Consider the following 57,671-nt stretch of genomic DNA (forward strand, 5'->3'; position numbering starts at 1 on the left):
GCGCTGTTCCGTAATTTAGCAAGTGCATTAGTTAGTCATGAAATCATCAAGACAACATTGCCAAAAGCAAAAGAATTACGTCGTGTAGTTGAGCCGTTAATTACATTAGCAAAAGAAGATAGTGTTGCAAACCGTCGTTTAGCTTTTGCTCGTACCCGCAACATTGAAACTGTTGCTAAATTATTCAATGAATTAGGTCCACGTTTTGCACAACGTGCGGGTGGTTATACTCGTATCTTAAAATGTGGTTTCCGTGCTGGTGATAATGCTCCAATGGCATACATTGAGCTAGTAGATCGTCCAGCTGTTGCTGAAGAAGCTTCATCAGCTGAATAATATAATTTTGATATTGAAAAGCCTGCATATAGCAGGCTTTTTTATTATCAGTAATCTTACGGATAAGTTAATTTATACCACCTTGTAGATCAAGACTTTTACATTTTTAATAAAGTTATCTGGTTAATTTAATGCAGAAAGCCCTAGGCATAAAACAATTTAAAGCCTATGGATAAAAAAATAGCAGGGAAAATCCTGCTATTTCACTATTTCTTTACTCACCTTTTAAACGATACTGCACTAAATCTTCAATCGTCATCACGGGATAATCAAATTCTTTCGCGAATTTAATGATTTCAGGGGTGCGTGCCATTGTGCCGTCATCGTTGGTGATTTCACAGATTACCGCCGCAGGTTTGTAGCCTGCAAGCACGGCAAGATCGACGGAGGCTTCGGTGTGTCCACGGCGTTTTAATACGCCACCCTCTGCTGCTCTTAATGGGAAGATATGCCCTGGGCGGTGTAAATCTTGCGGTTTTGCATTATCTGCGACGGCTGCTCTAATGGTGGTTACACGATCTGCTGCGGAAACGCCTGTGGATACGCCCTCTGCGGCTTCAATGGTTACGGTAAATGCCGTTTTATTAACGCTCGTGTTATTTTGTACCATTGGCGGCAAATCAAGTTGCTGGCAAATTTCATCGCTTAAACATAAACAAACAATACCGCTACCGTAACGAATAAGTTTTGCCATTTGTGTTGGTTCAATAGTTTGCGCTGGGAAAATTAAATCCCCTTCATTTTCGCGATCTTCATCGTCTAAAACAAGTACGCCATTGCCTTGTTTGAAAGCTTCAATGGCTTTTTCAACACGCTCTTGTGGCGTGCCAAATGTGGATAAAATTGACTGATTCATAGTAAAAAACCTGTTAAAAAATTAATGGATACTTGAATCAGGGCTGATGAGGAAAGGCTTTTCATTAGATAAGAAAATCCAATAACAAAGGCAGATTTAACCTAAGGTAAATCTGTTTATTCTCTTTCATCCAGACTTTAACTGTCGGCTTTGGATTTTCACCAAATCTGCTGACTTTACTTTTGCAAGTAAACGCTCGTGGGCTTATGCGCGCTGCACTTACCACCGGTAGGGAATTTCGCCCTGCCCTGAGAATGCTTGCATAGTATAACGCAATCTAAATAGAGAAAAAATGTTTTTCTTTGCGCCGATATTGCATACAATATGCCACATTGACGCAATAATGTGAGGTCTTTATGCTAAATCCACAAAAAATAGAGCAAATTATACAACAAGTGCAAAATTCTTTACCGCAAGGAATGAAAGAGCTTGGCAAAGATGCAGAAGCAAAATTCAAGCAGGTTTTGCAAGCTCAACTAGCTAAATTAGATGTTGTAACCCGTGAAGAGTTTGATGTGCAAACCCAAGTTTTAATGCGTACTCGTGAGAAATTGAACGAGTTAGAAAAGCGTGTTGATGCCCTGTTGCAAGCGCAAAATCAAGGGCAAGAAACGCGCTAAAATCTCACCGCACTTTGATATTAAACGAAAAGTGCGGTCTTTTTTCTGAATAAATTTGGCAATATAAGGAATTTCAAGATGTCCGCTTTCGCCTATCTACAACAAAAACGCAAGCAGTTAAATCTAAAAGTAAACGAGGTTTGTGAGCAAGCCAACATTACCCGCGCTTATTTTAATCAGCTGGTGAGTGGCAAAATCAAAAACCCAAGCGCGACTAAGTTGTCAGCCTTGCATAAAGTGCTACAAATCACTGACCTACAAGATAAAAAAGTAGGGGTGATTTTTGGCAAGTTTTACCCTGTGCATACTGGGCATATCAATATGATTTATGAAGCGTTCAGTAAGGTTGATGAAGTACACGTTGTGGTGTGTAGCGATACAGAACGCGATCTGAAATTATTTTATGATAGCAAAATGAAGCGTATGCCAACAGTGCAAGATCGCCTGCGTTGGATGCAACAAATTTTTAAATATCAGAAAAACCAAATTTTTATTCATCATTTAGTGGAAGATGGCTTGCCGAGCTATCCAAACGGCTGGCCTGCGTGGGCAGAACGGGTTAAACAGCTTTTTGAAGAAAAGCAGGTGAATCCTAGCGTGGTATTTAGTAGCGAACCGCAAGACAAAGCACCTTACGAAAAATATTTGAATTTACAGGTGGAATTGGTTGATCCGCAGCGTCAATTCTTTAACGTTTCCGCCACTAAAATTCGTAATACGCCTTTCCATTATTGGAAATTTATCCCGAAAGAAGTGCGTCCGTTTTTCGCCAAAACTATTGCCATTTTAGGCGGCGAAAGCAGCGGAAAAACCGTGTTAGTCAATAAACTTGCCACCGTCTTCAACACCACGTCAGCCTGGGAATATGGACGTGAGTTTGTGTTTGAAAAATTAGGGGGTGATGAGCAAGCGATGCAATATTCTGATTACCCACAAATGGCGCTGGGTCATCAACGTTATATTGATTACGCCGTGCGCCACGCCCATAAAGTCGCGATTGTGGATACAGACTTCATCACCACGCAAGCATTTTGTATTCAATATGAAGGCAAAGCGCACCCGTTTTTGGATTCAATGATCAAAGAATATCCTTTCGATATTACGATTTTATTGAACAACAACACTAAATGGGTGGATGATGGCTTGCGCAGCCTTGGTAGTCACAAACAGCGCCAACGCTTCCAACAATTATTGAAAAAATTATTGGATAAATATAACGTACCTTATATTGAAATTGAATCACCAAGCTATTTAGAGCGTTATAATAAGGTGAAATCCATTGTAGAAAAAATTCTCAATGAAGAAGAGCTTCCCGAACTAAACAACGATAAATCCATTTTTGAGGAATAACAGCCCCTATGATCTTATTTGCAGGCGACCCACACGGAAGATACGAGCATCTTTACCCTTTTGTGCAAGAGCAAGAGGGTATCGCCCTTGTCATACTCGGGGATTTACAACTCACCACCACCGAAGAATTGGATAAATTGGCGCAATATTGCGACCTCTGGTTTATTCACGGCAACCACGACAGCAAAACCGTTGCCGCCTTTGAAGCCATTTGGGGAACAGAATGGAAAAGCCGAAACCTACACGGACGCGTACAAACTATTCAAGGCAAACGCATTGCCGGATTAGGCGGCGTATTCCGTGGACAAATTTGGATGCCGCCCAATAAACCTGTTTTTTTCGACCCTATTCATTATTGCCAATATTGTCCACAAGAGAAAATTTGGCACGGTGGTTTGCCATTGCGCCACCGAACCTCGATTTTTCCTTCTGACTTTGAACAACTAGAAAATCTGCAAGCGGATATTCTCATCTCCCACGAAGCACCAAGCCCCCACCCTCTTGGCTTTGCCGTGTTCAACAAACTGGCGAAAAAAATGGGCGCAACGCACATTTTCCACGGCCACCACCACGAAAATTTTGATTATTCCCAGATTAACCGTGATCCCAAACTCAAAATCACCAACGTAGGCTTCCGCAGCCTATGCGATGAACAAGGGAATTATTTACTAAAAAATATTGATGATAGAAAATAATTTTTCTTGTTTTCTTTTTCAGACCAAATATAAAGTGCGGTTAGAAATTCTATAAAATTTCAGCCTATCCTAAATTCTTTGAAAGTTTCTGCAACAGCCGATCCATCGCCCGATAGGAAAGTGCTTCGGCCAAATGAGGGCGTTGGATTTGCTTTTCGTTATTTAGATCTGCAATGGTGCGAGCCACTTTTAAAATACGGTGATAAGCACGCACAGAAAGCCCTAATTGAGTGAGTGTATTTTCAAGAAAAATGCCATCTTCCGAGCTAATTTTGCAATCTCGCTCAATTTCTTTACTACTTAAATGTGCGTTGATTTTTCCAGCGCGTGCAAATTGAATTTCACGAACTTTAATAATTTTTGACCGCACTTGCTCGCTGGTTTCCCCTTTATTCTCAATGTGTTGTAATGCACCTTTAGGCAAAAGCGGAACTTCAATGGATAAATCAAAGCGATCTAAAAATGGCCCTGAAAGACGATTCAAATAGCGCATCACTTGTTGCGGTGAAGTGCGATTATGCACACCACTGTAATGCCCAGTAGGGCTTGGGTTCATTGCCGCAATCAGTTGAAATTTTGCTGGAAAACAGATTTTCGCATTGGCGCGTGAAATAATGATTTCACCACTTTCTAACGGCTGACGCAAAGCATCTAGCACCTTGCGATCAAACTCTGGTAGCTCATCTAAAAACAATACACCATTATGCGAAAGAGAAATTTCCCCTGGTCTTGGGATCGTCCCCCCACCCACCAAAGCAGGCAAAGACGCACTGTGGTGGGGCGCACGAAATGGGCGTTGTTTCCAGTTTTGAAAATTTAGCTCATTTTGTACAAGGCTAGTTACAGAGGCGGTTTCTATGGCTTCTTGCTCGGTCATTTCTGGCAATAATCCCGTTAAACGGCTCGCCAGCATTGTTTTTCCCGTACCAGGTGGCCCTAAAAGCAATAAATTATGTTGTCCTGCGGCGGCGATGGTTAAGGCTCGTTTAGCGTGTTGCTGACCAATAATATCCGTTAAATCTGCTTGGTTTTTAAAGGGAAAATCCGCCGCACTTTGCGTGGTTAAATCCGTGGCAAGGGGTAGTTTTTCTTGTTCATTAATAAATTGCACCACCTCTAATAAATTCTGCGCGAAATAACTTTTTTGATCAGCGACTAAAGCCGCTTCATTGGCATTTTGTCTGGCAATAATCGGGCAACGACGTACTTTTTTAGCCGCTAAAATCGCTGGAATAATGCCGTGAACTCCGCGCAATTGACCTGTTAAAGCCAGTTCACCCAGTAGCTCAAATTGCTTTAAACGTTCAGGATTAACTTGTTCAGAAGCGGCTAAAATCCCAATGGCAATGGGTAGATCAAAACGCCCGCCGTCTTTAGGTAAATCCGCAGGCGCAAGGTTCACCGTAATCCGCTTGGCAGGGTATTTAAAATTGGCATTCAACAACGCACTTCGCACGCGATCTTGCGCCTCTTTCACCGTTTTTTCTGGCAAGCCCACAAGGGTAAAGCCCGGCTTCCCGTTGCTTAAATGCACTTCAATAGTAACCAGCGGCGCTTGCACCCCCATTGACGCACGGCTATAAACGATGGCTAACGACATTTATTATCCTTTATCTCATTTCATTTGAAGACCTAATATAGAAAAAGCCAAAAACAAAGAAAATTCCCACCGCACTTTTTTGCGATCGGGATCGAGAAAATTGATCGGGCAGTCTATTGATGTAGTGAGAAAGTTTTTAGGTAGGGTATTTTTACAGAATTATTACTGATTTTAAAAAGTGCAGAATTTCCTGCACTTTTTCATTGATTACGCGTCTTCATCTTCCACAATCACAGCACTAAACCAGCTATCCAATTTTCTTGCTAGTTTATCAATGCCTTGTTTTTTCAGAGAGGAAAAGGCTTCTACTTGCACATCGCCTTGGAATGGCAAAATGGCTTCACGCACCATTTTCACTTGCTTGCTCACGGCACTTTGGCTTAGTTTATCTGCTTTGGTAAGCAATAACAGCACTGGCAAATCAGCAGACACCGCCCATTCAATCATCTGTTGGTCTAAATCTTTCAAAGGATGGCGAATATCCATTAAAATCACCACACCGCCTAAACATTCACGTTTTTGCAAATATTCACCCAAAGCCTTCTGCCATTGGATTTTCATTTGCTCAGGCACGGCAGCATAGCCATAGCCTGGTAAATCCACCAATTTGTAGAACGGTTCCACTTCAAACACATTGATTAATTGCGTTCGCCCTGGGGTTTTGGAGGTACGGGCAAGGTTTTTCTGATTGGTCAAGGCGTTAAGCGCAGTGGATTTTCCTGCGTTAGAACGCCCTGCAAAGGCAATTTCCATACCGCTATCTTCAGGCAACACGCGAATATTCGGCGCACTCGTCAGAAAATGGGTTTTGTGATAATTCAGTTTAATTTCGTTGCTCATTTTATCTATCTTTTAACTATTTCAGCCATAAGGAAAGTGCCTAGCATACCCTAAAATCACAAAGTGCGGTAAAAAAATCGGAAATTTTCCACTGTGCTTTTGTGGTTATTTTCATTTCAGACTATCAGTTTTTCTTCATCAAAGTCCCCCTCTTTAGCAAAGAGGGGAGATTTAGCCACTTTACAAAATCATCTTCACCAATTTATCCGCTTTGATACGGGCGAATTTTTTTAGTAGTTTTTGCACGGGGGCTGGGTATTGTGAGAGTTCGTCCAGTTCCGTGTAGTGTTTTAGTTGGGTGGTGTGTTGGCGGATGCAGGCTAGCTCTTGTTGCACTTGGGCTTGCAGCTGTTGGGCTGGGTCTTGAATGAGCAAGCCATTTTCTGCATCTAAACGCCAAGCGCGCGGATTTAGGTTGTTGCCAGTTAATAAAATATGGCTATCGTCCACCCATACGCCTTTTAGGTGATAGCTGTTCTCGCCGTCTTTCCAAGTGCGAATAACAAGCTGGCCTTGGTTAATTTGCTGTTCAAATTTTTGGCTGAAACGGCGTAAATTGCTTTCATATAAATAAGGCAGTGCGCCCGCCATTTTGAACGGCTGTGAAGGGGGAATGTAAAAATCGTTGGCGGTTTTGTCGCCCACGATAATTTCAATGTGCTTGCCTTTTTGTAATAAACGGCGGATTTTTTGTTGTAATGGACGTGGAAAATTAAAATATGGCGTACAGATCACCAATTTTTCTTGCACGATTTGGAAAAGATCTTCAATCGTACGGTTAAGCAGGTTTGCACCACCGCCTAAGCCAAAAAGTGGGGTGATTTTTAGGCCAGAATTTTCCTCGCTCGTAAACTTATATTGCCCATCCGTTGCCAAGCCTTTACGGAATGCACGAATATGCTGGCGAATTTCTTTGGTTTTTGGACGTTCAGCATTATCCAACGACAATACCGCTTGATTACTCAATAGATATTGTTGCAGGAAATTCACCATTGAATCCGCAAGGGCTGAATGGGTGATTTTATGATAACGGTCGTAGCGATATTTTTCATTTTGCTGCAAATACACATTATTAATGCTCGCCCCGCTATATAACAAGGTATCATCAAAAATAAAGCCTTTAATATGCAATACGCCAAACACTTCGCGCGTGTTCACTGGCACGCCGAAAAACAAATGGGCGTGTTCACCATATTGATGAATGGCACGTTGTTCGCAGTACCAATCTGCGTTGGTGGCAGATTTTTCTGCGCCAAGCAAATTACGCTGTGCGCGATGCCAATCGACAAAAATTTTCACTTCAAGCTCGGGATTACGGCTTTTAGCGGCAAACACTTCATTTAAAATTTCTTGCCCTGCGTCATCATTTTGCCAATAAAGTGCGGTGATATAAATACGCGTTTTTGCTTCACGAATAAGCTGGATAATTTGTTGCTTAAATTCCGCAGGGTGATGAAGAAAATCAATTTGCGAGGGTTGTAGTGCCAAACTCGGCAAGGCTTGCAAATTTTCTTCTGCCCTTTTCGTTTTATTTATCAACATAATTTTTTACTCTAATTTTGATAATCCATTTTTTCAGCCTTGTAGTTTACAATATTTACTTCTTGGCTTGGTAGAAAAAAGATATTTTTTCGCTATAATGCATTCAATTTCTCACAAAGTGCGGTGAAAATTCGCCCACTTTTCCCATTTTTATCACAATTTGGCAACATAAAATGAACGCAAAAAAACCGACTTTCCAGCAAGCAGATTCCAGCAAACGCTTCAATGAACGCTATTCTGGCGAAAAACAAGATAAAAAAGCACCGCACTTTTCCCCTCATTCTTCGCGTGGCAAAAAGGACGACAAACGCACTTTCTCGCGTGAAAGAACACCGACAAAATCCGCGGAAAAAGTGCAACAACGCACAGAATTGACGATGGGAAATGCGCGCGGTACAGCCAATGTGAAAGTGGTGATAAAAAGCACTGGCGTGAAAGAAAAACAGAAAAAAACTGGCCCACTTTCCCCTCGCGCGCCAGAAAAGATTAAGAAAAATCGCGCAGAAGAAATGAAAGTGTATGGCGAAAATACGTGTCTTGCCTTATTTGCAGAGCGTCCTGAAAGTATTGTTCGCGTGTGGACAACCGTGGAAATGGCGCACCGTGTGGGTGAGTTATTTAGCTATTTGGCGGCGAATAAAAAAGTCTATCACGTTGTCGATAGCAAAGAGCTTGCGCTGGTGAGCGGCACGGAACACCACAATGGCATTTGTATGTTGGTGAAAAAGCCACGTCATTTTACGTTGAGCGGTTATTTAGATATTCCACGTGAAAAAGATGCGTTGATCTTACTCGATAATGTGCATAACGCACATAATATTGGTGGGATCGTGCGAACTTGTGCGGTCTATGGCGTGAAAGGTTTAGTGTTAAGCGAAGCCGATTTGCTAAATTCTGCCGCGGCAATGCGTGTGGCAGAAGGTGGTGCAGAATATGTGCATACTTTACTTGCCGATAGCAGTGAACAGGCGTTAGAAAAATTGCGTGAAAAAGGCTATCAAATCGTGCATTTAAGCCAAAGCAAGCAAGCGAAACCGTTTGCTCAGCTGAAATTGAGCGATAAAGTGGCCTTTGTTTTAAGCGAAAGTGCGGGCGAAAATTTGGCAAAAAATCACGATGAAGTAGTCAATTTATCCCTTGCCAATCCGCTGAAAGCGGGCCTGAATGTTGCGGTGGCAGCAGGCGTGTTATTGGCGAAATGGGCGGAGAAAACCCTTTAAATGGCTATAACTGATCAGAATGATGAATTAACACAAAGCGTTCCCACAATTGGGCTTCGCTTTCTTGATGCTCGGGATCGGGCTTAATGCAGTTGGTGATCGGGCAAACTTTTTGGCAAGTTGGAGTATCATAATGCCCCACGCATTCGGTGCAAAGGTTGGGATCGATTACATAAATGTCATCGCCCACGGAAATGGCATCATTGGGGCATTCTGGCAAGCACATATCGCAATTTGTGCATTTATCTGTAATTAAAAGTGCCATAAATTCCCCGTAAAATCATTGAAAGGGCGAGATTATAAAGAATCGGCAAGGAAAATTAAATAGGCAAAACAAAATGAGCAAGAAAAACAGTAAAGGACTTTCTTTTGTAGGCACATTAATCATTGCAGGCATTGCATTGATTTGGAATTATTTTCAGCCTAGCGAAAAAACACATCAGCCTGAAGCTACGGCGCAATCTCAGCAAAATCAAGCAAAGACATCAACGCAACAAAATACACAAGCATCGCTTAGCAATAATTATGATTACATTATGCGCGATGACGCCATTGGGCAAAATAAAAGCGCACCCGTGGATTATTATATGCTGGCGTTGTCTTGGTCGCCGGGATTTTGCCAAGCGCAAAAAGAGCGTTACAACGGCAATTTGCCGCAATCTTTAATGAGCCAATGTGGTACACAGCAATATGGCTGGGTGATCCACGGCTTATGGCCGCAAAATGCTAATGCCCATTCGGTGAGCGACCACCCGCGTTTTTGTCGTGGCGATTTACCGATGGTTGATCCCGCAATTATCAAAAAATATTTAGCCGATAGCCCGAGTGCCAATTTGTTACAAGGAGAATGGGAAAAGCACGGCGCTTGCGCTTTCAAAAATGCCAATGCTTATTTTGAAAAACAGCAAAATTTATACCGCACTTTGAATTTACCTGATCGCAATTTACCGCGTAAAGAATTGTTTGCTTGGTTAAAAAAACATAACCCGCAGCTGAAAGGGGCATATTTGGGCGCAAGCCATAATGAATTATTTATTTGCTATGATTTACAGTGGCAAGTGATGGATTGTCCGCGCTAGGCAAATGTGGCTCAATTTGAAGTGTTGAAAGATCTATTATTTCTGAGAATTAAAAAAATCCAGCGGATAATTTGATCTAAAGCAGTTACAATCTAGCTTGAACTAGGTATAATGCGAGCAGTTCTATTTATTTTTAAACTATATAAAGAGGGTAAATTATGTCAGTAATTAAAATGACCGACCTAGATTTAACAGGCAAACGCGTATTTATTCGTGCCGACCTGAATGTGCCAGTAAAAGACGGCAAAGTAACGTCTGATGCGCGTATTCAAGCAACCATTCCAACCTTAAAACTCGCCCTTGAAAAAGGTGCGAAAGTGATGGTTACTTCTCACTTAGGTCGCCCAACCGAAGGCGAATTTAAACCTGAAGATTCCCTCCAACCTGTGGTTGATTACTTAAAAGACGCAGGTTTTAACGTGCGTTTAGCGCGTGATTATTTAGACGGCGTAGAAGTGAATGACGGTGAAATCGTTGTACTTGAAAACGTGCGTATCAACAAAGGTGAAAAGAAAAACGATCCAGAATTAGGTAAAAAATACGCCGCACTTTGCGATGTCTTTGTGATGGACGCTTTTGGTACAGCACACCGTGCGCAAGCTTCAACTTATGGTGTAGCAGAATTTGCCCCGATCGCTTGTGCAGGCCCATTATTAGCGGTGGAATTAGATGCCTTAGGTAAAGCCTTAAAAGAGCCACAACGTCCAATGTTAGCTATTGTGGGTGGCTCAAAAGTATCAACTAAATTAACCGTGTTAGATTCCCTTTCTAAAGTAGCAGATCAACTGATCGTAGGTGGCGGTATCGCCAACACCTTTATCGCAGCAGAAGGCAAAGATGTGGGTAAATCTTTATACGAAGCAGATTTAATCCCTGAAGCACAACGCTTAGCAAAAGCAACACAAATCCCAGTGCCAACAGATGTGCGTGTAGGCTTAGAGTTCTCTGAAACTGCGCCAGCGATTGAAAAATCTGTTGATGACATTAAAGCAGATGAATCTATCTTCGATATTGGCGAAAAATCCGCAGAAGAATTAGCGAAAATCATTAGAAGCGCAAAAACCATTCTTTGGAATGGGCCAGTGGGCGTGTTTGAATTCCCTAACTTCCGTAATGGTACAAAAGTCGTGGCAGATGCCATTGTAGAAGCAACAGAAAACGGTGCATTCTCTATCGCAGGTGGCGGTGATACCCTTGCGGCGATTGATTTATTCGGCATCAAAGATAAAATTTCTTACATTTCAACTGGTGGCGGTGCGTTCTTAGAATTCGTAGAAGGCAAAGTATTACCAGCCGTTGAAATCTTAGAAAAACGTGCGAAAAACTAATTAAATGATATTGGGCGTAGCTTGTGCAGTACGCCCTTTTCATACGGAAATCTCTTAATATAACAATAGGAAACAGAAAAATGGCAAAATTATTAGACATCGTAAAACCGGGTGTATTAACAGGCGATGATGTACAAAAAGTTTTCAACTATGCAAAAGAACACAATTTCGCAATCCCAGCAGTAAACTGCGTGGGTACAGACTCTGTGAATGCCGTATTAGAAACCGCAGCACGCGTTAAAGCGCCTGTAATTATCCAGTTCTCTAACGGCGGTGCGCAATTCTACGCTGGGAAAGGCATTAAACCAGCAAGCGGCGCGCGTCCTGATGTATTGGGTGCAATTGCAGGGGCAAAACACGTTCACGAATTAGCTGCTGAATACGGTGTGCCAGTAATTCTTCACACTGACCACGCAGCGAAAAAATTATTACCTTGGATTGACGGCCTATTAGAAGCGGGTGAAAAACATTTCGCTGAAACAGGCAAACCACTTTTCTCATCACATATGATCGACCTTTCTGAAGAGCCAATGGAAGAAAATATGGCGATCTGCCGTGAATACCTTGCGCGTATGAGCAAAATGGGTATGACTCTTGAAATTGAAATCGGTATCACAGGTGGAGAAGAAGACGGCGTAGATAACTCTGATGTTGATGAAGCACGTTTATATACTCAACCTGAAGACGTACTTTACGTTTACGATCAATTAAACCCAGTAAGCCCACGTTTCACCATTGCTGCAGCATTTGGTAACGTACACGGCGTTTACAAACCAGGTAACGTAAAATTAAAACCGTCAATCTTAGGTGCATCACAAGAATTCGTTTCTAAAGAACGTGGTCTTCCACCAAAATCATTAGATTTCGTTTTCCACGGCGGTTCTGGTTCATCAACTGAAGAAATCCGTGAAGCAATCAGCTACGGCGCAGTGAAAATGAACATTGATACAGATACACAATGGGCGGCTTGGGAAGGTATTTTAAACTTCTACAAAGCCAACGAAGCTTATCTTCAAGGTCAGCTTGGCAACCCAGAGGGTGAAGATGCACCAAACAAAAAATACTACGATCCACGTGTTTGGTTACGCAAATCTGAAGAATCAATGTCTAAACGCTTAGAAAAATCTTTCCAAGATTTGAATTGCGTTGATGTTTTATAATAAAAAAACAGCAATAATTTAGACTGCACTTTGTACTAAAAGCCTGCATAATGCAGGCTTTATTACTATACAAAATATCACCACAAAAAGTAATAAACTATTCACTCTAAAAGTTCTCTCTATTCTGAATAGCATTCTCTAAAATAATAAGAAATCAATATGAAATATTTTAAATTGCGTTATTTTTTTACAAAAAATGAGCTAAGATATTCATGATCACTTTAAAGTACTTATTTTTAAGTTGTACCAAAATTCAAGGACAATCAATGATAGATACTAAAGAGCCTAAGGTTATAATTTCTAAAATAGAAGATTTATTGAATAAAGAGCTGACTCTACCTAATTATCAACGTCCCTATAAATGGAAAACTTATCATGTGCAGCAATTGTTAAATGATTTGTTGAAGCATTTTGAACAAAATCAGACTTATCGGATTGGCACAGTAGTCTTACATCAATATGATAACAGAAATGATATTGTTGATGGGCAACAGCGTTTAACTACATTGACTCTATTATTGTATTGTTTAAAACTGAAAGAAGCTGAACAAAAATTACAGTTATTAGATCAAGAATATCCACATACCATTAGCCAAAAAAATCTAATTCAAAATTATAATTTTATTAAAGACTTTTTAAAAGAAAATACGGATATTGATAAAGAAGGCTTTAAAAAATACATTTTATCAATCTGCGAAATGGTTTGTGTAGAATTAAATAATTTAGATGAAGCTTTTCAATTTTTTGATTCACAAAATGCACGCGGTAAATCACTAGAATCCTATGATTTACTTAAAGCCTATCATCTGAGAGCTATGCGAGGGAAACCAGAGGATCGCATTTATCACTGTGTTTCAGGATGGGAACAAGCCGCTCTTGCAGATGAACACACGCCTAATTTACACAAAATTATCAATCAAATACTTTTCAGGCTACGTGCATGGCAAATCGGGCAAAGTGGCGAACATTTTACCAGCAATAAATTAACTATTTTTAAAGGTGTTTCCGAAACTTCCTCTTATCCTTATATACAGACTACTTTAGCTTATCAAGCATTAGCAAAATTTACCTCAGTCAACCCTTTTTTATTTCACTCACAATTTTCCCAACCCAACTTTCAAGCCAAGCAAACCATTATTGATGGGGAATATTTTTTTCAATATATCGAACATTATCGAAAAATATACAATCAATTATTTAATAAAGAAACGGGGCTATTGTGTGAAATCAGAGAAGTGAATGGTATTGACTTAGGTACAAATTTAATCAATTTTTTAGACAATCATCAAGGAGCTTATCGTACGGGAGACCGCTATTTACGCAGTTTATTTGAGTGCTTAGTATTCGCTTATTTTGATAAATTTGGTGAGGAACGATTGAATGCCTTTGTTAATAAAGCGTTTATTTGGGTATATCGAATACGCATTGAATGGCAACGCATTACTTTTGCGACAATTGATAATGCTGCAACGGAGAGAAATAGCCTATTAACTTATTTAGAACATAGCTACACACCAGAAAATGTTATGCTATTTAACAATCTGACTATTCAAAATATTAAATTTGAAAATATTGATAAAAAAATTAAAGAAATTTTAGGTATTGAGAATAAAGAGTAAGCAAAATGAGCCAAGAAAAAACACAAATTAAAATACTGACTATTACAAACCTATTGTGTGAAGATAATTATATTATCCCCATTTATCAACGTAATTACGCTTGGGGCGACAAAGAAATTGAAGAGTTATTGACTGATTTAGTTAAAGCCTATGAACGAAAAGTGCAAGACTATTATGTTGGCAGTTTGGTTGTTTATTGTCGAAAAGATAATAAATTTGAAGTTATTGATGGACAACAGCGTTTAACCACATTCACCTTAATTAAAGCGTTTTTATTGCAAAACAAACTGACTGATACCTTATTTGCTGGACGCAATCTTTCATTTGAATACCGTGATGAATCCAATAAAGCATTGGATAGTTTGCAGCAACCTGAAAATCTACCGTGGAATTTTAAGGACGCGATGCAATCTATTAAACGACATTGGAATAATTTGGTTAAGGCTGAAAATATTAATTTAAAAGATTTTATTCTGTTTATTTTAAATAATGTGAAAATTATCCGTACAGAAGTCCCGCCAAAAACCGATTTGAATCATTATTTTGAGATAATGAATACACGAGGTGAACAATTAGAAAAACACGAAATTTTAAAAGCCCGTTTTATGAGCCACTTAGCTGATTTATCTTCCTCTACTGCTCATAAAAATACAGCATTTTTTCAGGTAACTCTTGCCAATATTTGGGATGCATGTTCGGACATGAATCGCTATGTGGTTATGGGATTTAAGCCTGAAATTAGAAAACAAATTTTTGGCGATAATTGGCAACAAATACAGCTTAAAGATTTTGATGAAATTGCAAACGTTTTTGAGCAAAATGAAGCCAGTAATACACAAACGTTCTCTGAAACTTCTGGAATAGAAGATAGTAATAAGAAATTTACTATGAAAAATATTATTGATAATAACGTAAAAATCGGAGAGGTTGCCAAGGAAGAAGAAACTTCTGAACGATTTAATCCAGTGATTGATTTTCCTAATTTTTTGCTACACGTTTTGCGTATTTATCTGGACAATGATTTACAACAGGCACGGGAGATTGCATTAGATGAAAAAACTTTGCTAGACAGTTTTAAAATTGAAGATTTTGATCTTGATAAAATTAAAAACTTTGCTTACCTACTATTAAAATGTCGTTATCTATTTGATTGCTATGTTATTAAATCAGATAATAGCAAAGAATATGATAATTGGTCATTATTAAAAATCCAGCCACAAACAAATAAAAAAAGTAGCTATCAATATAATAATAGTTTTGGTGATACAGAAGAACAGAAAAAGATAGTTATGCTGCTATCAATGTTCCATGTTTCGCTCCCATCACGAAATTATAAAAACTGGCTGTATGCAGTGTTACGTTGGTTATATCAGAATACGGATAAAACCTCTGTTGGCTATATTTCATTTTTAGAAAATTTAAGCGACAAGTATTATTTTGGTTATTATGGTGAAAATACGGATTTCTTTGATTTAATCACTCAAAATGAGAAAGCACTCAATATTACAGCCAATTCAGCAAAAGAGGAAATATTAAATTCAGGAACAAGGGTACCGAATTTTATTTTTAACCGCTTAGATTATTTATTGTGGAAAAATAAAATGGGGAAATATCAAAACTTTGCATTTACTTTTCGCAGTTCAGTGGAACATTTTTATCCGCAAACGCCAGTGAATGGTGAGTTTTTAGATGATGACACCTTGCATTCTTTTGGGAATTTATGTTTGATTTCATCAAGTATGAATGCTAAATTTTCTAATAATATGCCTAAAGCGAAGGTTGAAAATTTTGGTAAAAATCAAAATTTAAGTTTAAAATTATCTCTAATGATGGATATACAAGAATGGAATAAAGAAACAATAGCGCATCATGGAAAAGAGATGATTGATATGTTAAACAAGAAAACTGCGTCCTAAAATAGAAATCATCATTTTGATGAAATAAAAACCATTATTCAAAGGAAACAGAAAAACTCAAAATTTTTGCACCGCACTTTTCTTTTCTATAAAAGAAAGAAGGATTACACATAGCCCTTATCCTTAAGTGCGGTCGAAAAATCACAAATTTTTCTGTGGAATAGAAACAGGCACTTAATAAGCATAAGGCATCAAGGATAGAATGAAAAAAGCATTGGGTTACCCCAATGCCTTTCAAAAATATACAAATTTTACACCGCACTTTTTTATTAGAAAAAAAGGATAGCTCCCCAAGTTAGCGCAACGATGATCAATGTGACAAACACGGCGGCTGAGCCTTGATCTTTCGCCCGTCCTGAAAGTTCGTGATGTTCCGTGCCAATGCGATCCACCACGGCTTCAACCGCGCTATTGAGCAATTCTACTGCTAACACTAACAACACTGAACCAATCATCAAGATTAATTCGATTTTGTCATCAGCCAAGAAAAACGCCAAAGGGATTAAAATGCACGCACAAAACACTTCGTGACGAAAGGCTGTTTCATTTTTGAAAGCACTTTTTAAGCCTTGCATTGAATAGCCTGTGGATTTGATTAAATGGGTCAAGCCCGTTGTTTTTTCCAATTTTCTTTCCTTTTAACTCATTGAATGCGACAACGCGATTTTTTCACTTTAATCGCAACAAAATGACACGAAAAACCACCGCACTTATTTTTTCTTAAAACATTTTTCTTATAAACGTTTTGCTTCGATCACATCATCTAATTTTGCTAAACGGGCGAGGATTTTACTCAGCATTTGCACGTTGTTTAGCTCAATTTCCATATCCATCGTAGCGATTTGTTTTTTCGTATCCGTACGGCTAGACACGCCTAGCACGCTGATCTTTTCATTAGCCAACACGGTGGTAATATCACGCAGCAAGCCATGGCGATCACTGGCGATAATGCGAATACTAATGCGGAAACCGCTGGCATAGTTCTCGCCCCAAATGGATTCCACCACGCGTTCTGGGTGGCTGGCTTGCAATTCTAAAAACTGTTCGCAATCACTGCGGTGAATAGAAATGCCACGCCCCATTGTGATGTAGCCCACAATGTCATCACCGGGAATTGGCTGGCAACAACGTGCGATGTGGTGCATTAAATTGCCCACACCTTCTACGATCACATAGCCTTTTGACTCATTTTTTTGCGCAGAATTCACCGCACTTTTCTGTGCAACGTGGCGTAAAATCTGTTCGTCTGTTTCTTGTGGCGTGGTTTTAATCAGTTTGCTTTGCAAAAAGTTAATCAGCTGATTAAGGCGAATATCGCCGCCGCCAATGCCTGCATACAAATCTTCTAAATTTTTCAGATTGTAACGCGGCAAGGCATACTGCTCCACTTGCTTGAGTGCAATGCCTAAACGTGCAATTTCATTTTCTAACAGCTCTTTACCTGCTGGAATATTTTTATCGCGATCTAATTTCTTAAACCACGCCGCAATTTTAGCGCGCGATTTGCTGGTGTTAGTGAAACCTAAATTCGGATTAAGCCAATCTCGGCTTGGGTTTGGTGTTTTTTGCGTGATGATCTCAATTTGATCGCCCATTTGCAGCTGATAAGTAAAGGGCACAATGCGTCCGCCCACTTTCGCACCAATGCAACGGTGCCCGATTTCACTATGAATGGCATAAGCAAAATCCAACGGCGTTGAGCCTGTTGGCAGGTCGATCACTTCGCCTTTTGGGGTAAACACATAAACCCGATCATCAAACACTTGGCTGCGCAACTCGGCAATCACTTCGCCAGAATCGGTAATATCATCTTGCCACGCTAATAATTTACGCAACCACGCAATTTTATCTTCATAGGCTGAGCGCCCCGTTACGCCCTCTTTATATTTCCAGTGTGCCGCCACACCAAGCTCGGCATCATCGTGCATCTGTTGAGTGCGAATCTGAACTTCCACGGGTTTGCCGCCTTTACCCAACACTACGGTATGAATGGATTGATAGCCGTTCGGTTTCGGGTTTGCCACATAATCATCAAATTCTTTCGGTAAATGTTTAAAGTGGGTATGCACAATGCCAAGGGCAGAATAACAATCTTGCAGCTTTTGGACGATCACGCGCACCGCGCGAACATCATATAAATCACTAAATTCTAAGTGTTTTTTCTGCATTTTCCGCCAAATGCTATAAATATGTTTCGGGCGGCCATACACTTCCACTTGATCGATATTTTCTTGTAAATAGCGGGTGAGATCTGCCACAAAATCTGCAATATATTGCTCACGATCTAAACGGCGTTCTTTCAGCAACTTGGCGATCATTCGATACTGTTCAGGGTGCAAATAGCGGAAGCAATAATCTTCCAACTCCCATTTCAGCTGCCCAATTCCTAAACGATTGGCAAGAGGTGCATAAATATTGGCGCATTCTTTTGCTGCCAGCACTTTCTCTTCTTCCGAACAGCAATTTTCCGCATCACGCAAAAAGGCAATACGTTCAGCCAGTTTGATAATCACGCAACGAAAATCGTCCACCATCGCCAACAGCATACGGCGCACATTATCCACTTGCAGGGAATTGGCAGAATGGCTCGCGTTTAACTGGCGAATGTTATCCATTTCCAGCACACCTTTCACCAGCTTGCTAATCGCTGTGCCAAAATCTTCGCTAATTTGCTCCAGCGCAACAATATTATGGCTCACCACGGGATAAATCATTGCCGTGATAAGGCTTTCACTATCCATATTCAGGCTGTGCAAAATTTCCACCATTTCCACCCCTGAAAATAGCGAACAATGCATCTGCGGATTTTCCACCGTGTTTTGGTGCTGCTGGATTTTATCTTGCGAATAATGCCAAGCCAGCACCAATTTCTCTGCCAGCTCAGAAGAAAGCCCCAAGCTTTCGCTCCATTGCTCAATCACAAAATCTTTCGGGTTAAGTAGGTGTGAACCTCGAACAGCAACCATAACGTCTTCCTATTTATTATTTCCGTTCAAAGAGAGTAATGCTCTCCAAATGCCCTGTATTTGGGAACATATCGATCATTGCCACTTGAGTTAATTGATAGCCTGCTTGCAACAGCATTTGTGCATCGCGTACTAATGTCGCAGGATTGCAAGACACATACAACACTTTTTCTGCCTGTAACTGACACAAAAATGGCATTGCAAATGCCGCGCCCGTGCGTGGGGGATCGAGCAAAATCTTACTAAATGCTTGGCTTGCCCACTGTTGGGCAGCAAAAGATTGTGCCAGATCGCCTTGATAAAATTGGACATTTTTACAGCCATTTCGTTCCGCATTTTGTGTCGCTTTCTGCACCATTTCCGCCACGCCCTCTACGCCCACCACTTGCTTGGCTTGACGGCTTATAGGCAAGGTGAAATTGCCCATTCCGCAGAATAAATCCAGCACCTGATCTTGTGCATTTAACTTGAGCCAATCTAGTGCGGTGTCAATCATTGCTTGATTGAGTTGCGGATTAATCTGAATAAAATCCCGCACATCAAAATGCAGCCGTTGCCCATTGTTCAATTCATAATAAGGGCTTTCGCCATAAAGTTGCTGAATTTGCACATCATCTTGCACAAACAGCATTAAGTGTTCTTGGCGAGCAAATTCAAGTAACAAAGTGCGGTCGTTTTCTGTCAAATTTTTTTGATGACGTAGCAATAATGCCACACCGTTATCCGCGCGCACCAGTTCGATATGGCCTAAATTTTTCGGGTTAGACCAGTTTTGCAAAAGTGCGGTGATTTTTGGCAACAAATTATTGAGTGGTGTTTCGATAACAAGACAAGACTGCACTGGCTCAATATTTTGCGAATTTTTTTGGCGAAAACCAATGCGCAGTCCCTGCTTTTTATCCCAATAAATACTCAAACGTAAACGGCGGCGATAATGCCATTGGCTACCCACAATTCGAGGCATTAAGGTGATAGGTTCAGCTTGCAATTTCGTTAAACGCTGAAATAATGCGTGCTCTTTAGCTTCCCGCTGCATTGCCAAGGGAATATGCTGAGTTTGGCAGCCACCACATTTTGCATAATGAGCACAAGCAGGCTGCATACGCTGTGGGCTAGTTTGCAACCATTTTTTCGCAACCCCTTTGCCATATTGACGCTTTTCTTCCAAAACATCGACCTGCACCTTTTCATCCGGCAGCGCATTTTCGATAAACCACGTTTTACCTTGAATTTTTGCCACGCCTAGCCCTTGATAATCTAAATCTTGTACTTGCGCGGTAAAAGTGCGGTGGTTTTTTTCCACTTTTTTCGGGGAGTAAAGTAATGCCATAGGTTATTTCTGATACAAAATATGTTGGGTGAATAATTCTCGACTTTTCAACGGTTTACTGCCTAAATAAGGTTTCAAGGCAATGCGAATAAAGCGTTTCGCCGCTTGCAACACCGCCTGATCGTGAAACTCTCGCCGCTCAAACGCCAGCAGTTCTCTGCCATAAAAAGTGAGATTATCCTTAATTAAAGAAGCAATAAAGCCTTTTTCTTCGCGATAACGATAGGTCATATTTTCATCGACAGGCTCACCTGAACCGGCACAATGGCAAAAATCAATGCCATAGCCCATTGCTGTAAGTAATTGAAATTCAAAGGTTCGTAGACTTGGTTCGACAGACTCAGACACACTCGCCAAGCCCGTAATACATTTTAGATAGTCTTGGAAAATCTCAGGATAAGGGGTCTCAACAGCCAGCAAACGCATCAGCAATTCATTCACATAAAAACCGCTATAAAGCGCCGTAGGCTGCATTGGCAAAGTGAGCGATGCAGCTTCGGCTTTGGTCAGGGTTTTCAGTTCCCCTTTTCCAGTCCAACGCAGAAGCAACGGCGTAAACGGCTGCAAAATGCTTTTCCACGCAGAACGTTTTGTTCTCGCCCCTTTCGCGATCGCCGTCAAACGCCCCGTATCTTCCGTAAACAAATCCACCAATAAGCTTGTTTCGCTGTACGCCCTGCGATGCAAAACAAAGCCCCGCTGCCAATTTTCGATAACCGTATCCTTAGCTAATCATTCGTTGAAGTGGGGATATTTTAACAGATTTTTGGCAGAGTTAGGGGGAAAAGTGCGGTGGGATTTTTTGGTGTTTTTTTAAATAAAAATTTCATAAAAAACCACCGCACTTTATGATTATCAAAAGGACGGTGGCCTTATAGGACTTGTTTTCAATTACATTTTCTTCTTGCTCATTGTATCTACCCAAACAGCGAGTAACAGAATGCTACCTTTTACAATATACTGCCAGAATGTCGGTACATCTAACATACTCATTCCATTATCAAGTAAGGCGATAATAAATGCGCCGATAACAACGCCGTAAACGCTACCGATTCCCCCAGCTAAACTAGCACCACCAATAACGCAGGCAGCAATGGCATCAAGCTCTGCATTTTGTCCTGCTGAAGGCGCACCTGCGCCAAGTCGTGCGCTTAAAATTAAACCAGCAATCGCTACCATCAATCCATTCATTGAGAAAATGATTAATTTTACTTTTTCAACATTGATCCCAGATAATCTTGCTGCATCAATATTGCCACCAATGGCATAAATATGGCGTCCGAAAGCGGTTTTTTTCGCGATAAACATTCCAATCACGGCAAGCAATGCGAGCAATAATACTGGGAATGGAATACCACGATAATCATTTAATAAATAGATCGCGCCAAGTATGCCTAATGTAAATAGACCATATTTTAAGGTTTCCTGTGAGCCGGAAGGAACGCTAAGAGCTAAGTTTCGTCTGGCTTTCCGTTGGTAAGTTCCCCAACTAATAAAACCAACAATCGCAATCATACCAATGAGCATTCCAGTGAAATCAGAGAGGTATCCCTGACCGATCATTGTCATTTCTGTGCTAATGGGGGAAACGGTTGTCCCATTTGTTAAACCAATTAAAACACCACGGAAAGCCAACATTCCTGCAAGTGTTACGATGAAAGAAGGGACTTTACGATAAGCAACCCACCAACCATTCCACGCACCAAGCAAGATCCCTAGCGCAAGAGTGACAACAATGGTTAATGAAAGTGGCCAATCCCACCATACATTCGTAATTGCTGCAAAACCACCTAATAGCCCCATTAATGAGCCAACAGAAAGATCGATTTCAGCAGAAATAATCACAAATACCATTCCTATTGCAAGAATCCCTGTTATGGATGTTTGACGTAATAAATTAGAAAAATTTCTTGCACTTAAATAAGCCCCTTCTGTTGCAAACGAGAAAAATACCATAATGACAACAATGGCAATTAACATAATATAAACTTGTAAATTAATGGATTTTAACTTAGACATAATTACTCCTTCAGTGCTGCTTCCATCACTTGTTCTTGCGTTAAATTATCATTAATAAGATCGGCTTTAATTCTCCCTTGGTGCATCACTAATACGCGATCACTTATTCCCAAGACCTCTGGTAACTCAGAAGAAATCACGATAATTGACACCCCTTGGTGTGCGAGTTGGCTAATCAATTTATAAATTTCATATTTCGCCCCAATATCAATACCTCGAGTCGGTTCATCTAAAATAAGAATAGTTGGGTTAAGTAAAAGGCATTTTGCTAAAATGGCTTTTTGTTGATTACCACCACTTAGACGCCCAATCGCTAAACTGGGACTTGATGTTTTCACCGTCAATTTTTCGATAGATTGCTGAATAACCGTTTCTTCCAAAGGCTCATTAATCACATTGCCTAGCACACAATATTTATTTAGCGAAGATAAAGTGATATTTTTGCCTACCGCCATAATAGGAATAATGCCGTGTTTTTTACGATCTTCTGGCACCATAACAATATGATGTGCAATCGCATCAGCACAATTTCTGATGTTAATAGGCTTGCCTTGTAAAAGAATTTCACTTTGTTGCTTTCCTTGGTAAGAACCAAATAGGCATTGCGCCATTTCGGTTCGTCCAGAGCCGACTAAACCTGCAACGCCTAAAATCTCTCCTTTGTGTAGGCGAAAACTAACCTCATCAACACGTTTAATATGCCGATTAATTGGATGCCAAGCAGAAAGTTTTTCCACACGCAAAATTTCTTCACCAATAGGATGGGGTTCATAAGGATAAAGAGAGGTAATTTCTCGTCCTACCATCATCGTGATAATGTCGTCTTCGCTCATTTCTGCACAAGGATGAGTGCCAATATGCTCTCCATCACGAATGATACAAATTTTGTCTGAAATCGCTTTTACTTCATTGAGTTTATGGGAAATATAAATACAAGCGATATTATGGGCTTTCAGATCGAGTACAAGATTAAGTAAAATTTCTGTTTCTTTTTCTGTTAAAGAGGCCGTTGGTTCATCAAGCACTAATAAACGGACTTGCTTATTTAAAGCCTTAGCAATTTCCACTAATTGCTGCTGACCTAATCCCAATTCTCCAACTTTTGTATTAGGATCAACGTCTAACTGAACTTGTTGTAAAATGGTTTTACAGCGTAAGTACATTTGATTGTCATCTGTAATTCCGTTACGACACATTTCATTACCTAAAAACATATTTTCCAAGATGGTCATATTTTTAACTAATGTCAGTTCTTGGTGAATAATTGAAATTCCTTTTTCTTCTGTGTCTTTAATGTTCTTTGCAATAAGTGGCTCACCTGAAAAATAAATTTCTCCTGAATAATCCCCATAAGGATAGATTCCACACAGCACCTTCATTAAGGTTGATTTTCCTGAGCCGTTCTCACCACAAAGTGATAGAATTTCTCCTTCATTTAACTCAATGGAAATATTATTTAATGCGATAACATCACCAAACTTCTTGGTAATATTTTTCATTGATAATAATGTTGGCATAATAAAACCTCCCTATCAAAGTGCGGTATTTTTCAACCGCACTTTTATATTTAACTACAAAGGTTTAGCAATATTATTTTTCAATTTGCTCTTTGCTATGGAAGCCATCTTTAATAATGGTTTCTTCAATATTATCTTTCGTCACTGCAATTGGTGGTAATAAATAGGCAGGCACATCTTTTAGTCCGTTATTTAATACTGCATTAGATTCTGGCTTTTCATTTTTACCAAGCTGTACTGCAATTTCAGCGGCCTTATCCGCTAATTTTGTAATTGGCTTATACACCGTCATCGTTTGTGTGCCTTGTATAATACGCTTAATTGCGGCGAGATCGGCGTCTTGCCCTGAAATGGCAACCTTACCAGACAACCCTTGTGCGCTTAATGCTTGAATAGCACCACCCGCAGTTGCGTCATTAGATGCAACAACGGCATCAATATTGTTTTTATTTGCGGTTAAAGCATTTTCCATAATTTGTAAGGCTTTCTCAGCTAACCAAGAATCTACCCATTGATCGCCAACCACTTTAATTTTTCCACTATCAATTAACGGTTGAAGCACTTTCATTTGTCCTTTTCGGAATAATTTTGCATTATTATCAACAGGAGAACCTCCCATTAAAAAATAATTTCCTTCAGGCTTCACATCAACAATACTTTGTGCTTGTAATTCTCCTACTTTTTCATTATCAAAAGAAACATAAAAATCTAAATCTGCATTATTAATTAATCGATCATAAGCTAATACTTTGATCCCTTCACGTTTTGCTTCACCAATAATATTGCCTAATACTTCACCATTAAATGGAATAATCACCAAAACATCCACATTACGATTAATCATATTTTCTATTTGTGAAATTTGTGCCGTGGCATCTCCATTTGCAGATTGAACAAATACTTTTGCACCTAAGCTTTCTGCTTTTTTCACAAAAATATCACGATCTTTTTGCCAACGTTCTAAACGTAAATCATCGATAGACATTCCTATGGTGAGATCTTTAGCGAGGACAGGATTGGCTAATAAGGTTAAAGAAGCCGCAAGAGAAAGAAAAAGATGTTTAATTTTCATAATAGCACCTCATACTAGGTTAAATTAATGATATTTAAGAGTAACAACTTATTCACTCATCCTTAGTTTGCTTAGGTTAATGGGATAATTCAATTATCAGATTTATTAATGCTATTATGTTTTTTCTTTTTTGTGATGAAGTACACAATAATAAAAAAATCGCTATCGGATCAACCGCTAGCGATTTTTTCTCACAATTCTTAATTTATTGTTTAGGTAATTTTGCAATACCAAATCCTGTTAAGCCCCACAACATAGCGAAAACAATACCGCTCCAACATAAAATTGCCCAAGGTAAATAAGATAGCGTTGCAACACCTAATGTTCCCGCCATATAAGCGCCTGCTGCCGTCCAAGGTAAAATTGGCTCAATAATAGTCGCTGAATCCTCTGCTGTACGACTTAAATTTTTTGGATGTAATCCACGTTCTATATAAGCATCTCGTAACATTTCACCCGGAATAAGAATTGAAATTTGTCCGTTACAAGTTACCCCGATCATTGTCAGTCCACAAAGAATTGTTGTAAAAATTAGTGAGGCGGTGGAACGTACTAATTTCAATAAGTGGTTTATGATCACTTCCAATGCGCCACTAAGCGATAAAATACCCGCAAAAGAAAGCGCACAGAAACAGATTAATAATGTCCCCATCATTGAATTCATTCCACCACGATTAAGTAAACGAGCTAAATCACTGCTTACCTGAACGTCATTCGGGATCATTGAAACATTAAAGCCATTTACCGCACTATTGATTACATCTGCTAATGCAAATTTTTGAATAAATAATGCATTTAAAATCGCAATAAATGCTGATAATAGCATCACTGGAATTGTCGGTTTCTTAGTGATTGATCCCCAAAGAATAATAGCAACAGGAATGAGTAAGAAAATTACGTTAAAATGATAAACCTGTTCCAATCCAGATATCATTTCTACCACTTTTTCTGGCGTTGCTACATCGTGTAAGTTTCCTGACATTCCATAAACCACATACACAACAGCTGCAAGCAGGAAGGAAGGCAAGGTCGTATAAAGTAAATGGGCGATATGTTCATACAAATCAACACCTGCCGCCGCTGACGCAATATTTGTGGTATCAGAAAGCGGTGAAAGTTTATCTCCAAAATAAGCCCCAGCCACCACAGCACCTGCTGTTGCGGCAAGATTTGCATCTAACCCTATTGCAACGCCCATAAAAGCGACACCAACGGTTCCTGCTGATCCCCAAGAAGTTCCAGTACATACAGAAACAATAGAAGTCAGCAATAATGCGGTAATGTATAGAAATTTAGGATCGATCACTTTCAAACCATAATAAATCATCATTGGGATCGTTCCGCCAGCAATCCAAGTTCCAATTAATAAACCCACAGTAATTAAAATCAGAAGCGCTGGCATTGTTTTGGCAATCTTTCCTGAAATAGCCCCTAACATTTCTTCATAGCTATAACCAAGATATTTGACTAAGCCGCCCGCAAATACACAGGAAACAACCATCAGTGGTTCTGGCGGTAAATCAAAAAAGGCATATCCCAATCCTAACAAAATCAGCATAACAAGAATGGGTGAAAGTGCCTCTATTAAAGTTGGCGTTCTATGTAAACTTGTTGTTTTCATTGTTATTCCCCTTTTGTTTTTACATTAATGCATTTTTGACTTGAATTAATGCTTTCTGTAATAAAGATCTTGGCATTGCGACATTCATTCGAAAAAAGCCCGTTCCTTCAATACCAAAATCTGTTCCCCAAGCCATTTCAACTTGCGCAACATTTCTTAATCTTTCTTTCAACTGCTTTTCAGTGAGCGCAAGTTTTCGATAATTAATCCACAATAAATATGTCCCTTCTGAAGTCGTAACATCTAGCTGTGGAATTTCTGTTGCAAAAAACGCTTTTGCTTGTTGTTTATTTTCTGCAATGTAATTTTTCAGTTGTTCAATCCAAATATCGCAATGTTGATAAGCGGCCATTATGGCTGGCACTGCAAAATAATTTGGATTATGAATACCCAGTTGTAACAAAGTGCGGTAGAATTTTTCTCTCATTTTTTCGTTGCTAATCAATATATTGGAAATTTCTAAACCGGGAATATTGAATGTTTTAGCGGGCGAAGTACAAATCATTGAATGTTCTTTTACATAATCATTCATTGCGGCAATCATTTGATGAGAAGGGGCAGAAAAAGTGAAATCTGCGTGAACATCATCAGAAATGATAAATACCCCATATTTCTCGGCCAATTGTGCAATTTTTTGTAATTCTTCAGTTGTCCAAACTCGCCCCGTAGGATTATGTGGAGAAATAAGAATAAACGTTTTTGCTTGCTTAAAACAGGTTTCCAACAATGAAAAATCAATGGCATATTGATTGTCTTTGTATATCAGAGGGCAGCGTAAAATTTGGCGATCATTTAATATAACTGTATTGGCAATAGGGGAATAGGAAGGCGTAAACAAACACACTTTTTCGCCCACTTGTGTAAATTCTCGTATATAAATAGAAACAGCCTGAATAATTCTTGGGCAAAACACAATTTCATCGTTACTGACAACATAATGATAATGCCGTTCAAGATACTGGCGAACAACATCAAAATAATTTGCTGGCAATAACGTATAGCCATAAATTCCTATTCGATTAAACAATTCAAGTTGTTCAACTAATTCTTTAGGCGCAGATAAATCCATATCAGCTACTGACATAGAAATAAAATCAGGATATTCCACAGATTGGTTTTGCCATTTTGCTGAAAAAGTCGCAGAACGATCAATGATTGTATCAAATGTTAAATTATCCATATTTTCCTCCCTAATTGGGGTTGTACGAAATGTAAAACAGGTAATAATGATTTACTATTACCAAATCTAATATTGCTATTATGTTTTTTCTTTTTTGTGATATAGCACACAATAAACAATAATCTTAATTGATAAATAAAATAACGTAATTGATCCCCTCTTCTTTTTGGTCAATGATTTCTACAAATTTTATGCCATAAGGAGAAATGATGATGACAAACTATTTTGATAAAATCACAAAAGTTCGCTATGAAGGCGTTAATTCCACCAATCCATTTGCTTTTCGTTATTACAATGCCGATGAAGTCATTTTAGGCAAGACAATGGCAGAACACCTGCGTTTGGCAGTATGTTATTGGCACACATTCTGTTGGAATGGTAATGATATGTTTGGCGTAGGATCTTTAGATCGCCATTGGCAAAAAAATAGTGACCCGCTCGCTGGCGCTAAACAAAAAGCGGATATTGCTTTTGAATTTTTTACTAAATTAGGTGTTCCTTATTATTGTTTTCACGATGTAGATATTGCACCTGAAGGAAATTCTTTTAAAGAATATCTCTATAATTTCCATACACTTGTTGATGTTTTAGCACAAAAACAAGCAGAAACTGGCGTTAAATTGTTATGGGGAACAGCAAATTGCTTTACCAATCCGCGCTATATGTCTGGTGCATCAACTAACCCAAATCCAGAGGTATTCGCTTGGGCAGCAGCACAAGTAACTAACGCAATGAATGCAACACAAAAATTAGGTGGTGAAAACTATGTGTTATGGGGTGGGCGCGAAGGATATGAAACCTTACTGAATACCGATCTAAAACGCGAACGTGAACAAATCGGTCGTTTTATGCAAATGGTGGTTGAACATAAACATAAAATTGGTTTCAAAGGGACATTGCTTATTGAACCTAAACCACAAGAGCCAACTAAGCATCAATATGATTATGATGTGGCAACGGTTTATGGCTTCTTAAAACAATTTGGTTTAGAAAACGAAATTAAAGTAAATATTGAAGCCAATCACGCAACCTTGGCTGGACATACGTTCCAACACGAAATTGCGACGGCTTATGCGTTAGGTATTTTTGGCTCAATTGATGCAAACCGAGGTGATCCACAATTAGGTTGGGATACCGATCAATTCCCAAACAGTGTGGAAGAAAATACGCTCGTGATGTATGAAATTCTCAAAAATGGCGGATTTACCACCGGCGGATTTAATTTTGATGCAAAAATTCGCCGTCAAAGTAATGATCCTTACGACTTATTCTATGGACACATTGGGGCAATCGATGTTCTCGCTCTATCATTAAGACGTGCGGCCGATATGATTCAAGATCAACAACTGCAAAAACTTGTCGAACAACGCTATGCAGGTTGGGACAGTCAGTTAGGAAAAGCGATTTTATCTGGCAATACGTCATTAGAAGACTTGGCGCAATTAGTAGAAACACAAAATCTGAATCCACAGCCTGTATCTGGTCAGCAAGAATATTTAGAAAATCTCGTTAACCGTTATATCTACCGTTAATTTTTCTAACAAAAAGGCTTGGAGAGTAATCTACAAGCCTTTGCTCGTACAATAAGGAGCAAAATTATGTATATTGGTATTGATCTCGGCACATCTGGTGTAAAAGTGGTATTGCTTGATGAAGACCAACATATCCTTGCCACTAGCCATAAAGAATTATCTATTTCTCGTCCATACGCACTATGGTCTGAACAAGATCCAGAAGCTTGGTGGCATGCGACACATCAAGCAATGCTTAACTTAGCAAAACAGCAAAACCTAAAAACCGTTAAAGCAATCGGCTTAACTGGCCAAATGCACGGTGCAACCTTGCTAGATAAAACAGATCACATCTTACGCCCTGCAATTTTATGGAATGATGGACGTAGTGCAGCTGAATGTACGGAATTAGAAGAACTCGTTCCGCAATCTCGTCAAATTACTGGCAATTTAATGATGCCCGGATTCACTGCCCCAAAATTAAAATGGGTACAAAAAAATGAGCCTCATCTCTTCGAGCAAATTCATAAAGTGTTATTACCTAAAGATTATTTACGTTTAAAAATGACGGGTGAATACGCTTCTGATATGTCAGACGCTTCAGGCACAATGTGGCTTGATGTGGAAAAACGGCAATGGGATAACACAATACTTGAGGCAACAGGCTTAGACCTAGATAAAATGCCGAATTTATTTGAAGGTAACCAAATCACAGGATATTTACGTCAAGAAATTGCACAACAATGGGGAATGAATTCAGTTCCTGTTGTCGCGGGTGGCGGAGATAATGCTGCTGGTGCTATTGGTATTGGTCTATATCAAGCAGGACAAGCAATGTTATCTTTGGGAACTTCTGGCGTCTATTTTGTCGTAACCGATCGGTTCACTGCCAATCCACAAAAGGCCGTGCATAGTTTCTGCCACGCGTTACCTGAACGCTGGCATTTAATGTCCGTTATTTTAAGCGCCGCCTCTGCAATAGACTGGATAAAAAATATCATAGGAAATAACGATATTAGCCAATTATTTCAACAAATGGCACATTGTACAACACCATCTCAAGCCCTATTTTTGCCTTATCTCTCCGGTGAACGAACCCCACATAATGATCCTTATGCCACAGGTGTATTCTGGGGGCTAAGCCATAATGACAGCAATATTACGCTAGCTAGAGCGGTACTTGAAGGGGTAAGTTTTGCACTTGCTGACGGGATTGATGTATTGCACGAAACAGGGGCAACGGCTGAAAGTATAAGCCTCATTGGTGGTGGCACAAAAAGTGCTTACTGGCGACAATTATTAGCAGATATTACAGGCAGAACACTTGAATACCGCACAGGTGGTGATGTTGGCCCTGCATTAGGTGCGGCAAAATTAGCACAAATTGCATTAAACCCGAAAGAAGAGATTTCCACCTATTGTCGTAATCTACCATTGGAAGAAGTTTATACCCCAAACGCTCAAGTCTACGAACAATACCAACAAAAACGAGAACGCTACCATCAACTTTATCAGCGATTAAAAGGATTTTAACTAGATAAATATTCAGTGCGGTATAAAAATTCAAAAATTTACACCGCACTTTAAATAAAAACAAAGGTGTAAATTTTTCTAAATTTCGTTATGCTATTAACGTGGTTTGATCGACAGGAACGAATAATATGCAAAACATAGGAAAGTTTTACCGCATTGCTTTGCTTTTTAATGCAAATAAAGTCTATGATCGCCAAGTTGTAGAAGGGGTTGGGCAATATCTACAAGCTTCACAATGTACTTGGGATATCTTTATGGAAGATGATTTTGTTTACCATAAAGAAACGATCCAAAGCCTTTCTATTGACGGTATTATCGCTGATTTTGATGATCCCGAAACCGCCGACTTACTTGAGAATATTAATGTCCCTATTATTGCCGTTGGTGGCTCATACCAAAATCCCGAGTTTTATCCACGTTTTCCCTATGTTGCCACAGATAATTATGCCTTAATTGAAACCGCATTCTTGCATCTTAAACAAAAAGGACTAAATCATTTTGCTTTTTATGGTTTACCGACAGAAAATCGTCAAAAACACTGGTCTATTGAACGACAAAATGCTTTTGTTGATTTAATGAATAAATATGATTACCCCATACATATTTACCAAGGTGAACAAACCAATTCGCAAAATTGGCGTCAAGCACAAACCAATCTCATTAATTGGATTCGCACATTACCGCAACAGACAGGAATTATCGCTGTCACAGATGCAAGAGCAAGACATCTACTACAAGCTTGCGAAACAGCTAAAATCGCCGTTCCTGAACAATATTGCGTGATAGGCATTGATAATGAAGAGCTGATTCAATACCTTTCTCGCATTTCCCTTTCTTCCGTTTCACAGGGGACAAAGCAAATTGGTTATCAAGCGGCGAAACTTTTACACCGTTGCTTAAATGGCATCACAATTAGTCATAAACCCTTACTCATTCCCCCATTAAAAGTTGAAGAACGCAGCTCCACAGATTACCTTTCTCTACGTGATCCCTTAGTGATACAAGCGATGCACTATATCCGCCAACGCGCTTGTCAAGGAATAAAAGTGGAACAAGTATTGGACCATTTAAGAACCTCACGCAGTAATTTAGAGCTACGCTTTAAAGCGGAAATGAACAAAACGATCCACCAAGTGATTCATCAGCAGAAAATGGAACGAGCCATTAATCTCCTCAGATTTTCCGATATTCCCATTCCTGAAATTGCCGAAGTTTGTGGTTATCCTTCACTGCAATATTTCTATTCCGTCTTCAAAAAGGAGCAACAGCAAACGCCAAAGGCTTTTCGCGATAATTGGCAAAATAAATGATTCATTATGATTACCTAAATAAGGAAAAGTGCGGGTGGTTTTTCCCACAGTTTTTGGGATTTCTGATATAATAGACAAACCTTAATTAACAGTAAGAAAAAATGCGAGTACCAAGAATTTATCACCCCGTTTCTCTGTTGGGGCAAACTCAGTGTGAATTAACGGAAGAAGCGGCGAATCACGTTGGGCGGGTGTTGCGAATGAAGGTGGGGGAGCGCCTTGAATTATTTGATGGTAGCAACCATATTTACCCTTCGGTGATTACGCAAGTGAGCAAAAAAGCGGTGGGTGTGGAAATTTTAGATCGTCAGTTTGATGATCGGGAAAGCCCGCTGCATATTCATCTTGGGCAGGTGATGTCCCGTGGTGAGAAAATGGAATTTACTATTCAAAAATCCGTTGAGCTTGGGGTAAAGGTGATCACGCCGTTGTGGTCGGAACGCTGTGGAGTGAAGCTCGATGCGGAACGTATGGCGAAAAAAATTCAGCAATGGCAGAAAATTGCGATTTCCGCTTGTGAGCAGTGCGGGCGAAATGTAATCCCTGAAATCCGTCCAATGATGAAATTAGAAGAATGGTGTGCGGAGCAAGACGGTATGTTAAAGCTGAATTTGCACCCACGCGCGAAATATTCCATTCGCACCTTACCCACAATGCCACCTGAAGGGGTGCGCTTGCTCATTGGTTCAGAAGGTGGCCTGTCGCCGCAAGAAATTGCGCAAACGGAGCAACAAGGCTTCACCGAAGTGTTGCTTGGCAAGCGTGTGTTACGCACAGAAACCGCGGCGTTAAGCGCAATCACCGCGTTACAGGTTTGTTTTGGGGATTTAGCCTAACCCATTGAATTTAGGAAAGAAAATATGCAATTACAAAACCATTTTTTAATCGCAATGCCCCATTTGGAAGACGATCATTTTTATCGTTCCGTGGTGTATATTTGCGAGCATAATGAGCAAGGTGCAATGGGATTGGTGCTAACTCAGCCCACCGATCTGAGCATTGCAGAATTATGTATTAAGATGAATTTTATGATGGCCGATGACCGCAAATACCCTGACGATCTCGTCTTGGCAGGCGGTCCAACCAACCTTGAACGGGGCTTTATTTTACACACAGAAACAGCAAAACCCTTTATGAATAGTCATAAAGTTGCCAATAATTTATGGCTCACCACCTCTGCTGATGTTATTGATACGCTTGGTACACCACAAGCCCCTGAAAAATGTTTAGTGGCCTTAGGTTGCGCCAGTTGGTCGCCTGAGCAATTAGAAAGAGAGATTGCGAATAACGATTGGCTTGTTGTGCCAGCCAATGAACATATTTTATTTGATGTGCCTTATTTAGAGCGCTGGTTAGCAGCAAATCAACTATTAGGTATTCAGCAACATAATTTTGCTTATCAAGCGGGGCATTGCTAATGGGGATTACCGCCATAGCTTTCGATTTTGGTACGAAAAGTATCGGCTGCGCTGTGGGGCAAAGCATCACCGGCTCTGCCCAGCCTTTGCCTGCGTTTAAAGCGCAAGATGGCATTCCCAATTGGGCAGCTATCGAAAAATGTCTAAACGAATGGAAGCCTAACATTGTTGTAGTCGGTTTACCCTTAAATATGGACGGTACAGAACAGCCCCTAACCCAACGTGCCAAAAAATTCGCCAATCGCTTACACGGACGATTTGGCGTAACCGTTACCTTACAAGATGAACGCCTAACCACCACCGAAGCACGCGCTGAGATTTTCCAACGTGGTGGCTTTAAAGCACTTGAAAAAGGCAAGGTGGACAGCATTTCTGCCTGTATTATTTTAGAAAGTTGGTTTGAAAGCTGTGAAGAATAATACTTTTGAAAACAATATATTACGCAGAATTTGCAAGAGAATTGTCAATTCTGCGTTTTCTTTTTAATTTTATTCATGCTCAATTTTCACTCACTCAATTCTACTTCTTTTGAATTATCTCTTTATAGGTAGAAAATTCCTTGACTAATTCCCAATTAGGCATAGAATTGCCCACGATTTTATTTATTTAATAAAATTTAATAAATCAACAACCATTATTTTATTTGGAGCATTATATGTCAGGTATTTTCACTCAAACCGATCCTGCACGTCGCCGTTATGGGATTGCAGCTTTTGTCGGTATTATTGCGGGTTTACTTTCTGCCTTCGTAAAATGGGGTGCAGAACACCCCTTCCCACCACGCAGCCCATTTGATTTATTCGTTGCGGCTTGTCAAGATCCATCACAAGCTTTGGAAGTGTGTTCTCGTGCGTTTTTGAACCCACCACACGTTTTCTTGCGTGATTATTTTGGTATCGATCCAACTGAAGCTGTGTTTACTTTCGCTGATCACGGTTTTAACTGGATTGGGGTAACCCACATCACCTTCTCAATCGTATTTGCGGTGGGTTACTGTGTGGTTGCAGAGCGTTTCCCTAAAATCAAATTCTGGCAAGGTGTGGGCGCAGGTTTAATCGCTGATGTTTGTGTACACTACATCACATTCCCTGCTTTAGGTTTAACACCACCAGTATTAGACTGGCCATTATACGAACACGTTTCTGAATTAGTGGGCCACGTTTTCTGGTTCTGGACAATTGAGATTGTGCGCCGTGATTTACGTAACCGCATCACGCACCAACCAGACCCTGAAGTTCCATTAGATCAACCTTATCGTTAATCAAGTAAAGCCCGAGCCATTCGGGCTTTATTTTTGCTAAAAATAAAGTGCGGTGTAAATTTCCCCCATTTTTATTCAAACACCTTCAACACATCTAAACTCACGCTTTCACCGTTTAAATAATCTTGTAGGGCTTGGCTGACAAGTGGGTTGCGCTCTGCTTGTCCTTCTTGTTGGATATAATGCTGAAATTCTGCGGGGGTGAGCCATAAACCACCTTCAATATCAGGATCCCTTGGGTGAATAGGAAGCTGCTCTGCAAGCTCTACTGCAAATACAAAGCGTAAATAATCTTTTTGGCTGCGTGGGGCGTGCCATTGGTAAATTTTAATCAGCTTGATTGGCGTTGCGTCAATTCCTGTTTCTTCACGTAATTCGCGTATTGCACCGGCAAGGATCGTTTCGTTTTGCTCTAAATGCCCCGCAGGTTGGTTTAAGGTCATTTTGCCGTATTCAAATTCTTTGACAAATAAAAATTTGCCTTGGCAATGCACTACGCACGCCATTGTAATATAAGGTCTATGCATTGGATTTCCTTAATTTTAACCGTTGATAAAGTGCTGCTAGCTCTTGGGAATTCAATTGATAATACTGCCCTAAAGGCAAATTTTCCACATTAAATCCTGCCATTTTGGCACGAATTAAACGCAAGGTGGGAAAGCCAATATGTGCTGTCATTCGGCGCACTTGACGGTTTTTTCCTTCGCAAATTTTAATTTCTAGCCAGCTTGTGGGAATGCTTTTTCGCTCACGAATAGGCGGCTCTCTGTGCCATAAAAAATTTGGCGCAGAAATCAACCGCACTTTCGCCGGCAAGGTTTTGCCATCTTTTAACATTACGCCTTGACGCAGCGGTTCAAGCTCACGCTCTGTTGGCTCACCCTCCACCTGCACGAAGTAGGTTTTCTCCGTTTTATATTTAGGATCAGCCAAGCGGTGCTGAATTTCGCCGTTGTTGGTGAGAATTAACAAGCCCTCACTATCGCGATCCAAACGCCCTGCGGGGTAAATCTGTGCAATGGGGATAAAATCTTTCAGCGTTTGCCGCCCATTTTCATCGCTAAATTGACTTAGCACATCAAAGGGCTTGTTAAACAGTACCACTTTGGTTTGGACGAAATTCGGTGTGCTTGTTTTTTTACGCGCAAAATGCTGAACCGTTTTTTTGCGTAAATTTTGCCGTTCTTGATGATTACGGCTTGAAAGAAATTTTGCCTTCATATATGTTATGGAAATGTTGATTCGTTACTTAACAAAAGACACATTTTTAACAATCATTAATGCCGCTTTTGTTAAACATTTCATTCACTATAACACAACATCAAGCATAAAGGAGAAATCCAATGAGTCAAACCCAATCCGCCGTTGTTATCCCACAAGGTGAAAAAATTCGTTTAGATGCACAGGGCGCATTAATCGTGCCAGATAATCCAATTATTCCATTTATTGAGGGCGATGGCATTGGCGTAGATGTAACGCCTGCAATGCAACGCGTGATCGATGCGGCTGTGGAAAAAGCCTATCAAGGCAAACGCAAAATTTCTTGGTTAGAAATTTATGCCGGTGGTAAAGCCAATGAAGTTTATGGCGAAAACACTTGGCTTCCAGCTGAAACCCTTGATTTTATTAAAGAATATCACGTTGCGATCAAAGGCCCGTTGATGACCCCAGTGGGCGGTGGCATTCGCTCACTTAACGTGGCAATGCGTCAAGGCTTGGATCTTTACAACTGCTTACGTCCAATTCGTTATTACAGCGGCACGCCAAGCCCAGTGAAACACCCTGAAAAAGTAAATATGGTGATTTTCCGTGAAAATTCAGAAGATATTTACGCTGGCGTGGAATGGAAAGCTGGCTCGCCTGAAGCGGACAAAGTGATCCAATTTTTGCAACAAGAAATGGGCGTGAACAAAATTCGTTTCCCACAAGATTGTGGCATTGGTATCAAGCCTGTTTCAAAACAAGGCACCCAGCGTTTAGTGCGCGCAGCTTTGCAATATGTGATTGATAATGATAGAAAATCCCTCACCCTTGTGCATAAAGGTAACATTATGAAATTCACTGAGGGCGCGTTTAAAGAATGGGGTTATGAAGTGGCGAAAGAATTTGGCGCAACGCTTATTGATGAGGGCCCGTGGATGAAACTGACCAATCCAAAAACAGGGCGTGAAATTATCATCAAAGACTCCATTGCCGATGCGTTCTTGCAAGAAGTGTTGCTCCACCCAGCCGATTACGATGTCATCGCCACACTCAACCTAAACGGTGACTACATTTCCGATGCCCTTGCCGCACAAGTGGGGGGAATTGGTATCTCACCAGGGGCAAATATCGGTGTGGAAGCGGCAATTTTTGAAGCCACCCACGGCACAGCACCAAAAATCGCAGGACAAAACAAAGGCAACCCCGGTTCATTAATTCTAAGCGGTGAAATGATGTTACGCCATTTAGGCTGGACAGAAGCCGCGGATTTAGTGGTAAACGCCGTCGCCAAAGCCATTGAAAACAAAACTGTTACCTTCGATTTTGCTGAAATGTTAGAAGGCGCGAAATTATGCTCCACGTCCGAATTTGCTGAAGAAATTGTGGCGAATATGTAGCTTAGTGGCAAATCTTCCCCTTTACTAAATTGGGGACATTTTGATGCGGGCGGACACATAAGTTCGCCTTACATTGTAATAAATCAGAAAAGATCCGTAGAATGGGCTTCATCCCATCAAAGGGGATAAATTATATTAAATGATGGGCTAAAGCCTATTCTACGTTTTGTTGTTGTGGATATATCTTTCAGGCGGACACATCGGTCCGCCACTACATTTTCACGATGAAAAATTCGATAACACAGAAAAGTGCGGTGCTTTTTTCTGAATTTTTGGCTTTGTTCTTTTTTACTTGAGATCTTAAATATGCGTTGATCTGATTCCCCTCTTTAGTAAAGAGGGGCTAGGGAGATTTGAAAAACAACGGAGATTAAAAAATAGGGTAGATTTGAAAACCCTACCCAAACAATCTTTTCCCAAAGAAAAACAGCACGAGGCCTAATCCCATAAACACAAAGCCGATGATTTGCCAGATTTGGATTGGGCGGGCGGTCATTCCGATTAAGCCGAAATGATCGATGATGGCGGCGGCGATGAGTTGGCCGACAATAATGAAAAAGAGCATATTGGTTACGCCCATTTTCGGCGCAAGGAAAATGGTAGTGAAAACCACGAGCGCCCCCAGTGGGCCACCGATCAATTTCCACAAGGGTTGTTTTGGCACTTGTTGCAAGGCGGTGAAGAGATCGGCTTTCCACCAGCAGATGAAAAAGAGCAGCAATGTGCCTGTTGCGAAGGAAATTAAGGCGGCGACAACAGGTTGCCCCATTAATGAACCAGCCAGTTGGCTGTTAATGGCGGCTTGCGTGGCAAGGGCAACACCAGCACATAGAGCAATCAGAATAAATGAAATGAGCATAATTGTTCCGAGATTTTTTAGAAAAGAAAAGTTGAGAAATTTACACCGCACTTTGTCTTTGTGAGAATGCAAAAGCGAAGTGCGGTGCGATTTTTGGGGATTTTTATTTCACCCACTCCACCACCTCATCAAAGGCTTGGCGTGTTTTTTCTCTTGGTTCGTTTAGGCGATAACCAAAGGCCGCCATTACACTGAGTTTGTATTCATCAGCTTTGTATAAGCCTTCTGCCACCAATAAATCATTCATTTTTTCCAGTGGGAAGCCTTCAATCGGGGTGCTGTCAATGCCGATCATTGCGGCGCTGGTGAGCATATTGCCGAGCGCGATATAACTTTGGCGGCACGCCCAGTTGTAAAACGCTACGGGGTTTTCGGTTAGGGCAAAATCTTTTTCGGTGAAGTTACGGTAGAAGCCTTGACGCAGTTTGAGTGCATCTTCAGGGATATGATGCACATCACGCATCATATGTGGCACATAATCGCCATCAGCGAGCAGAGTTTGCGGTTGGCGGACAAGGATCACCACAAAATGGCTACAATCCATCACTTTATCTTTCGCCCCCCACGCGTTATCGCGGATCAGCTCTTTGATGTGCTGATTTTCGATCACTAAGAATTTCCACGGCTCAAAGCCGAATGAACTTGGCGAAAGACGGGCGGTTTCTAAAATAAAACGGAAATCCTCATCGCTGATTTTTTTGCTTGGATCATATTGTTTGCACGCGTGGCGGAAATGGTAAGCATCAAGAATTTGTTGTTTTGAAATGGTCATTGTGATTTTCCTTTGCTATATCAAGTGGCAATATTATGCGGAAGTTTGGCTAGGAATGCCATAGCTAACTTTTTGTATAAGATGCGGGCATAAAAAAACTGGGAGCAATGCCCCCAGTTGAGAAATAAAGTGCGGTAAAAATTACAGCAAAATATTGGCGAATAATAAGCCGAAAGCAAGGCTGAATGCCATACTTAATAAGCCCGGCAACATAAAGCTGTGGTTAAAGATAAATTTACCAATGCGTGTTGTGCCGGTGGTATCAAAGTCAATGGACGCAATGATTGGGCCGTAGTTTGGAATGAAGAAGTAACCATTTACTGCCACAAATACCCCAACTAATACAGGCGCTGGAATGCCTAATGCGATACCTACTGGGAATAAGGTTGCCACCGTTGCACCTTGGCTGTTTACTAATACAGAAAGCACGAATAACGCAAGGGCGAATGTCCAAGGCGCGGTTTCAACCAACACTTTCACGCTTTCTTTTACTTCAGTCATATGGGCTTGCATTAAGGTATCACCTAACCACGCAATACCGAAAATAGCGATAACCGCACGCATACCCGCGTGGAATACGGAACCCTGTGTAATGGCGTTTCCGTTTGGTTTACAAGTTAAGATGATTAACGCACCCACGGTAAGCATTACGATTTCGATAGTGTGTGCCATTCCCATTGCTTTGCCGTCAAAGGCTGGGCGTAGGCTTGGGAATGCCCCCATTAATACCACAAGTAATGCACCAAATAGGAATAATCCCACAGACAATTTTGCCGTTGGTTTTAATTGAATGTTGTCTGGATTTACGTCAGTGTGGTTTTCTTTTACATAGTCTGGATCTTGTAATAAACGTTGATAATTCGGGTCGTCTTTTAATTCTTTACCCATTTTATTCACGAAAATACAAGCAACCGCTAAACCTAAAATAGTTGATGGCATTGTAACCATTAATACATCACCAAGGTGAATGCCTTGTGGTTCAAGATAAGCCACCACAGCCACCACTGCTGCAGCGATTGGGCTAGCAACGATAGCAAATTGTGATGCAATTACCGCCATTGAAAGTGGACGCTCTGGGCGAATGCCGTTGTGGCGGCTGACTTCAGCAATTACAGGCAATACAGAATAGGCAACGTGACCTGTTCCCGCTAATACGGTGAATGTCCAAGTTACCGTTGGTGCAATAAAGGTGATGTATTTCGGGTGTTTACGCAAAATGTTGGTGGCAATTTTGATCATATAATCTAAACCGCCTGCCGCTTGCATTGCCGCCGCGGCGGAAACCACCGCCATAATCATTAACATTACGTTAATGGGTAAGCCCGCGGGTTGTAAACCAAAGCCAAAAGAGAGAATAGCCAGCCCTGCGCCGCCCATTACTCCCAAGCCGATACCGCCAATGCGTGCACCAATCAAAATACACACCAATACGATGGCAAATTGGAGAAAAAACATAGTAAGACCTCTTGTAAACGATAAAAGATAAAATGATTTTCTTTTTGAAAATAGTCAAAAGAAAATGTCCACATAAAGGGGATATCCCTATAATCGGGCGCTAATATAGCAATAAAGTGTCGTTATCGCTATATTTCCGCTAACTATTTTTGTTTATCTCTTGATTTAGAATAAATTATTGAATAACGACACAGGAATTTCACAGACTTCCTTTGAAAGATCAATAAAGTGCGGTTATACTTAAGCCTTTATTTTGAACTGAAACATAGAGAGTAAAATGCAAGAATTTCTACCGATGGCAACCGCTTTTGCCAAAAATCACACATTAATGGTTATTTCTTGGATAGCCGTATTTTTTCTCGTTATTTATACCTATTTCAAAGCATTCACCACCAAAGTGAAAACCATTGAGAATGCGGAATTGGTTAGTTTAATGAATAATAAAGATGCCACCGTGATCGATGTGCGCACCCTTGATGAATTTGAACGTGGGCATATTATTCACAGCATTCATTTATTACCAAGCGAAATTAAAAATCAAAATATTGGTAAAATTGAACAGCATAAAGACAAGCCTGTTGTGGTGGTTTGTGCCACAGGAATGGCAGCTGGCGCGTCCGCAGAGCTTTTGGCTAAACAAGGATTTAGCGAAGTGTACGCATTAAAAGAAGGGATTGCAGGTTGGCGTTCAGCGAATTTGCCATTAGTGAAAAAAGATAAATAACTCACAGAGGAATAGAAAATGACTGAGCAAAATCAAGAAGTTGCAACGGAAGCACAAGCAACAGAAGCTGTATTACAAATTCAACGCATCTATATTAAAGATGTGTCTTTTGAAGCACCAAATCTTCCACATATTTTCCAACAAGAGTGGAAGCCACAACTTTCTTTCGATTTAAACACAGAAGTGGTTGAATTAGGTGAAGATCTTTATGAAGTATGTTTAAACATTTCCACCGAAACCACCCTTGAAGAAAGCGGTGATGTGGCATTTATTTGTGAAGTAAAACAAGCAGGCGTGTTTACCGTGAGTGGTCTTGAAGGGGTTCAACTTGCTCATTGCTTAACCTCACAATGCCCAAATATGCTTTTCCCTTATGCGCGTGAATTAATTGCCAGCCTTGTAAACCGCGGCACATTCCCGCCATTAAATCTTTCTCCAGTAAACTTTGATGCACTCTTTATGGAATATTTAGAGCGCCAACAAGCGGAGCAAGCACAAAGCGAGCAACCAGAAACCGTGAATTAATCAGAAAAGTGGGCGAACTGCCCACTTTTTTATATAAATTTCCAAATCTTCTCTGCTTTCCAAATCTCCCCTAACCCCTCTTTACTAAAGAGGGGGATCAGCTCAACTCGTATTTAAGATCTCAAGCAAAAACAATAAAGCCAAAAATCCAGAAAAATCCACCGCACTTTTCTGCATCATCGAATTTATCATCGCAAAAATGTAGTGGCGGACCGATGTGTCCGCCTGAAAGATATACCCACAACAACAAAACGTAGGATGGGCTTTAGCCCATCATTTAATGTAATTTATTCCCTTTGCTGACCTGATTTGATGGGCTGAATCCTCACTCTACCTATCCACATAAAAATGTAAATAATGTCCCAAGAAATCCCCCTCTTTAGTAAAGAGGGGGTAGGGGAGATTTGTTAGCTATATTGTACGATTGGTTATGTGAAAATAATCAGATAAAAAATCACCGCACTTTAATTGTTGGCACGAGTTCCAAATTAAACGCCGCGAGAATTTTTTGTATGGTTTCAAATCTCGGTTTACTGCCTTTGGATAGGGTTTTATACAAACTTTCACGCCCTAAACCCGTTTGTTTAGCCAGCTCCGTCATTCCTCTTGCTCTTGCGACATCGCTTAAGGCTTCTAAAAATTCATCTTGATTACCTTCTTTTAGCACTTCCATTAAATATGCTTGAATAGTTTCTTCATCATTCAAATATTCAGCCACATCAAAAGGCTTCAAGCCAAGAGCATCTATTGCTGCTTCATTAATATTTGTTGATTTCATTTTCCCCCCTCTGTAATACATTAAATAATTGTTTAGCTCTTTCTATATCATTTTTTTGTGTTGATTTATCGCCACCGCATAACAATACATAAACGACCTTGCCCTGCTGTACATAATAAACTCGATACCCTGCACCTGTTGCAATTCGCATTTCATAAATACCATTTGCTCCAGCAAGTGGTTTATGATCGCCAAAATTTCCTTTAATCGCATTTTTAATTCGTCTTGCTATTGTCGCTTTGGCGATTGGATTCTTTAGCTTGGTAAGCCATAATCTAAATTCATCTGTGAGAATAATTTCATTCATTATAGTTAAGCCTTGTTGCTACTTTTTTAAATTGTATTCTATAGGATACAATTTGACAAGGTAATCTATCCAACTACTTTATGTAACACCCTGCCACTAACTCACTTCTGTAAAAATTCTATTTTCAGTCTAATTCAAGTAGGTTAAACTCAAAGCATTAACAGTGAGTGTGATTCACCTTTATTTTAATTATGGGGATTATTAATGCACAACAACATCTCAAATTCACCCATTACTGTGATTGGCGCAGGATCTTACGGCACGGCACTGGCCATCAGCTTTTCTCGCAATGGTTCGCCGACTTATCTCTGGGGACACGATCCCGCACATATGCAACGCTTGAATGAAGAACGTTGCAACCAAGCCTTTTTACCGAATATCCCTTTTCCAAGTGCGCTTGAAATCGAAAGCGATCTTGCAAGTGCGGTGCAAAAATCGCGAGATTTATTGATCGTTGTACCAAGCCACGTTTTTGGCGAAGTTTTACAAAAAATCCGACCGCACTTGCAACCACATCACCGCATTGTGTGGGCAACCAAAGGCTTAGAGCGTGATACGGGGCGTTTATTGCAACAAGTGGTGGAAGAAAAACTTGGCACGCAATATCCCCTTGCGGTGCTTTCTGGCCCAACCTTTGCGAAAGAGTTGGCGGCAGGATTGCCTACGGCGATAGCGCTGGCTTCGCACGATCAGGCTTTCGCGGAAGAGTTTCAGGCGCGTATTCATTGTAGCAAGCATTTCCGTGTTTATATTAATCAGGATATGATCGGCGTTCAACTTGGTGGCGCGATTAAAAACGTGATCGCCATTGGAGCTGGAATGTCTGATGGTATGGGCTTTGGCGCCAACGCACGCACTGCCTTGATTACCCGTGGTTTGGCGGAAATCAGCCGATTAGGTGAAGCCCTTGGGGCAAATCCAAACACCTTTATGGGAATGTCTGGCTTGGGAGATCTGGTGCTAACCTGTACCGACAACCAATCGCGCAACCGCCGTTTTGGCTTAATGCTTGGGCAAGGCAAAAATGCCGAAGAAGCCTTGGCTGAAATTGGACAAGTGGTGGAAGGGTTCTACAACACCAAAGAAGCCTATTTACTTGCTCAGCGCCACGAGATAGAAATGCCGATTACCGAACAAATTTACCAAGTGTTATTCTGCGGTAAAAATGCGCAAGATGTGGCATTAAGCCTGCTTGGACGTGAGCGCAAAGGAGAATAAAATGCCTGCTGAAGTTTGGAAATTACTCCGTCAAGAAGCGAAAGAATTAGCAGAATGTGAGCCAATGCTCGCGAGCTTTTTTCATTCCACCATTCTTAAACATCAAAATCTTGGCAATGCATTGAGCTATATTTTGGCGAATAAATTAGCCAATCCCATTATGCCAGCCATTGCCCTGCGTGAAATTATTGAAGAAGCCTATCAAGTTGAGCCTGATATTATCGGCAGCGCCGCTTGCGATATTCGTGCGGTGCGCCAACGAGATCCTGCGGTGGAATTATGGACAACGCCGTTGCTTTATTTAAAAGGCTTTCACGCCTTACAAAGCTACCGCATAACCCATTATTTATGGCAGCGTAACCGCAAGGCGCTGGCCATTTATTTGCAAAATGAAATTTCCGTTGCCTTTGATGTGGATATTCACCCTGCGGCAAAAATTGGCTGTGGCATTATGTTCGACCACGCAACAGGCATTGTGGTGGGCGAAACCTCAGTGATTGAAAATGATGTATCCATTTTGCAAGGCGTTACTCTTGGCGGAACAGGAAAAGAATCTGGCGACCGCCACCCGAAAGTGCGTGAGGGCGTGATGATTGGCGCAGGTGCGAAAATTCTCGGCAATATTGAAATTGGCCGTTACGCCAAAATCGGCGCAAATTCTGTGGTGTTGCAAGCTGTGCCAGAATACACCACCGTAGCAGGCGTGCCATCAAAAGCGATCGGCAAAGACAAAGCCGCTAAGCCAGCTTTTGAAATGAATCAATGCTTTATTGATAAAGATACAAATTTGAATATTTAAGAGGTTAAAATGATTAATAAAGACACCACGCTCTGCATTTCTCTATCAGGGCGACCGAGTAACAATGGCACTTATTTTCATAATTATTTGTACCAAAAATTAGGGCTGAATTACATTTATAAAGCCTTCACCACCAATAATATTGGCGATGCTGTCAAAGGTGTTCGCGCTCTTGGCATTCGCGGGTGCGCAGTTTCAATGCCATTTAAAGAAAGTTGTATGCCTTTTGTGGACGAAATCGATCCTTCTGCGCAAGCCATTGAATCGGTTAATACCATAGTTAATAATGGCGGACATTTGGTTGCGTATAATACTGATTACATTGCCATTGCAAAATTAATCGAAAAATATCAATTAGATAAACATAGCAGTGTGATCGTACAAGGCAGCGGCGGAATGGCAAAAGCAGTGGTGGCGGCGTTCAAAAATGCTGGATTTACGCAGCTTAAAATTTATGCGCGTAATGCCGAAACAGGGGGGTATTTAGCCAATTTATATGGCTATCAATACCTTGCCGATCTCAACGATCAGCAAGCGGATATTTTAGTTAATGTTACGCCAATCGGAATGCAAGGTGGCAAAGAAGAATTTGATTTGGCTTTCCCTGAGCCGATGATCGCCCAAGCAAATGTGATTTTTGATGTGGTGGCAATGCCTGCTGAAACGCCATTAATTCAATACGCACGAGAGCAAGGCAAACAAATTATTTCAGGTGAAGAAGTGCTTACTTTGCAGGCTGTGGAGCAATTTGTGCTTTACACTCAGCAACGTCCAAGCGATGAATTAATCGCAGAAGCGCGCGATTTTACTAAAGCCCATCTTTGATTTCTTAGCAAACAAAAGTGCAGTGAAAAATTTAGAGATTTTCCACCGCACTTGTTTTTTCCGTGAATTACAAATCAAACAAATCCCTATCACGCAATAAATGCACATTGCCTTTACGGCGCAGAAATCCGCATCGATCGAAATATTCCATTAATTGCACCGTCATTTTTCTTCCCCATTGCAATTCATCACGCAGCTGATTAACGGAAATCTCCTCATTTTGCAGAATAAATGCTTTAATCCAGCGAGCGTAAGCATAAAGGGTTTCGGTGAGCATAAAACGATCACGCACAATAGGGGTGAGATAACCCAATTTGCCTGCTTTGTAGAGAAAGTTGCGCATTTCGCTTTCTTCAAGATCGAGCAAATTAGCTAGATCGCGTACCCAAAGGGCTTGTCCTTGTTGTTGCTCAAAGTGGGCTAGCACTTTTTGCCATAAGGCTTGTTCTTCTGCGGTAAAACGAATTTTATGCTCAGGAAGATGTAACCAGCCGCGCGTTTGCTGAATTTTATTTTGCTCCAGAAGATTTTCAATAAAATGATAGATTAAAGTTTCTGGCTGATTAATGGCTGCAATGCGATATAAACGCGCTTTGCTTAATCCCAGTTGGTCTGGCTGTTGTTGATGATAATTTGCCAAGGTTTCAATGAGTTTATCTGATTGCCTTTGTTGATAGTCTTGGCTAAACGCCCAACCTTGCCAAGCCAGCGCCTGATTATCTGCAATCAAGGCGTTGAGCTGGGTTTCTTCCATTTGTTCCAGCCAAGCCAATTCAGACAGCTGCATAGGACGATGCTGTAAATAATAGCTCAATCGCTGATCGAAATGCTGTGATGCTAGTAAATTTTGCAAAAAATTCAACCGCACTTCGGTGCGTTTATAACGTTTTGGTGAATGGATTTCGACCACTTTACCGCCAGCCAATAAGGATTTTGCATCGCCGGTGCGTAAAATTAATTTATCGCCATAGGTTAAAAATAGCGGTTCTTGCGAAATTAGCTCTGCCAAGGCTTTTTGTTGCGGGGCAAGCTGCTTAGCTTGTAATAATGTGAGCTTTCCCGTGGTGCGAGATGCCGCGTGATAAATATGTACTGCTTGGCTTTCTTGCAAGTTTTGCGCAGCCTCGACTTCAATGGTAATCCGATCCGTTGGCGAGAGTGGCGGTTGAGAAAAAAGCCAATCCCCACGCTGAATCGCCTCTCGTGAAACCTCAGTTTGAATATTTAACGCCAAGCGCTGTCCCGCTTCACCAAGCTCAGCTTGGCTATCTTGGCTGTGGATATTCTTCACACGTACTTTTTGTCCAGTGGAAAGATAAAGCTCATCATTGATTGCAACCTGTCCACTGAAAGCCGTACCCGTTACCACCGTTCCAGCCCCTTTAATGGTAAAAATTCGGTCAATGGCATAGCGGAAAGGTTTGTTGCGGTCCGCCAGTTCAGGCAAATTGGCTAAATAATGTTGTAATTCTGCGATGCCTTGCCCTGTTTGGGCGGAAGTAATAAAAAATGGGCTTTCTGCCAAGAATGGATATTGCTGAATAAGCGATTGTTTTACTTCATTAATTTGCGACTCACTGGCTTTATCCGCTTTCGTCAGCACCACAATGATTTTCTCAAAATGCAATAAACGCAAAATGGCTAAATGTTCCGCCGTTTGTGGCTGAATGCCTTCATCTGCCGCCACAATCAACATTGCGTAATGTACGCCACCTAAACCGGCGAGCATATTAGAAAGAAATTTTTCGTGGCCGGGGATATCAATAAAACCGAGCGTTTTCTCTTGCAACGGCAAATAGGCATAACCCAAATCAATGGTCATTCCACGTTTTTTTTCTTCAGGTAGGCGATCGGCATTCGTGCCTGTTAAAGCTCGTAGTAACGCGGTTTTACCGTGATCAACGTGGCCTGAGGTAACAATAATCATAGTTGCTCCAAGTTATTTAGTAGGCGCTCAAAATTCGCAAGGCTACGCAAATCGAGCCAAAGTTTATTTTGTTCCACGCGACCAATAATTGGTTGGGGAAGTTGTTTGAAGCGCTGGATAAGTGCGGTCAATTTTTGCGAGTTTTTTTCTTCAAGGGTTACCGCCACAGAGGGAATTTTCGCTAAAGGCTGCGCGCCGCTGCCAATCTGTGCTTGGCTTTCTTCCACGCGGATTGTGTAGGCAAAATTTAACTGATTTTCCAACCGCGCTTTGAGTATTTCCGCCTGTTGGCGTAATGCCGACACAGGCTGCGTGAGCAAATGCAAACTGGTGAGTTTTTCCGCTAATTTTTCAGGCTGAAGATATAAACGCAAGGTCGCCTCTAAGCCCGCTAAAATCACTTTATCGCAACGTAATGCCCGCTTTAGCGGGTGAGATTGTAATTGATCAATAAAATATTTTTTCCCAACAATAATACCAGCCTGTGGGCCACCTAGTAATTTATCCCCAGAAAATGAGATTAAATCCACACCCAGCTGCCATTTTTCCTGTACAGTAGGCTCAGCGGGTAAGCCATATTGGCTGAGATCGACTAACGCACCGCTGCCTAAATCCGTCATCACAGGTACATTCATTTCCTTGCCAAGTTGTGCTAATTCCGCTTCGCTGACAGAATGTGTAAAGCCACAAATTTGATAATTGCTGCTATGAACTTTCATTAAAAAGGCGGTATTTTCGTTGATCGCACGGCGATAATCCGCCAAATGGGTGCGATTTGTTGTTCCTACCTCCGCCAGTTTACAACCTGCTTGCTGCATAATATCTGGAATACGGAATGAACCGCCAATCTCAATGAGTTCACCACGCGAAATCACCACTTCTTTGCCTACTGCAAAGGTGGTCAACATCAGCAATACCGCCGCTGCATTGTTGTTCACCACGCAAGCGGCTTCCGCCCCCGTGAGTTCACATAATAATTCGCTAATATAATTATCTCGATGGCTACGCTTGCCTTCCGCCAAATCATATTCCAATGCCACATTCTCTTGCATCGCCAATAACGCCGCTTGCTGCGCAGCATTCGCCCACAATGCGCGCCCTAAATTGGTATGCAGCACTGTTCCTGTTAAGTTATGCACAGGCTGAATTTTCACTTGCTGCTGGGCTTGTAATTGTCGTTGAATTTCTGCGATCAGGGTGGCATTATCGTGGAAAAAGTGCGGTATTTTTTGCGTATTTTTTATTTCAGAGCGTGCATTTTCAAGCAAACTGCGGCAAATTTTCACCACCGCACTACGCCCAAATTCTGCGATCAAAGACGCAATTTCAGGCTGCTTTAGTAATTTATCAATGGAAGGAAGTTGTTGGAATAGGCTGTTCATTGTGCTGTCCTATCTGTCATTTATGCCATTTTAGGAAAATTAGCTTTAATCATACTGTTTTTTTGTTGAAAATTCAGCCCTAACTTATCAAGTGTGTTGTATTGATTAAATTTCCCCAGCAACACCTTGAATAATCAGCCGATTTCCTTTAAAGTGAACACACTTTCGGAAGATAGGCGTTTCCGGTGAAACGGCAGGACTTCAAATCCTGTTAAGGTTGCCAGCAATCTTGGGTGGGTTCGACTCCCATTGTCTTCCGCCACTTCTTTTCATTTCCTTTATCTTGGAATTCCCCGCAATAATGGCACATCTTGCAAAGGTGCAACGGAAGTTGGCGCTGGGGTAGTGTTAAATAGCATAATAAACGGCTTGATTGGCACCACTTTTTCGCCACGCCATAAGCTGCCCATATTAACTAATTGAATGTCTTTCGGCAGATTGCGTAAACCATTTTGTAACACAGCAACGGTGTTTTTGCGTGGGTGGCCAATCACAATCGCAGTGCCGTGTTTGCGTGCATAGGTAATGGCTTGTTGAAATTGGCGTTGAACATCGGCGAACGCATCGCTATCATCTAAGAAAATATGGCGATCTAGGGCTTTTACGCCTTGTTGCTTTGCGGTTTTACTTGCCACTGAACGACCAATGGTTCGGCTATCTAAGAAAAACAAATGCTGTTCTTGCAATGCGATCATTAACTTTGTCATTAAATCTTGATCCGCCGTTGCCGCACTGCCCATATGGTTGTTTAAGCCAATGGCGGCAGAAACGGTTTTCTTCGCATTTTGCACTTTTTCTCGCACAATTTGTTGCGACATTCCAAGGCTTAGCCCGCCAGCTTCAATTTTATGGCTTCCCATAGGCTGCATTGGCAGATGAATAAGAACATCACGATTTTGCTGTTTTGCCTGATCATTGCGCTGTTTGGCGTAAGGTGCTGAAGGAATAATTGCCACCGATATTTCTTTCGGCATTGCATAAATGGCGGCATCTTCTTTCGGGCGATAGCCCACATCATCAATCACAATGGCAAGACGCGATTGGCTGAACGCAATTGTGGGGAGTAGGCTCAAGCAAAGTGCGGTGGAAAAAATAAACAAATTTTTGACCGCACTTGGTTTCTTTATGAATTGTTTTTTCACGTGTTGTTGTTGATTAGAGTTTTTCATTATCGCAACCAACCTGTTGGATTGACCGCGACGCCTTTGCGGCGAATTTCAAAATACAAGCCTGAGCGTGATTGTCCGCCTGATGATCCCACTTCGGCAATTTTCTGCCCAGCTTTCACTAGTTGCCCTTCTCTGACTGATACGGCGCGGTTGTAGCCGTATAAGCTCAGATCATTTTCACCGTGTTTGATGATCACCATTAGCCCATAACCTTGTAGCCAGCTTGCCAAAATCACACGCCCATCGGCAATTGCACGTACAGACGCCCCTGCATTTGCGCCAATCACGATCCCTTTCCATTTAAGCTCGCCCATTTGCGTTGAACCAAAACGGTTAAGAATTTTTCCTGACACAGGATATTGATATTGTCTTTGTGGTTTGCCCAGCCCTGAACTGCTTGCCATAAGCTGTTTTTCTTGCGCCGTTGGAGTGTAAGGTTTTTGGCTTTTTTGTTCCTCTTGGCGTTTTTTCTGTGCTAAGGCTTCACGTTCACGTTTTTCTTGCTCGCGAGCCTGCTGTTCCGCACGCTGGATTTGTTGGCGTAAGGCATTTTCGTTCGCTTTTAAGCTGTCCAATTTATTCTGATCTTTGGCTAAACTTTTATTTAGCTGATTGAGCGTGGATTGGCGTTCGCGCTGTACTTTTTGCAAACTTTGCTGTTGCTTTTTTTGCTCATTGAGCTGATTTTGTTGCTCTTTTTGCTGATCTTGAATATTGGCTTTTTCTTTCTTAAGCTGTGCTTGCGTTTGTTTCAGATCTTCAATTAATGCAAGGCGAGCTTGGTTCATATGATCATAATAAGCCTTCATTCGTTCCGCTTTTTGGGCATCTTCGGAAAACAGTTTTTCCAACATTGAAGGATTAATCCCCGAGCGGTACATTGCATCGATTTGTTTAGCCAGTTTTTCTTTCTGATTTTTTTCTTGTCTTTCTAAGTGCTTGATTTGTTTATCTGTATCCGCCATCATTTTGCGAATTGCTTTCAGGTCAGATTCTGTTTTGCGCAGTTGGCCGACCACGCCGTTAATTTGCAATTCTTGATTTTTTAGGGTGGATTGCAATTTATTTTGTTCACGCTTTTGTTCAGCAATTTTCTGTTCTTGCTGTTTGATCTGTTTTTGAATCGCAGACAGATCCGCGCCTTGCACGGCGAAAGGCAGTGCGCAGGCAAACAAGAAAAGTGCGGTGATTTTTTTCAACGTTTTTTCTCTCATTAATAAAATTAGAAACTAAAACTGGCGGCTAAAAATGTGCATAACTATACCATTATTTGCGCAAGTCGCTAAATGTTCAGCGGAAAATTTTTGTACAAATCTGAAAATCCTCGCTTAGGGAGAAATCACAACCTAGCAAATCCTTGCGAAAGATCAGGAAAGTAACGCTTTTTCCTTTTAAAAGATTGAAATTTTTGCTATAAAATGCCCAGTATTTTTTCATTAACATTAGGAGATTTTCTATGGAATTAGTGTTTATCCGTCACGGTTTTAGTGAGTGGAATGCGAAAAATTTATTTACTGGCTGGCGCGATGTGAACTTAACCGAACGTGGTGTGGAAGAAGCTAAGGCCGCAGGTAAAAAATTATTAGATGCGGGCTATGAATTTGATATTGCCTTTACTTCTGTATTAACTCGTGCAATTAAAACCTGTAACATCGTGTTAGAAGAATCTAACCAACTTTGGATTCCACAAGTGAAAAGCTGGCGTTTAAATGAGCGTCATTATGGTGCGTTACAAGGTTTAGATAAAAAAGCTACCGCAGAGAAATATGGTGAAGAACAAGTGCATATTTGGCGCCGTTCTTATGATACTTTACCACCATTACTTGATCCAAATGATCCGCATTCTGCGCATAATGATCGTCGTTATGCACTTCTCCCACAAGATGTCGTGCCAGATGGCGAAAATTTAAAAGTTACTTTAGAGCGTGTGTTACCTTTCTGGGAAGATCAAATCGCTCCAGCATTATTATCTGGTAAACGCGTATTAGTGACTGCGCACGGTAACTCATTGCGCGCCTTGGCAAAACACATTATCGGCATTTCTGATGAAGATATTATGGATTTTGAAATTCCAACAGGTCAGCCGTTAGTGTTAAAACTTGATGACAAATTAAACTTTGTAGATAAATTCTATCTATAATTGTTCTGACAAAACAAAGGTGCGTTTAACGCACCTTTTTATTTTGCTTTTTACTGCCCCTTTTGCACCCAATATTTAAACGGTGTGCTTTCTGTTTCGCTTTTAAGTAAGCGATGATCCATAAATTGACAAAAACTCGGAATATCTCTTGTGGTGGCGGGATCATCGGCAAGAATGAGCAACACTTCACCCTTTTGCATATGGCGAATTTGTTTGCGCACCAGCATTACGGGTTCAGGGCAGCGTAGTCCTTGGGTGTCTAACTGTTGGTGAATGTGAATTTCGTTCATTGTTTATTTTTCGTTGAAGTGATTTTGTGCGTATAATACCGTTCAATTAAATATCGGTCAAAGTTAGTCTGGGTTATGGAATATTTAATCCCGCAAAGTGCGGTGGTTTTTGAAGAAGAAATTAAGAAAAGCCGTTTTATCACTTATCTCAAACATACGGAAGGTTTAGAACAAGCGAAAGCCTTTTGGCAGGAAATTCGTACCCAGCACCCTAATGCGCGCCATCATTGTTGGGCAGCGGTGGCGGGTAAGCCTTCGGATTCTCAATCTTTAGGCTTTTCTGATGACGGCGAACCTGCAGGCACGGCGGGCAAACCAATGCTGAATGCCTTGTTGGGTAGCCAGATTGGTGAGATCAGTGCTGTGGTGGTGCGCTATTATGGCGGAATTTTGCTCGGCACGGGCGGTTTAGTGCGCGCTTATGGCAATGGCGTGCAACAGGCGTTGAAATTGCTCGAAACCACAATGAAAGTGGAACGAGAACATTTTTGTTTAACTTGCGATTATGACCAAATTAACTGGCTGCAACATTTATGCGAGCAGCAAGATGTGTTGATTGAATCGCAAGATTTCCAAGAAAAAGTGCATTTTGTGTTGGCAATTCGTCCTGATAAACGCGCTGCGTTTGAACGAGAATTAACCGAGCGTTCGGCAGGGCAGTTGGCTATCATCGCAATAAAATAAGAGAGAACATTGTGCATATATTATCTATTTTTCGAATTATCGGCATTTTGGTGATGTGCTTTTCAGCCACAATGCTCGTGCCAGCTTTTGTGGAGTTGATTTATGGCGATGGTGGCGGAAAAGCCTTTATGCAAGCCTTTATTGCCAGTTTTTCTTTTGGTACGTTGTTGTGGTGGAGCTGTCATCAACATAAACAGGAATTGCGTGCCAGAGAAGGCTTTCTTATTGTGGTGGCGTTCTGGGTATTGCTCAGTTTATTGGCGGTGATCCCTTTCTTATTATTTGATGAATTAACAATGAGCTTTGCCGATGCCACCTTTGAAGCCTTTTCAGCACTCACTACCACGGGCGCAACGGTGATGTCGGGGCTAGATAATTTACCTAAATCCATTTTATTTTATCGTCAGTTTTTGCAATGGTTAGGTGGAATGGGATTGATCGTCTTAGTGGTGGCGGTCGTACCAATTTTAGGCATTGGTGGTAGTCAGCTTTATCGTATTGAATCCTCAGGGCCGCTTAAAGATCAGAAAAATCTTCCCAGAATTGCAGAAGTGGCAAAGTTGTTGTGGATTTTATATTGCGTGCTGACCACTGTGTGTATTATTGCCTATTGGGGCGCGGGAATGTCGCTATTTGACGCGATTTCTCATAGTTTCTCTACCGTGTCTAATGGCGGAATGTCCACCCACGACGCGAATTTAGGTTATTTTAACAATGCAACTATTTATTTTCTCGCTGCTTTTTTTATGCTTGTTGCGGGCTGTAACTTTGGGCTGCACATCACCGCGCTAACCCATTGGAAGCACCAAAGCCTATGGAAAACTTACTGGCACGATCCCGAATTTCGCTTCTTTTGTTTAGTGCAAGGCTTCTTTATTTTGGTGCTATCCCTTGGGCTATACCTTTCTTTCGATAACCTTTCCTTAATTGATGCCTTCGCGCAGGGGAGCGCGCAATCGGCCTCAATGGCGATGACTTCGGGTTACACGTTATTTGATTTCAATCAACTACCACCATTTTTAGGAATGATGTTAGTCTTTGCGGGATTATTAGGTGGCTGTGCTGGTTCAACCTCTGGTGGGTTAAAAATGATCCGTGTTTTAGTAGTGTGGTTACAATTTAAACGAGAATTAAAATCCTTAGTTCACCCGAATTTAGTCGTACCAGTGAAACTTGGGGATAATTTACTTTCTATGCAAGTGATTGAACGCATTTGGGCATTTTTGATTGCTTTTTTCTTAACATTTTGGCTTTGTGTCTTTGCTGCTATTTTATGTGGAATGGGGGCATTCGACTCCATCGGCGCTGTTTTTGCCGCAATTACTAATGCTGGCCCTGGTTTAGGAATAATTAGCACTAGTTTTGCTAACGTGCCAGATAGTGCGAAATATGTTTTTTCTTTTGCTATGGTAGCAGGGCGCTTAGAAGTTTTTTCATTGCTTGTCCTATTTAGCCCCGCATTTTGGAGAACTTAATGAAAACCTTGATTTTATATTCTAGCTATGACGGGCAAACGCAAAAAATCGCCCAATTCCTAGCCGAAAAATTGGGCGCGCAAGTGCGTAGTATTAACGATAATGTTACTGATTTAGCAGAATTTGATCGCATTATTATCGGTGCTTCAATTCGTTACGGGCATTTCAATAAATTGCTCTATAAATTTATTGAAAAAAACACCGCACTTTTAAATCACAAGCAAACGGCATTTTTCGGCGTTAATCTCACCGCACGCAAAGCCGACAAAAATACGCCTGAAACCAATGTCTATGTGCGGAAATTCCTACAACGCATTGCTTGGAAACCCACTTGTGCAGCGGTGTTTGCTGGCGCATTGCTGTATCCCCGCTATGGCTGGTTTGACCGAATGATGATTCGTTTTATTATGAAAATCACCGGCGGCGAAACCGACACCAGCAAAGAAATTGAATATACCGATTGGCAAAAAGTGGCGGTGTTTGCAGAGCAGATAAAGCAGCTAAATTAGCTAAAAGAAAGTGCGGTGGAAAAATTTAAAAAATTTCCACCGCACTTTGTATAAAGGGACAAATGTATTTTATGTTGTAATATTGGCGTTTCAAAAAATGTTTTTTTCAGTTTCCTTCTTTTTTCCTACAAGAAAACATTTCTCATACGACTATAAAACCTCTTAAGTTGAATTAAAATTCATTTTTTGTGCATATAAAGTTAAATTTAGTGTTTTGTTACTTGACAAGTTAGCTGAAATGTTACAAATTTAACTCACTTAGAATAAGCATATTTATTGTGTTTAAAGTGCTTGTTTTGTGGTTTTGAAATTTAATGACTAAAACTAAATAAGGAATAATTATGCAAATCAATCGTCGTCGTATGTTACAACTTGCCGCAGCAGGTGTTACCGCAGGTTTTTTCAATCATAAAGTGGTTGCCGAAACGCAACCGATTACCACACAGACAACGTTCACGCTACCAAGTGCTGAACATCCTTTATTGTTAAACTTCAATGAAAACTCATTGGGAATGAGTGCCTCTGCGCGTCAAGCTGTAATTAATCATCTTAATTTATCCAACCGCTATCCTGACAGTGAGCGTGAAGGCTTGATTGAAGATATTGCTAAGTGTTTCAATCTTAATACAGAAAATGTAGGATTAGGTAATGGTTCTTCTGAAGCCATTGAGGCTGTGATTTCAGGCTGGATTCAACAAGCGAATGATAAAAAACAAGCGGTACAAGTGATTGCGCCCGATCCAACATTTGGTATTTATGAAGATTATGCTGTAGCCCGCAATGTACCAGTGGTAAAAGTTCCACTAAAAGCAGATCTCTCATTTGATCTTGATGCAATTCGATCCAAGGCAGATCAATTTGATGGGATTAGCATTATTTATCTTTGTAATCCGAATAACCCAACGGCATTGCTAACACCAAATAGCCAGTTAGCTCCTTGGTTAGATAATATCCCAGAAAATCATCGCTTGTTGATTGATGAGGCTTATGCAGAATATGCAGAAGGCAATCCGCAATTTACCAGTGCGATAGAATGGGCGCGTAAAGGCACTGAACGTTTGGCTGTAACCAGAACGTTTTCTAAATTGTATGCCTTAGCCGGTTTGCGGATTGGTTATATGGTGGCAGCGAAATCAGAAATGGATTATTTACGCCAATTTTTAAGTGCTGATAATATCAACTTAACTGCGGCAGTAGCGGCGCGTGCAACCTTAGCGGATAACGCCTTTTTGCAAGAAAGCCGCAGTGTTACAGATGAATCTCGCCGTATGGTGATGAAAGCGCTTGATGAATTAGGGCTTACTTATGTGGCAAGTAGTGCGAATTTCATTTTTCATCGCATCAAAGGTGATAGTGTTGAATACGCTAAGAGAATGAAAGCATACAATATTGTGGTTGGTCGTGCTTTCCCACCATTAACGAATTACAACCGTTTAACGCTAGGAACGCCAGAAGAAATGGCATATCTGATTCAGGTATGGAAAGAATTTCGCACAAAAGGCTGGATCTAAATTGAGATCTGGAAAGGATACCAAATAGTATCTTATAAATTTATAGAGTTTATAGGCGGAAAACTTGCTAATTTTCCACCGCACTTTGCTTGATAATTCAGCGGTGTGATTTTAAAATAATCAGTTGAGATGATTTTTCGCCATTTTTTTGCAAAAAGGGGTTGCAAAGATTTTTCAGATGCCTATAATACGCCGCACACAACGACGCGACGTTGTAGAAATTGAAAGATACACATCGCGTCGTTGTTTTTTGCTCTTTAACAATCAATCAGACAATCTGTGTGGGCACTTGTTGATTCTGGAAAAATTTAAAAGATTTAGAACAATTAGTGCTTAACTGAAATTCATAGTGATTTTAAATGAAATCACAGAGCTTTGTTAGTGTACGAATTGAGAAAGATTAAACTGAAGAGTTTGATCATGGCTCAGATTGAACGCTGGCGGCAGGCTTAACACATGCAAGTCGAACGGTAACGGGTTGAAAGCTTGCTTTCAATGCTGACGAGTGGCGGACGGGTGAGTAATGCTTGGGAATCTGGCTTATGGAGGGGGATAACCATTGGAAACGATGGCTAATACCGCATAGTATCGAAAGATTAAAGGGTGGGACGTTTAGCCACCTGCCATAAGATGAGCCCAAGTGGGATTAGGTAGTTGGTGAGGTAAAGGCTCACCAAGCCTGCGATCTCTAGCTGGTCTGAGAGGATGGCCAGCCACACTGGGACTGAGACACGGCCCAGACTCCTACGGGAGGCAGCAGTGGGGAATATTGCGCAATGGGGGGAACCCTGACGCAGCCATGCCGCGTGAATGAAGAAGGCCT

The 57,671-nt window shown here is 40.9% G+C and carries 54 protein-coding genes, 1 tRNA gene, 1 rRNA gene and 1 riboswitch (2 of these 57 only partly in view); of the genes, 30 read left to right on the plus strand and 26 right to left on the minus strand.

All coding sequences use genetic code 11. The features are described from left to right. A protein-coding gene (gene rplQ / locus ELZ61_RS02550; protein WP_103854517.1) for a 50S ribosomal protein L17 crosses the window boundary here: on the plus strand, positions 1 to 336 show its 3' portion. Its footprint begins 54 nt before the window's first position; 336 of the gene's 390 nt are visible here — the last part of the coding sequence; its start codon lies beyond the left edge, outside the window; its stop codon occupies positions 334 to 336. Between the two features lie 214 nt (positions 337 to 550). On the opposite strand, the gene ribB is transcribed toward rplQ, so the two are convergent. Beyond that, positions 551 to 1,192 (minus strand): 3,4-dihydroxy-2-butanone-4-phosphate synthase, encoded by a 642-nt coding sequence (ribB, locus tag ELZ61_RS02555; RefSeq protein WP_126371198.1) that lies wholly within the window; start codon positions 1,190 to 1,192, stop codon positions 551 to 553. A 114-nt stretch (positions 1,193 to 1,306) separates the two neighbouring features. Continuing rightward, positions 1,307 to 1,452: riboswitch (FMN riboswitch) on the minus strand. Between the two features lie 96 nt (positions 1,453 to 1,548). Between ribB and ubiK the strand changes: the two genes are divergently transcribed. The 3 genes from ubiK to ELZ61_RS02570 all read left to right on the plus strand — a co-directional run bounded on the left by ubiK (position 1,549) and on the right by ELZ61_RS02570 (position 3,857). Beyond that, entirely contained in the window at positions 1,549 to 1,812 is a 264-nt protein-coding gene (ubiK, locus tag ELZ61_RS02560) for a ubiquinone biosynthesis accessory factor UbiK (protein ID WP_103855384.1), read from the plus strand. Positions 1,813 to 1,890: 78 nt separating this feature from the next. Next, positions 1,891 to 3,162: a multifunctional transcriptional regulator/nicotinamide-nucleotide adenylyltransferase/ribosylnicotinamide kinase NadR gene (gene nadR / locus ELZ61_RS02565; RefSeq protein ID WP_103854511.1), complete on the plus strand. Its 1,272-nt coding sequence runs from the start codon at positions 1,891 to 1,893 to the stop codon at positions 3,160 to 3,162. Positions 3,163 to 3,170: 8 nt separating this feature from the next. Further along, positions 3,171 to 3,857 carry a metallophosphoesterase family protein gene (locus tag ELZ61_RS02570; RefSeq protein ID WP_126371199.1) on the plus strand — a complete coding sequence of 229 codons (687 nt, stop codon included), beginning with the start codon at positions 3,171 to 3,173 and terminating at the stop codon, positions 3,855 to 3,857. Positions 3,858 to 3,921: 64 nt separating this feature from the next. Here ELZ61_RS02570 and ELZ61_RS02575 read toward each other — a convergent pair whose 3' ends face one another. The 3 genes from ELZ61_RS02575 to pssA form a co-directional block, all read right to left on the minus strand. After that, the gene (locus ELZ61_RS02575) at positions 3,922 to 5,457 is read right to left on the minus strand and encodes a YifB family Mg chelatase-like AAA ATPase (protein ID WP_126371201.1); all 1,536 of its coding nucleotides are present in this window, start codon (positions 5,455 to 5,457) and stop codon (positions 3,922 to 3,924) included. 207 nt (positions 5,458 to 5,664) lie between these two features. Further along, on the minus strand, positions 5,665 to 6,297 hold the full coding sequence (yihA, locus tag ELZ61_RS02580) for a ribosome biogenesis GTP-binding protein YihA/YsxC (protein ID WP_126371203.1): 633 nt from the start codon (positions 6,295 to 6,297) through the stop codon (positions 5,665 to 5,667). A gap of 180 nt (positions 6,298 to 6,477) precedes the next feature. Continuing rightward, positions 6,478 to 7,839 (minus strand): CDP-diacylglycerol--serine O-phosphatidyltransferase, encoded by a 1,362-nt coding sequence (gene pssA, locus ELZ61_RS02585; RefSeq protein WP_126371205.1) that lies wholly within the window; start codon positions 7,837 to 7,839, stop codon positions 6,478 to 6,480. 173 nt (positions 7,840 to 8,012) lie between these two features. Between pssA and ELZ61_RS02590 the strand changes: the two genes are divergently transcribed. Further along, positions 8,013 to 9,059 (plus strand): TrmH family RNA methyltransferase, encoded by a 1,047-nt coding sequence (locus tag ELZ61_RS02590; protein ID WP_126371207.1) that lies wholly within the window; start codon positions 8,013 to 8,015, stop codon positions 9,057 to 9,059. Between the two features lie 4 nt (positions 9,060 to 9,063). On the opposite strand, the gene ELZ61_RS02595 is transcribed toward ELZ61_RS02590, so the two are convergent. Continuing rightward, entirely contained in the window at positions 9,064 to 9,324 is a 261-nt protein-coding gene (locus ELZ61_RS02595) for a YfhL family 4Fe-4S dicluster ferredoxin (RefSeq protein WP_017806339.1), read from the minus strand. A 73-nt stretch (positions 9,325 to 9,397) separates the two neighbouring features. Here ELZ61_RS02595 and ELZ61_RS02600 point away from each other — a divergent pair, with 73 nt between their 5' ends. From ELZ61_RS02600 to ELZ61_RS02620, 5 genes are all read left to right on the plus strand, one after another. After that, positions 9,398 to 10,138, plus strand: coding sequence for a ribonuclease T2 family protein (locus ELZ61_RS02600; protein ID WP_126371209.1), 741 nt, complete (start codon positions 9,398 to 9,400; stop codon positions 10,136 to 10,138). Positions 10,139 to 10,296: 158 nt separating this feature from the next. Continuing rightward, the gene (locus ELZ61_RS02605; protein ID WP_126371211.1) at positions 10,297 to 11,466 is read left to right on the plus strand and encodes a phosphoglycerate kinase; all 1,170 of its coding nucleotides are present in this window, start codon (positions 10,297 to 10,299) and stop codon (positions 11,464 to 11,466) included. Between the two features lie 80 nt (positions 11,467 to 11,546). Continuing rightward, positions 11,547 to 12,626, plus strand: a complete 1,080-nt coding sequence (gene fbaA / locus ELZ61_RS02610; RefSeq protein WP_126371212.1) for a class II fructose-bisphosphate aldolase — start codon at positions 11,547 to 11,549, stop codon at positions 12,624 to 12,626. Positions 12,627 to 12,892: 266 nt separating this feature from the next. Beyond that, complete coding sequence (locus tag ELZ61_RS02615; RefSeq protein WP_126371214.1) at positions 12,893 to 14,245, plus strand: DUF262 domain-containing protein; 1,353 nt, start codon at positions 12,893 to 12,895, stop codon at positions 14,243 to 14,245. Between the two features lie 5 nt (positions 14,246 to 14,250). Then, on the plus strand, positions 14,251 to 16,161 hold the full coding sequence (locus tag ELZ61_RS02620; protein ID WP_126371216.1) for a DUF262 domain-containing protein: 1,911 nt from the start codon (positions 14,251 to 14,253) through the stop codon (positions 16,159 to 16,161). Between the two features lie 269 nt (positions 16,162 to 16,430). Here the strand turns inward: ELZ61_RS02620 and ELZ61_RS02625 are convergent, their stop codons facing one another. The 9 genes from ELZ61_RS02625 to ELZ61_RS02665 all read right to left on the minus strand — a co-directional run bounded on the left by ELZ61_RS02625 (position 16,431) and on the right by ELZ61_RS02665 (position 27,866). Beyond that, entirely contained in the window at positions 16,431 to 16,787 is a 357-nt protein-coding gene (locus tag ELZ61_RS02625; RefSeq protein WP_103854489.1) for a diacylglycerol kinase, read from the minus strand. Positions 16,788 to 16,895: 108 nt separating this feature from the next. Next, a complete protein-coding gene (gene relA, locus ELZ61_RS02630) occupies positions 16,896 to 19,127 on the minus strand; it encodes a GTP diphosphokinase (RefSeq protein WP_126371218.1) in 2,232 nt (743 codons plus the stop codon). A 16-nt stretch (positions 19,128 to 19,143) separates the two neighbouring features. Next, positions 19,144 to 20,457 carry a 23S rRNA (uracil(1939)-C(5))-methyltransferase RlmD gene (rlmD, locus tag ELZ61_RS02635; protein WP_126371220.1) on the minus strand — a complete coding sequence of 438 codons (1,314 nt, stop codon included), beginning with the start codon at positions 20,455 to 20,457 and terminating at the stop codon, positions 19,144 to 19,146. Between the two features lie 3 nt (positions 20,458 to 20,460). Then, positions 20,461 to 21,171: a DNA repair protein RecO gene (recO, locus tag ELZ61_RS02640; RefSeq protein WP_126371222.1), complete on the minus strand. Its 711-nt coding sequence runs from the start codon at positions 21,169 to 21,171 to the stop codon at positions 20,461 to 20,463. A 177-nt stretch (positions 21,172 to 21,348) separates the two neighbouring features. Then, on the minus strand, positions 21,349 to 22,476 hold the full coding sequence (locus tag ELZ61_RS02645) for a sugar ABC transporter permease (protein ID WP_126371224.1): 1,128 nt from the start codon (positions 22,474 to 22,476) through the stop codon (positions 21,349 to 21,351). A 2-nt stretch (positions 22,477 to 22,478) separates the two neighbouring features. Then, positions 22,479 to 23,993, minus strand: coding sequence for a D-xylose ABC transporter ATP-binding protein (xylG, locus tag ELZ61_RS02650; protein ID WP_126371226.1), 1,515 nt, complete (start codon positions 23,991 to 23,993; stop codon positions 22,479 to 22,481). A 73-nt stretch (positions 23,994 to 24,066) separates the two neighbouring features. After that, complete coding sequence (gene xylF, locus ELZ61_RS02655) at positions 24,067 to 25,065, minus strand: D-xylose ABC transporter substrate-binding protein (RefSeq protein WP_126371228.1); 999 nt, start codon at positions 25,063 to 25,065, stop codon at positions 24,067 to 24,069. Positions 25,066 to 25,270: 205 nt separating this feature from the next. After that, positions 25,271 to 26,686 (minus strand): Na+/H+ antiporter NhaC, encoded by a 1,416-nt coding sequence (nhaC, locus tag ELZ61_RS02660; RefSeq protein ID WP_126371230.1) that lies wholly within the window; start codon positions 26,684 to 26,686, stop codon positions 25,271 to 25,273. A gap of 19 nt (positions 26,687 to 26,705) precedes the next feature. Continuing rightward, entirely contained in the window at positions 26,706 to 27,866 is a 1,161-nt protein-coding gene (locus ELZ61_RS02665; protein WP_126371232.1) for a MalY/PatB family protein, read from the minus strand. 212 nt (positions 27,867 to 28,078) lie between these two features. Here ELZ61_RS02665 and xylA point away from each other — a divergent pair, with 212 nt between their 5' ends. The 7 genes from xylA to ELZ61_RS02700 all read left to right on the plus strand — a co-directional run bounded on the left by xylA (position 28,079) and on the right by ELZ61_RS02700 (position 34,899). After that, positions 28,079 to 29,398: a xylose isomerase gene (xylA, locus tag ELZ61_RS02670; RefSeq protein ID WP_126373555.1), complete on the plus strand. Its 1,320-nt coding sequence runs from the start codon at positions 28,079 to 28,081 to the stop codon at positions 29,396 to 29,398. A 66-nt stretch (positions 29,399 to 29,464) separates the two neighbouring features. Beyond that, positions 29,465 to 30,910 (plus strand): xylulokinase, encoded by a 1,446-nt coding sequence (gene xylB, locus ELZ61_RS02675; RefSeq protein ID WP_126371234.1) that lies wholly within the window; start codon positions 29,465 to 29,467, stop codon positions 30,908 to 30,910. A 128-nt stretch (positions 30,911 to 31,038) separates the two neighbouring features. Beyond that, positions 31,039 to 32,220, plus strand: a complete 1,182-nt coding sequence (locus ELZ61_RS02680) for a XylR family transcriptional regulator (RefSeq protein ID WP_126371236.1) — start codon at positions 31,039 to 31,041, stop codon at positions 32,218 to 32,220. 101 nt (positions 32,221 to 32,321) lie between these two features. Further along, the gene (gene rsmE / locus ELZ61_RS02685; RefSeq protein WP_126371238.1) at positions 32,322 to 33,056 is read left to right on the plus strand and encodes a 16S rRNA (uracil(1498)-N(3))-methyltransferase; all 735 of its coding nucleotides are present in this window, start codon (positions 32,322 to 32,324) and stop codon (positions 33,054 to 33,056) included. Between the two features lie 24 nt (positions 33,057 to 33,080). Then, positions 33,081 to 33,638: a YqgE/AlgH family protein gene (locus ELZ61_RS02690; protein ID WP_126371240.1), complete on the plus strand. Its 558-nt coding sequence runs from the start codon at positions 33,081 to 33,083 to the stop codon at positions 33,636 to 33,638. Then, positions 33,638 to 34,057, plus strand: coding sequence for a Holliday junction resolvase RuvX (gene ruvX, locus ELZ61_RS02695; RefSeq protein ID WP_103854504.1), 420 nt, complete (start codon positions 33,638 to 33,640; stop codon positions 34,055 to 34,057). The genes ELZ61_RS02690 and ruvX overlap by 1 nt, the downstream gene beginning before the upstream one ends. Positions 34,058 to 34,293: 236 nt before the next feature. Then, the gene (locus tag ELZ61_RS02700; protein ID WP_103854505.1) at positions 34,294 to 34,899 is read left to right on the plus strand and encodes a YagU family protein; all 606 of its coding nucleotides are present in this window, start codon (positions 34,294 to 34,296) and stop codon (positions 34,897 to 34,899) included. A 71-nt stretch (positions 34,900 to 34,970) separates the two neighbouring features. On the opposite strand, the gene ELZ61_RS02705 is transcribed toward ELZ61_RS02700, so the two are convergent. Both ELZ61_RS02705 and ELZ61_RS02710 read right to left on the minus strand, forming a co-directional pair. Then, positions 34,971 to 35,426, minus strand: a complete 456-nt coding sequence (locus ELZ61_RS02705) for an NUDIX domain-containing protein (protein ID WP_126371242.1) — start codon at positions 35,424 to 35,426, stop codon at positions 34,971 to 34,973. Then, entirely contained in the window at positions 35,419 to 36,120 is a 702-nt protein-coding gene (locus ELZ61_RS02710; RefSeq protein ID WP_126371244.1) for a pseudouridine synthase, read from the minus strand. Before ELZ61_RS02710 ends, ELZ61_RS02705 begins: the two co-directional genes overlap by 8 nt. Positions 36,121 to 36,242: 122 nt before the next feature. Here ELZ61_RS02710 and icd point away from each other — a divergent pair, with 122 nt between their 5' ends. Then, a complete protein-coding gene (icd, locus tag ELZ61_RS02715; RefSeq protein WP_126371246.1) occupies positions 36,243 to 37,499 on the plus strand; it encodes an NADP-dependent isocitrate dehydrogenase in 1,257 nt (418 codons plus the stop codon). Between the two features lie 397 nt (positions 37,500 to 37,896). On the opposite strand, the gene ELZ61_RS02720 is transcribed toward icd, so the two are convergent. The 3 genes from ELZ61_RS02720 to ELZ61_RS02730 all read right to left on the minus strand — a co-directional run bounded on the left by ELZ61_RS02720 (position 37,897) and on the right by ELZ61_RS02730 (position 40,585). Further along, positions 37,897 to 38,358: a DMT family transporter gene (locus ELZ61_RS02720; protein WP_115248572.1), complete on the minus strand. Its 462-nt coding sequence runs from the start codon at positions 38,356 to 38,358 to the stop codon at positions 37,897 to 37,899. A 103-nt stretch (positions 38,359 to 38,461) separates the two neighbouring features. After that, complete coding sequence (locus ELZ61_RS02725; protein WP_126371248.1) at positions 38,462 to 39,130, minus strand: NAD(P)H-dependent oxidoreductase; 669 nt, start codon at positions 39,128 to 39,130, stop codon at positions 38,462 to 38,464. Positions 39,131 to 39,271: 141 nt separating this feature from the next. Continuing rightward, complete coding sequence (locus tag ELZ61_RS02730; RefSeq protein WP_126371250.1) at positions 39,272 to 40,585, minus strand: anaerobic C4-dicarboxylate transporter; 1,314 nt, start codon at positions 40,583 to 40,585, stop codon at positions 39,272 to 39,274. A 277-nt stretch (positions 40,586 to 40,862) separates the two neighbouring features. On the opposite strand from ELZ61_RS02730, the gene ELZ61_RS02735 reads away from it, so the two are divergent. Together ELZ61_RS02735 and secB are read left to right on the plus strand one after the other, a co-directional pair. Then, positions 40,863 to 41,309 carry a rhodanese-like domain-containing protein gene (locus ELZ61_RS02735; RefSeq protein WP_126371252.1) on the plus strand — a complete coding sequence of 149 codons (447 nt, stop codon included), beginning with the start codon at positions 40,863 to 40,865 and terminating at the stop codon, positions 41,307 to 41,309. An 18-nt stretch (positions 41,310 to 41,327) separates the two neighbouring features. Continuing rightward, complete coding sequence (secB, locus tag ELZ61_RS02740) at positions 41,328 to 41,834, plus strand: protein-export chaperone SecB (RefSeq protein ID WP_103855395.1); 507 nt, start codon at positions 41,328 to 41,330, stop codon at positions 41,832 to 41,834. 454 nt (positions 41,835 to 42,288) lie between these two features. Here secB and ELZ61_RS02745 read toward each other — a convergent pair whose 3' ends face one another. Both ELZ61_RS02745 and ELZ61_RS02750 read right to left on the minus strand, forming a co-directional pair. Further along, a complete protein-coding gene (locus ELZ61_RS02745) occupies positions 42,289 to 42,612 on the minus strand; it encodes an addiction module antidote protein (RefSeq protein WP_126371254.1) in 324 nt (107 codons plus the stop codon). Further along, entirely contained in the window at positions 42,593 to 42,919 is a 327-nt protein-coding gene (locus ELZ61_RS02750; RefSeq protein WP_126371256.1) for a type II toxin-antitoxin system RelE/ParE family toxin, read from the minus strand. The genes ELZ61_RS02745 and ELZ61_RS02750 overlap by 20 nt, the downstream gene beginning before the upstream one ends. 204 nt (positions 42,920 to 43,123) lie before the next feature. Here ELZ61_RS02750 and gpsA point away from each other — a divergent pair, with 204 nt between their 5' ends. The 3 genes from gpsA to ELZ61_RS02765 are packed head-to-tail and all read left to right on the plus strand — an operon-like array spanning position 43,124 to position 45,761. Beyond that, positions 43,124 to 44,137: an NAD(P)H-dependent glycerol-3-phosphate dehydrogenase gene (gpsA, locus tag ELZ61_RS02755; protein WP_126371258.1), complete on the plus strand. Its 1,014-nt coding sequence runs from the start codon at positions 43,124 to 43,126 to the stop codon at positions 44,135 to 44,137. 1 nt (position 44,138) lies between these two features. After that, positions 44,139 to 44,936, plus strand: coding sequence for a serine O-acetyltransferase (gene cysE / locus ELZ61_RS02760; protein WP_126371260.1), 798 nt, complete (start codon positions 44,139 to 44,141; stop codon positions 44,934 to 44,936). A 9-nt stretch (positions 44,937 to 44,945) separates the two neighbouring features. Next, positions 44,946 to 45,761, plus strand: coding sequence for a shikimate 5-dehydrogenase (locus ELZ61_RS02765; RefSeq protein ID WP_126371262.1), 816 nt, complete (start codon positions 44,946 to 44,948; stop codon positions 45,759 to 45,761). A 67-nt stretch (positions 45,762 to 45,828) separates the two neighbouring features. Here the strand turns inward: ELZ61_RS02765 and selB are convergent, their stop codons facing one another. Together selB and selA are read right to left on the minus strand one after the other, a co-directional pair. Beyond that, positions 45,829 to 47,688, minus strand: coding sequence for a selenocysteine-specific translation elongation factor (gene selB, locus ELZ61_RS02770; protein WP_126371265.1), 1,860 nt, complete (start codon positions 47,686 to 47,688; stop codon positions 45,829 to 45,831). Continuing rightward, positions 47,685 to 49,070: an L-seryl-tRNA(Sec) selenium transferase gene (gene selA / locus ELZ61_RS02775; RefSeq protein ID WP_126371267.1), complete on the minus strand. Its 1,386-nt coding sequence runs from the start codon at positions 49,068 to 49,070 to the stop codon at positions 47,685 to 47,687. Before selA ends, selB begins: the two co-directional genes overlap by 4 nt. Positions 49,071 to 49,237: 167 nt before the next feature. Here selA and ELZ61_RS10660 point away from each other — a divergent pair. Beyond that, positions 49,238 to 49,332 (plus strand) — tRNA-Sec (locus ELZ61_RS10660). A gap of 16 nt (positions 49,333 to 49,348) precedes the next feature. Here ELZ61_RS10660 and ELZ61_RS02780 read toward each other — a convergent pair. Together ELZ61_RS02780 and envC are read right to left on the minus strand one after the other, a co-directional pair. Next, a complete protein-coding gene (locus ELZ61_RS02780; RefSeq protein WP_126371269.1) occupies positions 49,349 to 50,239 on the minus strand; it encodes a divergent polysaccharide deacetylase family protein in 891 nt (296 codons plus the stop codon). Continuing rightward, positions 50,239 to 51,453: a murein hydrolase activator EnvC gene (envC, locus tag ELZ61_RS02785; RefSeq protein WP_126371271.1), complete on the minus strand. Its 1,215-nt coding sequence runs from the start codon at positions 51,451 to 51,453 to the stop codon at positions 50,239 to 50,241. Before envC ends, ELZ61_RS02780 begins: the two co-directional genes overlap by 1 nt. A gap of 242 nt (positions 51,454 to 51,695) precedes the next feature. Between envC and ELZ61_RS02790 the strand changes: the two genes are divergently transcribed. Further along, positions 51,696 to 52,379, plus strand: coding sequence for a 2,3-diphosphoglycerate-dependent phosphoglycerate mutase (locus ELZ61_RS02790; RefSeq protein WP_126371273.1), 684 nt, complete (start codon positions 51,696 to 51,698; stop codon positions 52,377 to 52,379). 50 nt (positions 52,380 to 52,429) lie between these two features. On the opposite strand, the gene tusA is transcribed toward ELZ61_RS02790, so the two are convergent. Beyond that, entirely contained in the window at positions 52,430 to 52,669 is a 240-nt protein-coding gene (gene tusA, locus ELZ61_RS02795) for a sulfurtransferase TusA (RefSeq protein WP_126371275.1), read from the minus strand. Between the two features lie 75 nt (positions 52,670 to 52,744). Here tusA and ELZ61_RS02800 point away from each other — a divergent pair, with 75 nt between their 5' ends. The 5 genes from ELZ61_RS02800 to ELZ61_RS02820 form a co-directional block, all read left to right on the plus strand. Next, a complete protein-coding gene (locus ELZ61_RS02800) occupies positions 52,745 to 53,353 on the plus strand; it encodes a YigZ family protein (RefSeq protein ID WP_126371277.1) in 609 nt (202 codons plus the stop codon). Between the two features lie 11 nt (positions 53,354 to 53,364). Next, positions 53,365 to 54,828, plus strand: a complete 1,464-nt coding sequence (locus ELZ61_RS02805) for a TrkH family potassium uptake protein (RefSeq protein WP_164550712.1) — start codon at positions 53,365 to 53,367, stop codon at positions 54,826 to 54,828. Further along, positions 54,828 to 55,337, plus strand: coding sequence for a menaquinone-dependent protoporphyrinogen IX dehydrogenase (gene hemG, locus ELZ61_RS02810; protein WP_126371279.1), 510 nt, complete (start codon positions 54,828 to 54,830; stop codon positions 55,335 to 55,337). The genes ELZ61_RS02805 and hemG overlap by 1 nt, the downstream gene beginning before the upstream one ends. A gap of 341 nt (positions 55,338 to 55,678) precedes the next feature. Beyond that, positions 55,679 to 56,848, plus strand: coding sequence for a pyridoxal phosphate-dependent aminotransferase (locus tag ELZ61_RS02815; protein ID WP_197717466.1), 1,170 nt, complete (start codon positions 55,679 to 55,681; stop codon positions 56,846 to 56,848). 402 nt (positions 56,849 to 57,250) lie between these two features. Further along, positions 57,251 to 57,671: ribosomal RNA gene (locus tag ELZ61_RS02820) — 16S ribosomal RNA — on the plus strand; it runs 1,120 nt beyond the window's last position.

Source organism: Avibacterium volantium, assembly GCF_900635775.1.
GTDB lineage: Bacteria > Pseudomonadota > Gammaproteobacteria > Enterobacterales > Pasteurellaceae > Avibacterium > Avibacterium volantium.

What these genes read in the sequence shown, in the direction of transcription:
- ribB (WP_126371198.1), bottom strand. Translation starts at nt 1,192, where the DNA reads ATGAATCAGTCAATTTTATCCACATTTGGCACGCCACAAGAGCGTGTT.
- ubiK (WP_103855384.1), top strand. Translation starts at nt 1,549, where the DNA reads ATGCTAAATCCACAAAAAATAGAGCAAATTATACAACAAGTGCAAAAT.
- nadR (WP_103854511.1), top strand. Translation starts at nt 1,891, where the DNA reads ATGTCCGCTTTCGCCTATCTACAACAAAAACGCAAGCAGTTAAATCTA.
- ELZ61_RS02570 (WP_126371199.1), top strand. Translation starts at nt 3,171, where the DNA reads ATGATCTTATTTGCAGGCGACCCACACGGAAGATACGAGCATCTTTAC.
- ELZ61_RS02575 (WP_126371201.1), bottom strand. Translation starts at nt 5,457, where the DNA reads ATGTCGTTAGCCATCGTTTATAGCCGTGCGTCAATGGGGGTGCAAGCG.
- yihA (WP_126371203.1), bottom strand. Translation starts at nt 6,297, where the DNA reads ATGAGCAACGAAATTAAACTGAATTATCACAAAACCCATTTTCTGACG.
- pssA (WP_126371205.1), bottom strand. Translation starts at nt 7,839, where the DNA reads ATGTTGATAAATAAAACGAAAAGGGCAGAAGAAAATTTGCAAGCCTTG.
- ELZ61_RS02590 (WP_126371207.1), top strand. Translation starts at nt 8,013, where the DNA reads ATGAACGCAAAAAAACCGACTTTCCAGCAAGCAGATTCCAGCAAACGC.
- ELZ61_RS02595 (WP_017806339.1), bottom strand. Translation starts at nt 9,324, where the DNA reads ATGGCACTTTTAATTACAGATAAATGCACAAATTGCGATATGTGCTTG.
- ELZ61_RS02600 (WP_126371209.1), top strand. Translation starts at nt 9,398, where the DNA reads ATGAGCAAGAAAAACAGTAAAGGACTTTCTTTTGTAGGCACATTAATC.
- ELZ61_RS02605 (WP_126371211.1), top strand. Translation starts at nt 10,297, where the DNA reads ATGTCAGTAATTAAAATGACCGACCTAGATTTAACAGGCAAACGCGTA.
- fbaA (WP_126371212.1), top strand. Translation starts at nt 11,547, where the DNA reads ATGGCAAAATTATTAGACATCGTAAAACCGGGTGTATTAACAGGCGAT.
- ELZ61_RS02615 (WP_126371214.1), top strand. Translation starts at nt 12,893, where the DNA reads ATGATAGATACTAAAGAGCCTAAGGTTATAATTTCTAAAATAGAAGAT.
- ELZ61_RS02620 (WP_126371216.1), top strand. Translation starts at nt 14,251, where the DNA reads ATGAGCCAAGAAAAAACACAAATTAAAATACTGACTATTACAAACCTA.
- relA (WP_126371218.1), bottom strand. Translation starts at nt 19,127, where the DNA reads ATGGTTGCTGTTCGAGGTTCACACCTACTTAACCCGAAAGATTTTGTG.
- rlmD (WP_126371220.1), bottom strand. Translation starts at nt 20,457, where the DNA reads ATGGCATTACTTTACTCCCCGAAAAAAGTGGAAAAAAACCACCGCACT.
- ELZ61_RS02645 (WP_126371224.1), bottom strand. Translation starts at nt 22,476, where the DNA reads ATGTCTAAGTTAAAATCCATTAATTTACAAGTTTATATTATGTTAATT.
- xylG (WP_126371226.1), bottom strand. Translation starts at nt 23,993, where the DNA reads ATGCCAACATTATTATCAATGAAAAATATTACCAAGAAGTTTGGTGAT.
- xylF (WP_126371228.1), bottom strand. Translation starts at nt 25,065, where the DNA reads ATGAAAATTAAACATCTTTTTCTTTCTCTTGCGGCTTCTTTAACCTTA.
- nhaC (WP_126371230.1), bottom strand. Translation starts at nt 26,686, where the DNA reads ATGAAAACAACAAGTTTACATAGAACGCCAACTTTAATAGAGGCACTT.
- ELZ61_RS02665 (WP_126371232.1), bottom strand. Translation starts at nt 27,866, where the DNA reads ATGGATAATTTAACATTTGATACAATCATTGATCGTTCTGCGACTTTT.
- xylA (WP_126373555.1), top strand. Translation starts at nt 28,079, where the DNA reads ATGACAAACTATTTTGATAAAATCACAAAAGTTCGCTATGAAGGCGTT.
- xylB (WP_126371234.1), top strand. Translation starts at nt 29,465, where the DNA reads ATGTATATTGGTATTGATCTCGGCACATCTGGTGTAAAAGTGGTATTG.
- ELZ61_RS02680 (WP_126371236.1), top strand. Translation starts at nt 31,039, where the DNA reads ATGCAAAACATAGGAAAGTTTTACCGCATTGCTTTGCTTTTTAATGCA.
- rsmE (WP_126371238.1), top strand. Translation starts at nt 32,322, where the DNA reads ATGCGAGTACCAAGAATTTATCACCCCGTTTCTCTGTTGGGGCAAACT.
- ELZ61_RS02690 (WP_126371240.1), top strand. Translation starts at nt 33,081, where the DNA reads ATGCAATTACAAAACCATTTTTTAATCGCAATGCCCCATTTGGAAGAC.
- ruvX (WP_103854504.1), top strand. Translation starts at nt 33,638, where the DNA reads ATGGGGATTACCGCCATAGCTTTCGATTTTGGTACGAAAAGTATCGGC.
- ELZ61_RS02700 (WP_103854505.1), top strand. Translation starts at nt 34,294, where the DNA reads ATGTCAGGTATTTTCACTCAAACCGATCCTGCACGTCGCCGTTATGGG.
- ELZ61_RS02705 (WP_126371242.1), bottom strand. Translation starts at nt 35,426, where the DNA reads ATGCATAGACCTTATATTACAATGGCGTGCGTAGTGCATTGCCAAGGC.
- ELZ61_RS02710 (WP_126371244.1), bottom strand. Translation starts at nt 36,120, where the DNA reads ATGAAGGCAAAATTTCTTTCAAGCCGTAATCATCAAGAACGGCAAAAT.
- icd (WP_126371246.1), top strand. Translation starts at nt 36,243, where the DNA reads ATGAGTCAAACCCAATCCGCCGTTGTTATCCCACAAGGTGAAAAAATT.
- ELZ61_RS02720 (WP_115248572.1), bottom strand. Translation starts at nt 38,358, where the DNA reads ATGCTCATTTCATTTATTCTGATTGCTCTATGTGCTGGTGTTGCCCTT.
- ELZ61_RS02725 (WP_126371248.1), bottom strand. Translation starts at nt 39,130, where the DNA reads ATGACCATTTCAAAACAACAAATTCTTGATGCTTACCATTTCCGCCAC.
- ELZ61_RS02730 (WP_126371250.1), bottom strand. Translation starts at nt 40,585, where the DNA reads ATGTTTTTTCTCCAATTTGCCATCGTATTGGTGTGTATTTTGATTGGT.
- ELZ61_RS02735 (WP_126371252.1), top strand. Translation starts at nt 40,863, where the DNA reads ATGCAAGAATTTCTACCGATGGCAACCGCTTTTGCCAAAAATCACACA.
- secB (WP_103855395.1), top strand. Translation starts at nt 41,328, where the DNA reads ATGACTGAGCAAAATCAAGAAGTTGCAACGGAAGCACAAGCAACAGAA.
- ELZ61_RS02745 (WP_126371254.1), bottom strand. Translation starts at nt 42,612, where the DNA reads ATGAAATCAACAAATATTAATGAAGCAGCAATAGATGCTCTTGGCTTG.
- ELZ61_RS02750 (WP_126371256.1), bottom strand. Translation starts at nt 42,919, where the DNA reads ATGAATGAAATTATTCTCACAGATGAATTTAGATTATGGCTTACCAAG.
- gpsA (WP_126371258.1), top strand. Translation starts at nt 43,124, where the DNA reads ATGCACAACAACATCTCAAATTCACCCATTACTGTGATTGGCGCAGGA.
- cysE (WP_126371260.1), top strand. Translation starts at nt 44,139, where the DNA reads ATGCCTGCTGAAGTTTGGAAATTACTCCGTCAAGAAGCGAAAGAATTA.
- ELZ61_RS02765 (WP_126371262.1), top strand. Translation starts at nt 44,946, where the DNA reads ATGATTAATAAAGACACCACGCTCTGCATTTCTCTATCAGGGCGACCG.
- selB (WP_126371265.1), bottom strand. Translation starts at nt 47,688, where the DNA reads ATGATTATTGTTACCTCAGGCCACGTTGATCACGGTAAAACCGCGTTA.
- selA (WP_126371267.1), bottom strand. Translation starts at nt 49,070, where the DNA reads ATGAACAGCCTATTCCAACAACTTCCTTCCATTGATAAATTACTAAAG.
- ELZ61_RS02780 (WP_126371269.1), bottom strand. Translation starts at nt 50,239, where the DNA reads ATGAAAAACTCTAATCAACAACAACACGTGAAAAAACAATTCATAAAG.
- envC (WP_126371271.1), bottom strand. Translation starts at nt 51,453, where the DNA reads ATGAGAGAAAAAACGTTGAAAAAAATCACCGCACTTTTCTTGTTTGCC.
- ELZ61_RS02790 (WP_126371273.1), top strand. Translation starts at nt 51,696, where the DNA reads ATGGAATTAGTGTTTATCCGTCACGGTTTTAGTGAGTGGAATGCGAAA.
- tusA (WP_126371275.1), bottom strand. Translation starts at nt 52,669, where the DNA reads ATGAACGAAATTCACATTCACCAACAGTTAGACACCCAAGGACTACGC.
- ELZ61_RS02800 (WP_126371277.1), top strand. Translation starts at nt 52,745, where the DNA reads ATGGAATATTTAATCCCGCAAAGTGCGGTGGTTTTTGAAGAAGAAATT.
- hemG (WP_126371279.1), top strand. Translation starts at nt 54,828, where the DNA reads ATGAAAACCTTGATTTTATATTCTAGCTATGACGGGCAAACGCAAAAA.
- ELZ61_RS02815 (WP_197717466.1), top strand. Translation starts at nt 55,679, where the DNA reads ATGCAAATCAATCGTCGTCGTATGTTACAACTTGCCGCAGCAGGTGTT.